Here is a 54653-nt window from a genome sequence, read left to right on the forward strand (position 1 = left end):
GCTTCGGCAATGCCGGCCTGGGCCTGGGCTTCCGAAGACCCGTCCAGCCAGGGGATCGGGAACCACTGGAAGCCCATCGGATTGCCGGTGCAGGGCTGCGGCGCGTTCGGGGCATAGAAGGCGGTGTCGGGCAGATGCGGGGCCAGCGGATCGGCCAGGCCCAAGAGGTCGGCCCCGTCGGCGCCATAGCCGTGCACGAAGATCACGACCGAGCGGGCCTTGGCGGGCCCCTTGCGGGCGGATGTCAGCGGTGCGGTCATGATGTTCCCTCGCGTCCTTTTGCCAGCCGGTAATAGGCCCAGAGCCCCCGCGCCGCAACCGCGCGCCACGGCCGCCACGGTTCGGCCAGCTGCCGCAGGACGGCGGGCGTGGGGCGGGCGGGCAGGTCGTACATGATGCGCGCGGCCTCTTGCAGGGCCAGATCGCCGGCGGCGAAGACATCGGCGCGGCCAAGCGCGAATTTCAGATAGATCTCGGCGGTCCAGACGCCGATGCCGGGCAGGGTGACCAGATGAGCGATGGCCGCATCGTCAGGCATGTCGCGCAGGGCGTCCCAGTCGATCCCGGCACTGGCGATGCCGCGCAGATAGCGCTGCTTGGCCCGCGACAGGCCCGCCGCGCGCAGGTCGTCGTCGCTGGCATCGCGGATGGCAGCTTCGGTCAGCAATCCGGCATCCCGCATCCGCCCCCAGATCGCCCCCGCCGCGGCAATGGAAATCTGCTGGCCGACGATGGCGCTGGCGATGGCCTCGAACCCGTCATCGCGGCGGCGCAGGGGCAGGGGGCCCAGCAAGGGCAGCGTCCTGGCCCAGATGGGGCAGGCACGGGCCAGATGCGCGCAGCCTTCGTCAAGATCGGCTTGGGTCGCGATGATCCGTGCCTCAGGCACCTTCGCTGGCTTCCAGCTTCAGCCGCGTTTCCCACGCCATCGAGATATGCCGCCGCAGCGCCTGGTCGGCGGCATCGGCATCGCCCGCAGCAATCGCCTCGACGATGCGGGCATGTTCGGCCAGCGCGGTTTCGCTGCGCCCTTCGGCGGCCAGCGAGGTGCGGGCCATCAGCGCCATAGTGCGATGGACCAGATCCAGCTGCTGCACCAGATAGCGGTTGTGGGAGGCCAAGTGGATCTGGCGGTGGAAGCGCTTGTTGGCGCGAGCCAAGGTCTCGGGGTCGTCTGCGGATTTGTGGTCTTCCTCGACCATGTGGGCCAGGACGCGGGTTTCCTCGGGGGTGGCGTGGCGGGCGGCCAGGCGGGCGGCCAGGGCCTCCAGCTCGGCGCGGACGGTGTAAAGTTCGGCCAGCTGATTGTGGTCCAGCGAGGCCACGATCAGGCTGCGCCCGTCCCGCACCAGCATGGCTTGGGTTTCCAGCCGCTGCAGCGCCTCGCGCACCGGGGTGCGCGACACACCGAAACGCTCGGCCAGCTCGGATTCGACCAAGCGGTCGCCCGGGCGATAGGTGCCGCTTTCGATCGCGGTCAGGATCAGGGAATAGGCGTCTTTCATGGCGCCCACGATTGGCCCTGCGGCGGCGAATTGCAAGCGCGTGCGCGCCAAGCTATGGGACGGACATGGATTTTTCGCATGTTCGCGTCTGGATCTTCGATCTGGACAATACGCTCTACCCGCCCGAAGCCCAGCTGTTTTCGCAGATCGAGCTGCGGATGACGGCCTACATGATGCGCGTGCTGGGCGTGCCCCAAGGCGATGCCGACCGGTTGCGGGCCGAATACTGGCGGTTGCATGGCACCACGCTGGCGGGGCTGATGGCCGAGCATGACGTGGATGCGGGGCACTATCTGGCCGATGTGCATGACATCGATTTTTCGGTGCTGGCCCCCGCCCCCGATCTGGCGGACGCGATCGCGGCCCTGCCGGGGCGGCGGATCATCCACACCAATGGCGATGCCGCCTATGCGCGGCGCGTGCTGGCCGCGCGGGGGCTGGCCGATCCGGCCCTCTTCGAGGCCGTCTTCGGGATCGAGGAGACGGGCTTTCACCCCAAGCCCGCCGCCACGGCCTTTGACCGCGTACTGGATGCCGCCGGGATCGACCCGCGACAGGCCGCCTTCTTCGAGGATGATCCCCGCAACCTGGTCGTCCCCCATGCGTTGGGAATGCGGACGGTTCTGGTGGGGCAGGGGCGGCATGGTCCCGACGCGCTGGAAGGCGTGACCGATCACGGGCCGCATGTGGAATATCGGACCGACGATCTGACCGCATTCCTGCGCGGTTTGACGCATGGGTGACGACCTGCGACAGGCGGACATCTGGCCCCTGCGCGGGAATGGGGACAGGATGGATGCCAGCAAAGGGGCAAGGCCATGACGGGCAGCATCGACGATATCGACATCCTGATCTCGGGCGGCGGCATCGCCGGTCTGATCAGCGCGGCCGCCTTTGGGGCCGAGGGGTTTTCAGTCCTTTGCGTCGATCCGGCGCCGCCCGTTACCGATGAAGGGGCGGCGGGGGCCGACCTTCGTTCGACGGCGTTCCTGACGCCCTCGGTCAGGCTGTTGGAACAGATCGGGCTGTGGGAACGGCTGGCGCCCCATGCCACGGCCCTGCAAGTGATGCGGATCGTGGATGCGGGCGGGGCGGAACCGACGCTGCGCCTGACGCGCGATTTCGACGCGTCCGAGATCGGCGACCAGCCCTTTGGATGGAACCTGCCCAACTGGCTGCTGCGGCGAGAGATCTCGGCTCGGTTGGAACAATTGCAGACGGTGCGCTTCCAGCCCGGGACCGGCACCGCAGGCGTCGTGGCCCGCGACGAAGGCGCCATCGTCACCCTGACGGATGGCCGCAGGGTCCGGGCGCGGCTGCTGATCGGGGCGGATGGGCGCGATTCGCCTGTGCGGCAGGCCTTGGGGATCGGCGTGAGGACACTGCGCTATGGCCAAAAGGCACTGGCCTTTGCGGTGACGCATGACCAGCCGCATCACAACGTCTCGACCGAGGTGCATCGGTCCGGCGGCCCCTTCACGCTGGTGCCGCTGCCCGACCGTGACGGCAAACCGTCATCGGCGATCGTCTGGATGGAGAATGGCCGCGAGACCGCCCGCCTGGCCGCCCTGCCGCCCGCCGAATTCGAGGCCGAGGTGAATGCCCGTTCCGCGGGCGTGCTGGGCCCCTTGCGCGTGGCCACCCGTCTGACCGAATGGCCGATCATCAGCCAGATCGCCGACCGTTTCACCGGTCCCCGCACCGCGCTGATCGCCGAGGCCGCCCATGTCCTGCCGCCCATCGGCGCCCAGGGGCTGAACATGAGCCTGGCCGATCTTGGTGCCCTGCTGGAGTTGTCAAAGACCGATCCCGGCAGCGCCGCGTCTTTGGCAAAATTCGAACGCAGCCGCCGCCCCGAGGCTTATGCGCGACTGCTGGGCATCGATGCGCTGAACCGTGCCAGCCAAGCCCAGCTGCGCCCCCTGCGCGACCTGCGCGCAGGGGCCTTGGGCGGTTTGTATGGCATCACACCCGTGCGGCGGCTGATGATGAAGGCGGGTCTGGGTCTGCGCTGATCTTGATCACGTGACACCCATCCCTTAGGTCGAGGGTCCGGGGACGACCCCGGTGTGATGTGGAACCTCCGGGACGGCCCGGTCCGAACCGGAGCGAGACATGCCCTGGATCCAACTTTTCGTCGCGGGCCTTCTTGAGGTCGTCTGGTCCACCGCCATGAAGCAGTCGCATGGCTTCATCCGCCTGACCCCGACGGTGATCATGGTGGCGGGCATGGTGGCATCCTTCTGGCTGCTGGCCTTGGCGATGCGCAGCCTGCCCCTGGGGACGGCCTATGCAGTCTGGACGGGCATCGGGGCCATCGGCAGCTTGGCCGTCGGTATGGCGCTGATGGGCGAGCCGATCACCCCCTTGCGTCTCCTGGCCGCCACGCTGATTCTGGCGGGGATCGTGCTGATGAAGGTCGCGTCCTGACCCCGTCTTTGCGTCCCGCGACGGCCGGGGGATTTTGCATCCCCCGGACCCCCTGCAGGGCGGTTTTGGACCGCAAGATGATAGAAAACCATGCAGACGACGTGCTTTGGGTAATTTCATTCCGCCCGGCACAGTGTTAAACGCAACGGCAGCCAAAGGAGATCAGCCATGCCCGCCTATCGTTCCCGCACAACCACTCACGGCCGCAACATGGCAGGCGCGCGTGGCCTGTGGCGCGCGACCGGCGTCAAGGACAGCGATTTCGGCAAGCCGATCATCGCCATCGTCAACAGCTTCACCCAGTTCGTTCCGGGGCATGTCCACCTGAAGGATCTGGGCCAGATGGTCGCCCGCGAGGTCGAGGCGGCAGGCGGCATCGCCAAGGAATTCAACACCATCGCCGTCGATGACGGCATCGCGATGGGCCATGACGGCATGCTCTATTCGCTGCCCTCGCGCGAGGTGATCGCGGATTCGGTCGAATACATGGTCAACGCGCATTGCGCCGACGCGATGGTCTGCATCAGCAACTGCGACAAGATCACGCCGGGCATGCTGATGGCGTCGCTGCGGCTGAACATCCCCACCGTCTTCGTGTCCGGTGGCCCGATGGAGGCCGGCAAGCTGGTTCTGGAAGACGGCAAGCTGAAGGCGCTGGACCTGGTCGATGCCATGGTCGCGGCCGCCGATGATTCCTATTCCGATGAACAGGTCGAGGCGATCGAGCGTTCGGCATGCCCCACCTGCGGGTCCTGTTCGGGCATGTTTACTGCCAATTCCATGAACTGCCTGACCGAGGCCCTAGGCCTGTCCCTGCCGGGCAACGGGTCCACGCTGGCCACGCACGCCGACCGCCAGCGCCTGTTCGTCGAAGCGGGCCACCTGATCGTCGACCTGGCGCGCCGCCATTATGAAGGCGATGACTTCTCGGTTCTGCCTCGCAACGTCGCCAATTTCGCGGCCTTCGAAAACGCCATGACGCTGGACATCGCCATGGGTGGGTCCACGAACACCGTCCTGCACCTGCTGGCCGCCGCGCATGAGGCAGGCATCGATTTCACCATGTCCGACATCGACCGCCTGTCGCGCAAGGTGCCGGTCCTGTGCAAGGTCGCCCCGGCCAAGGACGACGTCCACATGGAAGACGTCCACCGCGCCGGCGGGATCATGGCGATCCTGGGCCAGCTGGACCGGGCGGGGTTGCTGGACACATCCGTGGGCAGCGTCCATTCCGGCACACTGGCACAGGCGCTGGACCGTTGGGACGTGTCGCGTACGCAATCCGAGGCCGTCCACGACTTCTATCGCGCGGCACCGGGCGGCGTGCCGACGCAGGTCGCATTCTCGCAAAGCCAGCGGTTCGAGAGCGTCGATCTGGACCGCGAAAAGGGCGTCATTCGCAGCGCGGAACATGCGTTCTCCAAGGATGGTGGTCTGGCGGTGCTTTACGGCAACTTGGCCGAGGATGGCTGCATCGTGAAAACGGCGGGCGTGGACGAATCGATCCTGAAATTCGAAGGGCCGGCTCATATCTTCGAAAGCCAGGATGACAGCGTCAGCGCCATCCTGACCGGCAAGGTCAAGCCCGGAGAGGTCGTGCTGATCCGCTACGAAGGTCCGCGCGGCGGGCCGGGGATGCAGGAGATGCTGTACCCGACCAGCTATCTGAAATCGAAGGGGCTGGGCAAGGCATGTGCGCTGGTGACCGATGGCCGCTTCTCGGGCGGCTCCTCGGGGCTGTCGATCGGGCACGTGTCGCCCGAAGCGGCCGAAGGCGGCACCATCGGCTTGGCTGAGCAGGGCGACCTGATCCGCATCGATATCCCGAACCGCCTGATCGAGCTGGTCGTCGACGATGCCATCCTGGCCGCCCGTCGCGAAAAGCGCGAAGCAGCCGGCTGGAAGCCTGAAAAGCCGCGCAAGCGCCAAGTTTCGACCGCCCTGCGCGCCTATGCGGCCATGACCACCAGCGCGGCCAAGGGCGCGGTGCGGATGATCCCAGACTGATTTCTTCTTTGTCCAGATACCCTAATGGTGCAGGCCCCCCGTGTCACGGCATTGGGGCCTGCGCTAACCCAACGGCCCGGGGCGTCTTTCCTCGGACAGCATGACATTCGCCTCGACTTGGCCCACGCCGGGCAGGGTCATGATACGACGGCGCAGGATGCGTTCGAAATCGGTGATGTCGCGTGCGGTGATGCGCAGGCGATAGTCGAACTGCCCCAACACATGCTGGACCAGCTGGACCTCGGGGATCGCGGTGACGACGCGCTCGAAATCCTCAAGGCTTGTGCGGCCCTTGGCGGCAAGCCGGATGCCCAGAAAGACCGTCACGCCAAAACCCAAGGCGGCATTGTCCAGCCTCACCCGCCGTCCCGCGATGATGCCCTGATCGGTCAGCCGCTTGATGCGCCGCCAGGCCGCGGGTTGGCCGATGCCCACGGATCGCCCGACCTGTGCGGCGCTTTGCGTGGCATCCTGCGCCAGAATGCGCAGGATGGCGCGGTCGGTGTCGTCCAGATCGGTCACAGGGCCAGATCCTCGCTGTCCTTGATGGTGGAAACCAGCATCAGCGCATCGATATCGGCGATATGGGGCAGGGTCAGGATGCGGTCGCGATAGACCTGCTGCCAATGCGCCATGTCGCGGGCGATCACCGAAAGGCGCCAATCGACGCTGCCCAGAAAGCTCTGGATCTCGATCACCTCGGGGACGTCGCGGACAGCCGCCAGAAATTCGTCGAAGGCGCGCGGGTTGGTCTTGTCCAGGGTAAAGCGCAGGCTGACCTGAACCTCCCACCCCAAGGCGCGCCAGTCGATGCGGGCCTGCACACCCTTCAGCACCCCGGCTTCGCGCAGGCGTTCGGTGCGTCGCCACAGGCTGGCCGTGGTGACGCCCGCGCGTTCGGCCAATTGGGCGTTCGATGCCGAAGGGTCCGCCAGCATGTGGCGAAGTATGCGGCGATCCGTATCGTCAGGCATGAATTTCATTGCTGATCCAGTATCTCAACATGATCCTTTCGCGAAGATCGAAAATCATGTTGCGTTTGAATGAAGTCATCGGTGTTTGCCAACTATAAACATGTCAGCAGATATAAAGGATTTCATCATGCGCGTTTACTACGACCGCGATTGCGACGTGAACCTGATCAAGGACCTGAAGGTCGCGATCCTGGGTTACGGAAGCCAAGGCCATGCCCATGCGCTGAACCTGCGCGATTCGGGTGCCAAGAACGTCGTCGTCGCCCTGCGTGAAGGCAGCCCCTCGGCCGCCAAGGCCGAAGGCGAAGGCCTGAAGGTCATGGGCATCGCCGAAGCGGCCGCATGGTGCGATGTCATCATGTTCACCATGCCCGACGAATTGCAGGCCGAGACCTACAAGAAATACGTCCATGACAACCTGCGCGAAGGCGCGGCGATTGCCTTCGCCCACGGCCTGAACGTGCATTTCGGCCTGATCGAGCCGAAGCCCGGCGTCGATGTCATCATGATGGCCCCCAAGGGCCCCGGCCACACGGTCCGCGGCGAATACGTCAAGGGCGGCGGCGTGCCCTGCCTGGTCGCGATCCATCAGGATGCGTCGGGCAAGGCCATGGATATCGGTCTGTCCTATTGCTCGGCCATCGGTGGCGGTCGTTCGGGCATTATCGAGACCAATTTCCGCGAAGAATGCGAAACCGACCTGTTCGGCGAACAGGCGGTCCTGTGCGGTGGTCTGGTCGAACTGATCCGCTGCGGCTTCGAAACGCTGGTCGAGGCGGGCTATGCCCCCGAGATGGCCTATTTCGAATGCCTCCACGAGGTGAAGCTGATCGTCGACCTGATCTATGAGGGCGGCATCGCCAACATGGACTACTCGATCTCGAACACCGCCGAATACGGTCAGTACGTCACCGGCCCGCGCATCCTGCCCTACGAGGAAACCAAGGCGCGCATGAAGGCCGTCCTGACCGACATCCAGCAGGGCAAGTTCGTCCGCGACTTCATGCTGGAAAACCAGGTCGGCCAGCCGACGCTGAAAGCCTCGCGCCGTTCGAATGACGAACACCAGATCGAACAGGTCGGTGCCAAGCTGCGCGAGATGATGCCCTGGATCTCGAAGGGCAAGATGGTCGACAAGGCCCGCAACTGATCCGCGGACCTGCCGATTTGGAAAGCCCGGGCAATCGCCCGGGCTTTTTTCATGCTTCCAGCTTGTCCTGCGTGCGGGTCTGGAAATCCGACGCGTCGTGGCGTTCGCGCAGCTGCTTGGATGGATCGCCCGAGGTAGCGTTGACCATCTGGCCGCGCTGAACGGCGGGGCGGGCGGCGATCTCCTGCTGCCAGCGGTGCAGGTTCTTGTAGCTGGCGGCATCCAGAAAGGTCGCGGCATCGCCGTAGGCGCCGCCGGTGATGACCCGGCCATACCAAGGGAAGATCGCTATGTCGGCGATGGTGTATTCGTCACCTGCAATGAAACGGTTGTCGGCCAGACGCTGGTCCAGCAGGTCCAGCTGACGCTTGACCTCCATCGTGAAGCGGTCGATGGCATATTCGATCTTGACCGGCGCATAGGCATAGAAATGCCCGAAGCCGCCGCCCAGATAGGGGCCCGCGCCCATCTGCCAGAACAGCCAGTTCAGCGTTTCGGTCCGCGCGGCATGGTCCTTGGGCAGGAAGGCCCCGAATTTTTCCGCCAGGTACAGCAGGATCGAGCCGCTTTCGAAGACGCGCTGCGCGGGCGTCACCGAATGGTCCATCAGCGCCGGGATCTTGGAATTGGGGTTCACGTCCACGAAGCCGCTGCCGAACTGGTCGCCCTCGCCGATATCGATCAGCCAGGCATCGTATTCCGCGCCTGCATGCCCTGCCTCCAGCAGTTCCTCCAGCATGATGGTGACCTTCTGGCCGTTCGGCGTCGCCAGCGAATAGAGCTGCAGCGGGTGCTTGCCGACCGACAGTTCCTTGTCATGCGTCTTGCCGGCGGTGGGGCGGTTGATGCTGGCGAATTTGCCGCCGTTTTCCTTGCCCGGCGTCCAGACCTTGGGGGGGGTATAGTCTTCGGTCATGTGATGTCCTGTCGTTGACTGACCCTCAAGATGTGGTGGGGTTTGCCAAACATCAACCCGGCGCAGGGACTTGGCAAATGTTCCGCATCTGTTCTATACTGCCGGCATGCTTCCTCCGCGCGATCCCCATGAACGCCTGAAGGCCCGCGGCGCCGATACGCGCCCCGTAGGGCGGTTCGAGGCCGAGGCGCGCGACCATGATCACGATGGCTGGGACATCCCCGAGGAGGAGCGCCTGCTGCGCACCCAGATCACCACCGAGCGTCCGCGCAGCATCATCACCCGCAACACCTCGCCCGACGTGCCGTTCGACCGGTCGATCAATCCCTATCGCGGCTGCGAACATGGCTGCATCTATTGCTATGCGCGACCCAGCCACGCCTATCTTGGGCTGTCGGCGGGGCTGGATTTCGAAACCTGTATCACCGCCAAGGAGGGCGCCGCCGAATTGCTGGCGCGTGAACTGGCGCGGCCCAGCTACAAGCCTGCGCCAATCGCTTTGGGAACCAACACCGACCCCTATCAGCCGGTCGAGGCGAAGCTGGCGATCATGCCCGGCATCCTGCGGGTGCTGCGCGATTGGAACCATCCCGCCACGTTGGTGACGCGGGGGCAGACAGTGCTGCGCGACCTGGACCTGTGGGCGGAACTGGCGGCGCGCGACATGGCGACGGTGGGGATCAGCATCACGACGCTGGACGCGTCCCTGGCCCGCGCGATGGAGCCGCGCGCGCCGACCCCTGCCACCCGTCTGCGGATGATCCGGGACCTGTCCCGCGCGGGGGTGCCTGTCCGCGTCATGGTCGCCCCCGTCATCCCCGTCCTGACCGAACCCGAGATTGAGGCCATCCTGACCGCCGCGCGCGAGGCAGGGGCCACCACCGCCAGCATGATCCCCGTCCGCCTGCCGCATGAGGTCGCGCCGCTGTTCCGCGACTGGCTGGAACGGCATCGGCCCGGCATGGCCGCGCATGTGATGAACCGCATTCAGGCGATGCGCGGCGGGCGCGACAACGACCCGCGCTTTGGCCACAGGTTCCGCGGCGAGGGGGTCGAGGCGCAGCTGGCGGTGCAGCGCTTCCGGCTGGCCCGCAAGCGGCTTGGATACCGCGAAGGCCAGCCGGCGCTGGATTGCAGCCGCTTTGGCCGCCCGCCCAAGGCAGGCGACCAGATGTCGTTGTTCTGAAGGGTCAGTGGCGGCGGCCGATGATCTGGCCTTCGGTCCCGTCATTGGCCGAGCTGAACGGCCCCAGCAGCATGGTGATCTGTTCCAGCGTCGGGCGGGGACCGGCGGGCCGCGTTTCCAGCGCCTCGCGCATGGCGCGCAGATGTTCGGGCATGGTGCCGCAGCAGCCGCCGATGACGCGCACACCCATGTCGCGGGCCAGAACGGCGTAATCGGCCATCAGTTCGGGCGTGCCGTCGTAATGGATGTTGCCGTCATGCATGTGCGGGACGCCCGCATTGCCCTTGGCGATGATCGGGCGTTCATTGCCCGATGCGACAAAGCCCGTCACCGTGCGCAGCAGGTCCGATGCCCCGATGCCGCAATTCGCGCCATAGGCGACGGGCGGGTTCGGCATGCGTTCGACCGCCGCCGACAATTCGGCCGAGGTGGTGCCCATGATCGTGCGCCCGGCCGTGTCGAAGCTGAGCGATCCGCACCAAGCCATGTCGACCAGACGCGCGGCCTCGGCGGCGGCCTTCATCTCGTCGATGGAACTGAGCGTTTCGACCCAGAGGATGTCGGCACCACCATCCTTCAGGGCCTGGGCCTGTTCATGAAACATCTCGGTCGCGCGGGCGCGGGTCAGGCTGCCCATGGGGGCCATGAATTCACCGATGGGGCCCATACTGCCGGCCACGATGACCTTGCGGCCCGCGCGGTCGGCCTGATCGCGGGCGATGGTGGCGGCAAGGCGGTTCAGTTCGGTGACGCGATGCGATGCGCCCTGCAGGCGCAACCGGCTGGCATTGGCGCCGAAGCTGTTGGTCAGGAACAGGTCCGACCCGGCCTCGATCGCGCTGCGATGCAGGGCGGCGATGCGGTCGGGGTGATCGACGTTCCAGAATTCGGGCGGCGTGGCACCGTCCAGGCCCATGTTGAAAAGCGCGGTTCCCGTCGCGCCATCGGCCAGCACGAAGGGTGCGGTATCAAGCATCCGGCTGAGGGCATCGGTCATCGTCTTATCCTTGGCAGGCAGGGTCATCGACCCCGTGTCGGGATCCGCAAGCATCAGGTCCATGTCAGGTAACGCCGTGTCGTAAAAGAATTTTCACACGAACGTATGAAAAACCGCGCCGGTTTCCCGGCGCGGTCGATTTAGTCCAAAGATGCGGCGCGATCAGTTGCGATCGTCGTCGCCCTCTTCGTCGTCCGAAGCGCCACCGATGTCGTCGAACAGTTCGGCGATCTCGAATTCGGCTTCGGCATCGGCCTCGGCAGCCATGTCCTGAATCGACTTGCCCTGCGCCTGCAGTTCAGCCTCTTCGTTGGAACGGGCGACGTTCATGGTGATCGTCGCTTCGACTTCCGGGTGCAGGACGACGGTGACGTCGTGCATGCCCAAGTACTTGATCGGCTCGCGCAGGACGACCTGCTTGCGATCGACCGAGAAGCCGGCTTCGGTGGCCGCATCGGCTGCGTCACGGGTCGTGACCGAACCGTAGAGTGCGCCCGAATCGGATGCCGAGCGGATGACGACGAAGACTTCGCCGTCCAGCTTGGCCGCGATCTTCTCGGCCTCGGCCTTCGATTCCGCGTTGCGGGTTTCCAGCTGTGCCTTCTGACCTTCGAATGCCTTGATGTTGGCGTCCGAGGCGCGCAGAGCTTTCTTCTGCGGCAGCAGGAAGTTGCGGGCATAGCCCTGTTTCACGTTGACGACTTCGCCCATCTGGCCAAGTTTCGCCACGCGTTCCAGCAGGATGACTTGCATGTTCAGGTCTCCTTACTTCACGACGTAGGGCAGCAGGGCAAGGAAGCGTGCGCGCTTGATGGCGCGAGCCAGCTCACGTTGCTTCTTGGCCGAGACAGCGGTGATGCGCGAAGGCACGATTTTGCCGCGTTCGCTGATATAGCGCTGCAGCAGACGGGTGTCTTTGTAGTCGATCGCAGGTGCGTTATCGCCCGAGAAGGGGCAGACTTTGCGACGACGGAAGAACGGTTTGTTCGCCATGTCTCAGATCCTCTCAGTTCCGCTCGCGGCGGTCGCCGCGGTCACCACGGTCACGGTCGCCGCCACGGGGACGGTCGCCGCGCTCTTCGCGCTTTTGCATCTGGACCGAGGGGCCTTCCTGATGCTCGTCCACGCGGATGGTCATCACGCGCATCACGTCATCATGCAGGCGGGCCAGGCGTTCCATTTCCAGCACGGCCGACGACGGGGCGTCGGTGCGCAGGAAGGCGTAATGGCCCTTGCGGTTCTTGTTGATCTTGTAGGCCAGGGTGCGCACACCCCAGTATTCGTGGTCGACGACCTTGCCACCATTGTCGGCAAGAATGGTCGAGAAGTGTTCGATCAGCCCTTCGGCCTGCGTGTTCGACAGGTCCTGGCGGGCGATCAGCACATGCTCATACAGAGACATGGCGATCCTTTCGGTTTTCGGCGCATTTCATCGACGGGTCGTCCCTTCCGCACCCGTCACGAGAGGCTGCGCAATTTCTGGATACAGGCGGAAGGATGGCGCTTCATAGCAGCGAATGCTGATCTTGCAAGGTGATTCGGCCCTGTCCTCCCTGAATCGGGGCGGTTGCAGGCTTTGGGGGGACAGGGACCCGCAGGGCGGCGATCCGAGTTGTCCCGTCACAGCTGCCAACACGAAGGAGCGTCAGAGATGAAGACGGAAGATACAGGGTCGGGCCGACTGGAAACCTGGACCATCGCCGAGGTCGCCGCCGCCCTGAAGGCCGACGAGATCGCGATGATCGACGTGCGGACCCCGGCCGAATACATGTTTGAACAGATCCAGGGCGCGCTTCTGGCGCCAATGGCCTTCATCGTGCCCGAACGCCTTCCCTTGGGCGGTGACAAGCCGGTCGTCCTATATTGCGGGTCGTCCAAACGGTCCGAGAAGGTCGCGCGCCAGATCCTGGCAGCCGGCGTGATCGACCGGATCGCGCATATGGATGGCGGTTTCGCCGCCTGGAAAGAGGCGGGCCAGCCCTATCGCGGCACGGATATGGCATCGGGTGCGCCGGTCGTGACGCCGGCCGTCAAGTCAGGCTGATGGCCTCTTGCGGGGGCGGGGGCGTCGGGGCAGTCTGAGCGCCGCAACCTAGGGGGATGACGATGGCGCTGGAAGACGCGAAGACGCAGGTGGATCAGGCCTTCACGCGGGCCGATCCGCGCGGCCTGTCGTTCGAAAACGCCTTTGGCGGCGCCACCAGTTTTCTGCGCCGTCGCTATACCAAGGAGCTGACCGGCGTGGACGTGGCCGTCACGGGCATCCCCTTCGATCAGGCCGTCACCCACCGCCCCGGCACGCGTTTCGGCCCCCGGGCCATCCGCGAGGCATCCAGCCTGCAGGCCTTCGACGCGCCCTATGGCTGGGGCTATGATCCGCTGAGCCTGCTGAACGTGGCCGATTACGGCGACATGCCCTTCGATTACGCCAACATCCGCGACGTACCCGCGCGCATCACCGCCCATATCGGCGCCATCCTGGATGCGGGCGCCGCGCCCATCACGCTTGGCGGCGATCACTTCATCACCCTGCCGATTCTGCGCGCCATGGCCGAAAGCCATGGCCCGGTCGCGCTGATCCAGTTCGATGCCCATTCCGATACCTGGGTCGATGACGATCCGGACCGGATCGACCACGGCACCTTTCTGTATAAGGCGATCAAACAGGGGCTGGTCGATCCGGCGGCCTGCGTCAGCGTTGGCATCCGCACCGACAATCCCGACACGCTGGGGGTGACCGTCCTCGATGCGCCTTCCGTGCATCAGGACGGCGTGCAGGCCACGCTGGAGCGTATCCGCGCCGTGGTGGGCGACCGCCCCACCTATGTCACCTTCGACATCGACGCGCTGGACCCTGCCTTTGCGCCCGGCACCGGCACGCCGGTCTGGGGCGGGCTGGCCAGCTGGCAGGCAGCGGCGCTGCTGCGCGGGCTGGCGGGTATCGACATGATCGGCGGCGACGTGGTCGAGGTGTCGCCCCCCTATGACACCACCGGCGCTACGGCCATTGCGGGCGCGCATGTCGCCTTCGAGCTGATCGCGCTTTACGGTTGGAACAGGCGCGGGTAACCCGAAATCATGTTGCCCCAAGACCGCCTTGCCCAGATCACCCAACGGTTCGAGTATCTCGAAGCGCAGTTGAATGCTGGCGCCGCGCCCGACCAGATCGCGAAGATCAGCCGCGAATATGCCGAGTTGAAGCCTGTCGTCGAAGGCATCGCCCGCTGGCGCGAGGCCACCGAGGCCCTGGCCGAGGCCAAGGCCATGCTGGCCGACCCCGAGATGCGCGAACTGGCCGAGGATGAGCTGCGCCGCCTGAACGCCGAACTGCCCGATCTGGAACAGCGGCTGCGCGTGGCCCTGCTGCCCAAGGACGCCGCCGATGCCCGCCCAGCCATCCTGGAAATCCGCCCCGGAACGGGCGGCGACGAGGCTGCGCTCTTCGCGGGCAACCTGCTGTCCATGTATCGCCGCCACGCCGAACAGCAGGGCTGGGATTTCCAGATGCTGGAACTGACCCAGACCGAATTGGGCGGCGTCAAGGAGGCCATGGCCCGCATCGCCGGCGACGGCGTCTTTGCGCGGCTGAAATACGAATCCGGCGTGCACCGCGTCCAGCGGGTGCCCGAAACCGAATCGGGCGGCCGCATCCACACCAGCGCCGCCACCGTCGCCGTCCTGCCCGAAGCCGCCGAGGATGTGGAGATCGACATTCCCGCGACCGACATCCGCATCGACACCATGCGCGCCAGCGGCGCGGGCGGCCAGCATGTCAACACCACCGACAGCGCCGTGCGCATCACCCACCTGCCCACCGGCATCGTGGTGACCAGCAGCGAAAAGTCCCAGCATCAGAACCGCGCCAATGCCATGGCCGTGCTGCGTGCGCGGCTTTACGACATGCAGCGCCAGAAGGCCGATGACGAACGCGCCGCCGACCGGAAGTCCCAGGTCGGCAGCGGCGATCGCAGCGAACGCATCCGCACCTACAACTTTCCGCAGGGCCGCATGACCGATCACCGCATCAACCTGACGCTTTACGCCCTGGACAAGATCATGGCGGGCGACCTGTCCGAAATCATCGACGCCCTGACCGCCCATGACCAGGCGGCCCGTCTGGCGGACGCCGAATGAAGCTGTCGCAGGCGCAGGCGGATGGCGCATCCCTGCTGCGCGCCGCCGGCATCGAGGGCGCATCGCGCGACGCCGACCGCATCCTGGCCGCCGTTCTGGACATGGAGCCCGGCCGCCTGCGCATCACCGAGGATCGCGATTTGACCGCCGATGAGGCCGCCCGCTTCAACAAGGGCATCGCCGCCCGCGCCCTGCATCAGCCGGTGGCGCAGATCGTGGGCTTTCGCGACTTCTGGGCGCATCGCTTCAAGGTCACGCGCGACACGCTGGACCCGCGACCCGAAACCGAGGCGCTGGTCGAGGCCGCGCTGGCGCGCCCTTGGAACACCGTTCTGGACCTGGGAACCGGGACGGGGGCGATCCTGATCTCGCTGCTGGCGGCACGGGCGGGAACGACGGGGCTGGGGACCGACATTTCCGAAAAGGCGCTGGAGGTCGCGCGCCACAACGCCCGCCGCATCGGCGTCAATGCCCGCTTCCGGCAGGCCGACTGGTATCAGGGTGTCACCGGCGAATTCGACCTGATCGTGTCGAACCCACCCTATATCGCGGCGGATGAGATGGCGGGGCTGTCGTCGGATGTGCGGGATTGGGAACCGCGCGGGGCGCTGACGGATGGCGCCGATGGGCTGACCGCCTATCGTGCCATCGCGGCGGGGGCGCGTGACTTGCTGAGCCCCCAAGGCATCGTCCTGACCGAAATCGGACCTACCCAGGGGCAGGCCGTCGCGGAACTGTTCAGGGCAGGGGGCGCCACCACGACGGTGCTGCCCGATCTGGATGGACGCGACAGGGTCGTGCTTGCGGAATTTGGCCGGTGATCAGCCCTTTCCCGCGCAAATGAGGCATTTCGGGCAGTTTTTGCTTGTCTTGGCCAAGACGGCATGGTTAGTCGGCATCGTGCAGCAGGCCACGGCCACTGCATGGTCAGCCTGACACTGCCGATTCCGACAGGGCGCGCGACGCGCCATTGCTGGGGCGAGGCAGGGCTGAACGGAGAGGTCACTCACGCCCCCGTAGCCATCCGACACCGCCGTCCAGTTCACTCTGGCACCCCTGCGATCAGAAACATTACAGACAGACTGATGAGATCATCAAAATCCCGTTCGCGTAGCAAATCCAATCGCCAACGCTCGCTTGGCAACGTGGTCAACCGTGTCTTCGACAGCTCGGGGCCCGAGGGCAAGGTGCGTGGCACCCCTCAGCAGATCATCGAGAAATACCTGACCTTGGCGCGCGATGCGCAACTGTCCCACGACCGCGTCGCGGAGCAGAGCTTCCTGCAGCATGCCGAGCATTACACCCGCATGCTGGGCGAAGCGCAGCGCGAGATGGCCGAACGTCAAGGCCAGCAGGGCGGTCAGCAAAATGGCCAGAACAACCGCCAAGACGATGATGGCGGCTATTCGAACCACGGCTATGGCACCGGTCACAATGCCAGCAACCATGGCAATGGCGGCAACAATCATGGTGGCGGGTCGCGCAACGATCAGGGCGATGGCAATAACGGCCAGAACCAGCGCCGCGACGGCAATCGTGACGGCAACCGCGATCACCAGAACCGCCAGTCGCGCAACGACCAGGCCGATCAGCCTGCGGTCGATACCGCGCCCGAGCCTGCACCCGCCCAGGATACGACGCCGCAGCCGTCCAGCCTGCCCGATGCCGTCGCCTCGGGCGACGAGGATCAGTCCGCGCCGGTGACCACACCCGAATCCGAGCCGACCCCCAAGCCTGCGCGCACCCGCACTCCGCGTCCGCGCACGCCGCGCAGCCCGACGGGCACGACCACCCGCAGCCGCCGCAAGCCCGCGGCCGAGGATGGCGGCGCGCCCGCGTCGGACACACCCGCATCATCGGGAAAAAACGACGCCGAGTGATCCGCGTCCGGACATGAATGCCGAAGGGGCCGCAGCATCGCTAACGGCTCCTTTTTCATGTCCGGTTCCTGGGGGCCGCGGCGGGATATCAGCCCGTGGCGCGCGCGGTCGCCACGGCCCGCGCCAGGGCGCAGAACCGTTCCAGATCGATCTCCTCGGCCCGGGCGGTGGGGGGGATGCCGCAGGCGGTCAGCAGATCTTCGATGCCCGGATGCAGCCCCTTCAGGCTGGCCCGCAGCATCTTGCGGCGCTGGTTGAAGGCCGTGGCCGTGACCTGCGACAGCACCGCCGGGTCCGCCGGAAAGCGGGGTTCGGGCAGCGCCGTCAGGTGGACGACGGCGGAATGCACCTTGGGGGCCGGAACGAAGGCCTCGGGGGGCAGATGCATGACGATCTGGGCGTCGGCGCGCCACTGGGCCAGCAACGCCAGGCGGCCATAGGCCTTGGAACCGGGCTTGGCGGTGATCCGCTCGGCCACCTCCTTCTGGAACATCAGCGTCAGGGACTGCCAGAAGGGCGGCCATGCGCGGGGCGTCAGCCAGCGGATCAGCAGCTCGGTCCCGACGTTGTAGGGCAGGTTGGCGGCAATGCGGATCGGCGGGGTCAGATGCGCCAAGGGGTCGATCTCCAGCGCGTCGCCGTTGATGACGGTCAGGCGGCCCGGATAGGCCTGGGCGATCTGTTCCAGGGCGGGCAGGGCGCGGGGGTCCTTCTCGATCGCCAGAACATGACGGGCACCCTGTGCCAGCAGGCCGCGCGTCAGGCCGCCGGGGCCGGGGCCGATCTCCAGCACGTCGCAATCGCGCAGATCGCCCGCCTGCCGCGCGATTTTCGAGGTCAGGTTCAGATCCAGCAGGAAGTTCTGGCCCAGCTGCTTTTTCGCCCGCAGGTCATGCATGGTGATGACGTCGCGCAGCGGCGGCAGGTTGTCGATCATGGGCGGGTCCTTGCCATGTCGCGCGCCATCCTCAGCGCAGCGATGGTGGATGAGGGATCGGCCAAGCCCTTGCCCGCGATGTCGAAGGCGGTGCCGTGATCGGGCGAGGTCCGGATGAAGGGCAGCCCAAGCGTCACGTTGACGCCCCCCGCGAAATCCAGCGTCTTGATGGGGACCAGCCCCTGGTCGTGATAGGCGCAGATCGCCGCATCGTAACGCGCCCGCGCGGGGGCGTGGAACATGGTGTCGGCGGGCATGGGGCCGGTCAGGTTCAGCCCCTGGTCGCGCAGAACCGCCAGCAGCGGGGCGATCATGTCGCGTTCCTGCGTCCCCATCGTGCCACCTTCGCCCGCATGGGGGTTCAGTCCCGCGACAGCGATGCGCGGGGCGGGAATGCCGAAATCGCGGATCAGCGCGGCATGGGTGATGCGGATCGCCTGTTCCAGCACGTCGCGCGTCAGGGCGGAGGGGACCTCCTTTAGCGGAATGTGGATCGTGGCGGGCACCACGCGGCAAGGCGGCGTCACCGTGGTCGAGGCCAACATCATCACCACCGGCACGTCGCCGCCTAGACGGGCCAGGTATTCGGTATGGCCGGGAAAGGAAAAGCCCGCCCCTTCCTTCAAGGCCTGCTTGCTGATCGGCGCGGTGGTGATGCCCGAGACGCGGCCCTGCATGGCCAGATCGACCGCACGGGCGATGACGTCGATTACCCCTTGGGCATTGACCGGGTCCGGTTGGCCCGGCACGGCGGGGGCTGCGAAATCATGGCGCAGGACCGGCAGATGGCCAGGCGGCACGTCATCATCGGGATCATCGACCGCCGTCCAGGCGGTGCCGGGGGCCAAGTGGCGCGGGTCGCCCATCCAGACCAGGTCCACCCCCGAGGCCAGCGCCAGGGGGGCCAGTTCGGGGCCGACGCCCGCGGGTTCGCCGCAGGTCAGCAGGATGCGTCGTGCCATCGGATCAGGGCCGGCGGATGATGGCGTCGGCGCGCAGATCGGCCAGCAGGCCCTCGGCGGCGGTGTTGATCTTGTCGTTGAACAGCTGGTCCTTGACGGCCTCGCGGTCGGGGATGCCGCCGGTCTGGGGGATCGCGTTCTCGACGCCGTCTTGGGGCAGGGCGGTGGTCGGAACCTCGGCCTGGGCGGCAAGGGCGGGCTGGCGGGAACACAGCATGACCAGTTCGGCCCCCGCCCCCATCGGCACGACGCCGGCCTCATCGGCATCAAGCGAGGCGAGGCGGGTGGCGATCAGCGTCGGGATGGCGGCCTGGGATTGCGTCTGACGCTGGACCTGGGCCGCGGCCTGGGGTCCCGCATCGGCATAGAATTCGTCGCAGCTGCGGGTGCGGGCGGCAAGGGCGGCCGCATCGGCCACCGACGTCATGCGCAGCGTCAGGTAATCCAGCACCTGTTCACGCGCGCCGGGCCTCAGCGACCCTTGTGCGTCGCGCAGCAGGAACAGGACGACCGCGCCGTCGACGGGCAGAGGCTGGGTGACCTGGCCCGGTTGCAGTGCCGTCACGATGGGCCGCAGCGAGGGCGGCAGGTTGTCCAGCGCCACGGTCGCCAGCTGGCCCCCCGCCTGCGCCGAGGGCGATGCGGAATATTGCCGCGCGGCCTGGGCGAATTGTTCGGGCGTCGGGTTCGATCCCACGATCCGCTGCGCCAGTTGCAGCGCCTGCTGTTCCTGCCCCGGAGGCGCGGGAATGATCAGTTCGGACAGCGACACGCGGTCGATGATCGGGGTTTCGATGACGCGCTTCAGCTGCTGGTCGATCTCGGCTTCCGAGACATTGATCTGGCCGACCAGGCGCGCCCGCACGACATCGCGCCAGACGGTGCCCGCTTCGACAAAGTCGCGAAACACACCGGCCTCGATGCCGGCGCCTTCCAGGCGGGCGATGAAGGTGGCTGCGTCCAGACCGGCACGTCCGGCGAATTCATCCATGCCGCGCTGCAGGCCTTCGGGGGTGATGGTCACGCCGATCTGCTTGGCGGCCTGCACGCGCAGGCGGTCGTCGATCAACGCCTGTTCGGCCATCTGGGCCGAGGTGTCGGGCGCGCCGATCACCTTCATGAAGCGCTGGCGCTGGTCGACCTCATAGCGGGTGACGGCGCTGTCGTTGACGTAGACGACCGGCTGGAACAGGTTCTGTGCCATGACGGGCGTGATCGCGCCGGTGGCCACCACCGCCGCCAAGGCGATACCGGAAAGGAAATGCCGCATCTGCTGCCCTCAATCTTGGTTCTTGGCCGGAAGATTAGCGCATGCAGCTGCGCCGCGCCACCGTGCCCGGTCCGTCTTGTTGCTGTCCGAATCCCCCCAGCCGCACCGACAGGTCGAAGCTGGTTTCCGCCCTGACCGTGTCCGAACTGGTGAAGCGACGCGACAGGCCCGTTTCCACGGTGATGCATTCGTTGCGATAGGCCACCTGCAGGCTGGCCTCCTGCGCGCGGTCGACCACGAAATCATAGCGGGTTTCGGCCGTGCCCCACCAGCCTTCCTTGATCTGCCAGCCGATATTGGCGGCCAGTTCGCTGGCATCGGCGGCGCGGCCTTCATCCTCGCTGCTGTCGATCCACAGGTAACCGGCCGAAACCTGCAGATCGCTGCGCAGCCAGCCCATCCGCAATTCGTTGCGCGAGGCGCGGAAGCTGTCGTCGAACAGTGCCCGGTTCGACACGGCCAGCCCCGTTCCGCTGTCGTAATTCGCCGCCAGCAGCCAGTCCGAGCGTGACCCCCCAAGCGGGGAATCGGGGTCGAAATCATCGGCGTCCCCGGCCCGCACGACGCGCCCGCCCGTCACCCCAAGCGACCAGCCGGTCGGATCGATCCGGGTCCATGTGGCACCAATATTGGCCCGCAACCCGGTTTCGCGCATGTCATAACCGGGAAAGCGGTTGTCGGAAAACAGGTTCCCCTCGTCGAATTCGATCAGGCGGCTGTCCTCGTTCGGGATGTCGTCGTCGTGGCCGCGCGGCGAATAAAGCACTTGCACCACGGGTTCGACGATATGGGTGGCATTGCCCCGCATGGTGGCCAGCGGCCAGCGCAGCTCGACCCCGATCTGCGGATCGACGCGTGTGACCAGTTCGTCAAAGCGGCTGTCCTGCCCGATGCGATAGATGTCGGCATCGATCCCGGCCAGCGTCGCGGCCACAACGCCGCCGGGCAGGATGGTGCTGCGCCGCCAGTCCAGTCCCACCGATCCCCGCGCCACGTCGCGCCCTACGAATTCCGCATCCGAGGGGCGGCGATGGGCATGGGCCGACCATTCCAGCACGGCCTCTCCGCCCAGATAGGCGGGGGTCAGGCGGCGGCGCCAGATCACGTCGGCCACCTGCGCGGGCGATGTCGCGTCATCCTCGTCGTCGCGCAGACTGTCGTAATTGCCGACCCTGCCCCAGACCAGCTTGTCGCGGCGGACCCGTTCCAGGGACACCCCGCTCCACAACCGGTCGGCATCGGTGATGTCGTAATCCAGCAGATAGGCGCGGTCCGACGCCGTCTGGACCTGCACCCCCAGGCGATAGCCGCGCGGAATGTCGAACTGCGCCGTGCCGAAGAAATAGCCCCGCGTGTCGCCGGGCCGGATGTCGTCGCGGCTGATCGCGCCGTTCCATTCCAGCCCGCCATTGGCGAAGGCCTGGCGATAGCGCAGTTCCAGCGTGGTGGTGCGGTTCACCGACAGATAGGGCGTCAGCGTCACGTCGGCATGGTCGCCCAAGGTCTGGAAATAGGGCAGCTTGACGCCGAAACCCAGGCCCGAGGTGGTGCGGATCATCGGCCGCAGGAATCCCGATTGCCGTTCGACCGTGGGGTCGGGGGCCGAAACGGTAAAGGGGGCCGCGGCGACCGGGATGTCGAAGGCGCGCAGCTGGGGCCGGTCGAAGGTGATGCGCTGGGTTTCGGCGTCATGGGTGATCCGGCGCGCGCGGATTTCCCACAGCGGCGTCGGGTTCGACGCGCAGACCTGGCAAGACGACGCCACCACGTCGGTCAGTTCGGTGATGCGCCCATCCTCGCGGCGTTCCAGCCGTCGGGATGCCATCTGCAATTCGCGGTTCAGGACCAGCCTTGCGCCGTTGACGATGCCGTCCTGCAATTCGCGGTCCAGCTGGGCGCTGTCGGCGATCAGTATGGGGTTGTCATCGGGGTCGGCGCCGGGGCGGGACAGGTGAATCGGACCTTCGATCGTCAGGTCGCCCGACCCGCCGTCCACGATGATGCGCGACGCGATTAAGCGGCTACCTTGGTACCAGACGACCACGCCCCCTGCGGCGATCAGCGTGCGGTCGCCCTTCAGCAGGACGTTGTCGGCCAGGACCGTCGCCGCCCCCTGGTCGCCCCCGTTCTGCGTTCCCCGGATAGTGACATCCGTGTCGGGGGCCGCCGTCGCCGGCGCGTTCGAGGTGGGCGTCCGGTCGCCCACCGGATTGCTGCCCAGCTGCTGGGATGCGGGTGCCAAGGCCGAGACGCCGCGCGTCGCCGTCAGCGCCGTTCCCGGCATGGCGGGCATGCCCGATCCGGCGGCATCGTCGAACATGGATTGCGCGATGGCGGGGGGCGTAACCATGGCCGTCGCGCCCAGCAATGCCATCGCCAGCGCGCGGCCCAGTCCTGATGCATGAATGCGCAAGGTCATCCGTCCTCTCGTTTCAGTATCAGGGCCAGCGCGAACATCGCCCCCACCAGGGGCGGCGTCCAGGCCGCCATGGCGGGGGTGATCTGGCCGTTATCCCCCAGAATTTGCGCCAGGTTGCGCAGGAAGAACAGTGCAATCCCCGCGGCGAAGGCCATCAGCACGGCGACCCCGGTATTTCGGCCACGCACATGCTGCATGGTGAAGGCGGCGGCGATGATGACCATGGCGGCCATCAGGAAAGGGCGGGCCAGCTCCATCTGGAACCAGGTGCTGTGGCGGGCGGCGGAAAAGCCCGCGCGTTCCAGCCCGGCGATGAAGGCGGGCAGTTGCCAGACCGGCACCGATTGCGGACGGCCGAACCCGTCGCGGATGCGCTGCGCGGTCAGGTCCGAATCCAGCCGCATGCTGTCGCTGCGCGTGACGGCGGCCTGCGGGTTCGGCTGATCCAAGGGAAAGTCGCTGACCTCGCTCAACTCCCATGCGCCAGGGGTCAGGCGGGCCTCGCGCGCCTCGATGCGGCGTATGGGGCCCGCATCGGGGCCGAAGACCAGGAAGCTGGCATCATAGAGCGTCACGGCATCGGGGCTGGTGCGGCGGGCGCGGATGACGATCTGGCCGCTTTCCTGGCCGTCGGTCTGCACCGCTTGGCGCAGCCAGACGGCGCTGTCGCCCACGCTGACGGTCTGGCGGCCCTGACGGTCGATCTGGGCCACGGCCTCGTCGTAATACTGGCCGGTGGCGGCGACCAGCGGGTTGATCAGCCCCACCGACAGACAGCCCAGCAGGATGGCCGTGGTGACCGGCGCCCGCAGCAGCTTGATCCCCGACCGTCCCGAGGCCCGGATCGCCACCATTTCGGAACTGCGGGCCAGGTTCAGGAACATCGCGATGGCCGCCAGCACGGTGATCAGCGGCAGGATGGAATAGAAGCTGTCGGCGATGTTCAGCGCCGACAGGCGCGCGGCGCCCGACAGGCCGATGTCGCGGTCGGCAAAGCGGCGGATCATCTCGATCATGTCGACCAGGAACAGGATCAGCAGGAACACCCCCGCCACCATCAGGAAGCTGCGCAGGAAGCGCCGCGCGACATAGCAGGCCAGGATCATGCCGTCGCCCCCTTGGGTCCGCGCGGCCGCGCCGCCAGCCACAACAGGGCCATGCACAGCAGCGTCCCCACTACGGCGGGCAGGTACAGCAGCGGCCACAGCGCCAGGTTGCGCCCCACCTGATTAACCGCGGCATTCGACAGGAACTGGATCAGGATCAGCCCCAGAATCGCCCATCCGACCTGCCGCCAGACCCCGAAGCGAGAGAAACCGCCGATCAGCAGCGTCGCGAAACCCAGCATGGCGGCAATGGGCGACAGCAGGGGCTGGGCGATACGTTCATGCGCCTCGCGCCGGGCTGCGGCGGGGGTTTCCCCGGTGGCGGCCAGCAGGTCCGCGTCGGGGTTCAGCAGGCGCAGCGTGCCGTAATCGCGCAGGTCGCGGCCCTTGCTGCTGCTGCTGCCTGCGAACATGCTGCCGATGTCATAGCTGAATTCCTGAAAACGCGTGACCGCCAGGTCGGGGCCCGTGGGGCGGATGGTCATGGTCTGGGCCATCCCCTCCAGCAGCACCAGCACAGGACCGGTTTCGGTGCGCACCACCAAGGCCTCCTGTGCGGTATAGATGACCTGGCGGGCGGGATCGCGCGCATCCTCGATGAACAGGTCCAGAAGCCGCCCGTCAGAGGCGATGTCGCGGATGAACAGCGTCACGTCGTCGGCGGGATACTGAAACGAACCGGGGCGCAGGAACTGGGCGGTCACGTTTTCGGCAATCTCGGACGACCGGTCGGCCAGGCGGGCGCGTGCCATGGGCACCAGCCCGTGGACCAGCACCGCGACCATCAGCCCCACCGTCAGCCCAAAGACCAGCACCGGCCGCGCCAGCCGCCAAGGCGACAGCCCCGCCGCCTGCATGGCCACCAGTTCGGATTCGCCCGCAAGCCGGTTCGTGCCATAGGCCGTGGCCGCGAAGGCTGCCACCGGCAGCACGACCGAAATCACCAGGGGCAGCGTCAGCGCGGTGAATTCCAGCACCACCAGCGCCGTCTGGCCGTCGTTCAGCAGGTCGTCGAACAGGCTGACCGCGCGGTTTATCCAATAGACGGATACCAGGACCAGCGCGAAGAAGCCGAACAATGTCAGCATCAGACCAAGGACGTATTTGTCGATCCGGGGCATGGACGGCCTTTTCCTGCGTGACGTTCATTCCTGCTTAGCGGCAAGGGCGGCTCTGGAAAAGAGGCGGGCGCGGGTCTAGGTTCGACTTCAACACGACACGAGGATCCTTTTTCGATGACCCAACCTGTTGAGATCAACTTCACCGACAATGCCCCCGACAAGATCGCCGAGCATCAGGGCCGCGTCGCCCTGGTGCTGACGGCGACCGACCGGCTGCCCGGCAAGCTGCCGCGCCCCGCGCGCGAGGCCGCGTCCCGTGCGCTGGCCTCGAAGGCAGGGCAGGCGCTGAAGCCCGGACAGGTGATGGAACTGGCCTTTCCCGCCGGCATGGAGGCCGAGAGCCTGCTGCTGGTCATGCTGCCCCATGACGCCACCCAATCCGAGGCGCGTCGCGCCGGTGCGGCCATCGGCGCCAAGCTGGGCCGGGGTCACATGCTGGTGATGGCCGGGGCGCACAAGCTGTCCAATGACGTGGCGCTGGGGCTGGCACTGCGCAGCTATGACTTCGGGGCCTATCACACCGACCGCGACGATGCCGATGACGCCGCGCGCCCCCATGTCACCTTCCTGGTCAAGAAGCCCGAGGAACTGGCCCGCGTCGCCGCCGATGCCGCAGCCCTCGCCGAGGGCGTCTTTTTCACCCGCGACCTGGTGAACGAACCCGCCAACGTCCTGACCACCACCGATTTCGCCGACCGCCTGCACGCGATGGAAGAGATCGGCCTCGAGGTCGAGGTCCTGGAGGAGGACGAGCTGGAGGCCTTGGGCATGCGCGCCCTGTTGGCTGTCGGTCAGGGCAGCGAATCGCCCTCGAAGGTCGTGGTCATGCGCTGGAACGGCGGCGGGGATGAGGCACCCTTGGCGCTGGTCGGCAAGGGCGTCGTCTTCGACACCGGCGGCATTTCCATCAAGCCCGCCGCCGGCATGGAGGACATGACCATGGACATGGGCGGCGCGGGCGTCGTGGCGGGCGTCATGCGCACGCTGGCGCTGCGTCGGGCCAAGGCCAATGTCGTGGGGCTGGTCGGCCTGGTCGAGAACATGCCCGACGGCAAGGCGCAGCGCCCCGGCGACATCGTGAAATCCATGAAAGGCGACACGATCGAGGTGATCAACACCGACGCCGAGGGTCGCCTGGTTCTGGCCGACGTGCTTTGGTATGCGCAGGAACGCTTCGAGCCCAAGGCCATCGTCGATCTGGCCACCCTGACGGGCGCCGTCATCATCGCCCTGGGCCATGACAACGCGGGCGTCTTCTGCAACGACGACACCTTCGCCGACCAGATCCTGACCGCCGCCAAATCCGAGGGCGAGGGCGCATGGCGTCTGCCCCTGGGCAAGCCCTATGACGATCTGATCAAGTCGCGTCTGGCCGACATGAAGAACACCGGCGGTCGCGCGGCGGGCTCGATCACGGCGGCGCAGTTCCTGCAACGCTTCATCAAGCCGGGCCAGCCCTGGGCGCATCTGGATATCGCGGGCGTGGCGCTGCCGCCCTCGGCCACCGATCTGGCGCCGAAGGGCGCGACGGGTTGGGGCGTGATGACGCTGGACCGCCTGGTCCGCGACCAGTTCGAATCCAAGTGATCCTGAACGACATCATGACCGCGTCCGGCATCCTCCGGTCGCGGCGGGCTGCGTGATCCGATGGGGAACGCGCTTTTTTACCATCTGACACGCTCGCCTGCCGAACAGCTGGTGCCTGTCCTGATGGGCAAGGCACTGGCTGCCGGCTGGCGTTGCGAATTGCGGGCCGCAGAGGCGCAGCGGCTGGAACGGTTGGACCTGTATCTGTGGCAGGCCGAAGGCTTTCTGCCGCATGGCATGGCTGGCGGTCCGCATGACGCCCGCCAACCGGTGCTGCTGACGGTGGCGGGGCAACAGGCGGCCAATGATCCGGCCTGCCTGATGGCGCTGGACGGCGTGGCAGTGACGCCCGACGAAATGGCCCGGCTTGACCGCGCCTGCATCATCTTCGATGGGGGCGACGACACGGCCACAGCGCAGGCCCGCGACCAGTGGCGCGAACTGACCGGCGCCGGCATCGAGGCGCAGTACTGGTCCGAGGAGTCGGGCCGTTGGGAACGCAAGCGTTAGGCCGCGGCGTGGCCTGCCAGCCGTGCATGCAGATCCTCGCGCCGCAGATCCGCCTTGGGGCCTTGCATCACGGCGCGGCCCCGTTCCATCACCAGAAAATCGTCGCCCAGATCCCAGGCGAAGTCGAAGAACTGTTCGACCAGCACGATGGCCATGTCGCCCCGGTCGCGCAGGGCGGCGATGACGCGGCCGATCTGGGCGATGATGTTGGGCTGGATGCCCTCGGTCGGTTCGTCCAGCAGCAGGACGCGCGGCTTGGTGATCAGGGCGCGGGCGATGGCCAGCTGTTGCTGCTGGCCCCCCGACAGGTCGCCGCCGCGTCGATGGGCCATTTCGGCCAGAACGGGGAAACTGTCGAAGATCTCATCAGGAATGCGGCGTTCGGTGCGGGGTAGGCAGGCAAAGCCGGTCTCCATGTTCTCGCGCACGCTCAGCATCGGAAAGATGGCGCGGCCCTGCGGGACGTATCCCACGCCAAGCCGCGCCATCTGCTGGGCGGTGACGCGGCCCAGGGGCTTGCCTTCCATCGTGATCTCGCCCCCGGAACGCGGGTGCCGTCCGGCCAGCAGGTTCATCAGCGACGTCTTACCCACGCCGTTATTCCCCATGACGCAGGTGACAGCGCCGGGACGGGCCGCGATGTCGATCCCGTGCAGGATCTGGCTGCCGCCGTAATGCAGGGTCAGGTTGGTCGCGTTCAGCATCTTCATCGCCCCAGATAGACTTCGATCACGTCGGGATTGCGGGTGACATGGTCCAGCGATCCTTCGGCCAGGACAGATCCCTGATGCAGAACCGTGACCTTGCAGTTCAGGCGGCGCACGAAATCCATGTCATGTTCGACGACCACCACCGCCCGCGTCTGCGCCAGCCGCACCAGCAGCGCGGTGGTCAACTCGCGTTCGGCCAGCGTCATGCCCGCGGCCGGTTCATCGACCAGCAGCAGGCGGGGTTCCTGCGCCAGCAGCATGCCGATCTCCAACCATTGCTTCTGGCCATGGCTCAGCTGGCCGGCTTGGCGGTGTATGTGGTCCGACAGGCCGACCTCGGCGGCCAGTTCGGTAACGCGGGCGCCGGTGGCGGAGGCGGGGCGCCAGGTCAGCACGGCAAAGGGATTGCGATTGGCCTTCAGCGCCATGATCAGGTTGTCCTCGACCGTCTGATCCTCGAAGACGGTGGGGCGCTGGAACTTGCGGCCGATGCCCGCGCGGGCGATCTGCGATTCGGTCAGCTTCAGCAGCGATTTCGAGGTTTCGCCCCACAGGACCTGTCCCTTGTCGGGGCGGGTCTTGCCGGTGACAATGTCCATGAAGGTCGTCTTGCCCGCACCGTTCGGGCCGATCACCGCGCGCAATTCGCGTTCGTCGATGTTGAAGGACAGATTGTTGATGGCGCGGAACCCGTCGAAGCTGACGGAGACTCCGCTGACTTCCAGAAGCGCGCTCATGCCTTGTCCTTTCGTGCGGGGATCAGGTCGAAGATGCCGGCGATGCCCTTGGGGGCGAAGAGGGTAACCAGCACGAAGGACAGGCCAAGCGCCACCTGCCACCAATCCACCCATTTGACGACATAGCCGGGCAGGGTGATGTCGGGTGCCCGCCCGCCGGTGAACCAGCTGGACAGAAGCGACACGACCACCGCCCCGATGATCGCGCCATAAAGCCGACCGCGCCCGCCGATGGCGACCCAGACTGCCAGATAGATAGACGCGATGGGCATCAGCTCGGCCGGGTTGATGATGCCGGCCTGAGGGTAATAGAGCGCCCCCGCAATGGCGGTGATCATGGCGGCAAGGGTGAAGACGACCAGCTTGAAGCCCTCGACCGGGTAGCCCAGGAAACGCACGCGGGTTTCGTCGTCGCGGATGGCGCGGATCACGCTGCCGAACTTGCCGCTGACGATCCAGGCGGCCAGCACATAGCACAGCCCCAGGGCCACGGCCGACGCCCAGAGGAACCAGACCGAGATCCGCGCCTGTCCGACCGCGTCCAGCCCCGGCAGGTTCTGCAACCCCGACAGCCCGTTGTTGCCGCGAAAGCCACTGTCGTTCTGGAACAGCCACAGCGCCAGGGCCAGCGTCATCGCCTGCGTCAGGATCGACAGATAGACGCCGTTGACGCGGCTGCGAAAGGCCAGCCAGCCAAAGACCAGCGCCAGCAGCCCCGGCACGGCCACGACCAGCATTAGCTGCAAGGGCAGGGAATGCGCAAAACTCCATGTGACGGGCAGTTCGGCCGATCCGACGACGCCGAAGATCTGGTTGGCGGTGGCCTGCTGCAGCTCCAGCGGGGTGGGCGGGATGGGGTTCTGTGCCAAGGATGCGGCGACGATATCTTCGGTCCGGGCATACATCAGCCATTGGCCGATCATATAGCCGCCAAGGGCGAAGAACGCCATCTGGCCCAGGGACAGGATGCCCAGATAGCCCCAGACCAGGTCCATGGCGACGGCGGCCAGCGCCAGGCACAGGGTCTTGCCCAGCACTTTGACCATCGATGTCGGGATGACGCCGTTGCCATAGGCGTGGCTGAGGAAGGTGACGGCCAGCGTGAAGGCCGTCAGCACGGCCAGCACCGGCAGGACCGAGCGGTTGCGCAGGATGAAGGGGGTTCGCGTCATGGATCAGACCTCTGCCGCGCGGCCCTTTTGCGGGATGATCCCACGGGGCCGGAACTGGATGAAGATGATGATGAAGAGGATCATGAAGGTCTGAGCCGCCAGCGTATTGCCGGGGTTCAGCGATTCGATGACCTTGGACAGCCCGCCGATCAGCGCCGCACCTGCCAATGTGCCCCAGATGTTGCCGACACCGCCCACGACCACGGTCATGAAGCTTTGCACGATATAGCCTTGGCCCAGTTCGGAGGTGACCTGCGCGAAAAGGCCGATGGCGACGCCCGCGATGCCTGCGATGCCGGACCCAAGGCCGAAGGTCATCATCGCGATGCGGTCGGGGTTGATGCCCATGGATGCCGCCATGCCGGGGTTCTGGGTGACGGCGCGGACCTCCAGCCCCAGCCTCGTGCGCTTCATGATGAACAGGAACAGCCCCAGGAACAGCAGCGCCAGCACGAAGATCGCCACGCGGATCGAGCTGATCGAGATGACGTCGTTGATGGTGATCGACCCCTCCAGCCACGCAGGCGCGGTCAGCGGACGGGCCTGCGTCCCGAAGATATTCTTGGCCAGCTGCTGCAGCGCGATGGAGACACCGAAGGTCGCCAGCAGGGTCTCCAACGGGCGATGGGCCAGATGGCGGATGACGAGGCGATAGAGGATCACCCCTGCCAGCGCGGTCACCGCAAAGGCCAGCGGCAGCGCCACCACCAGCGACAGTGTGCGGTCCGCGATCAGCGTCTGGACGGTATAGGCGGTATAGGCGCCCATCATGATGAATTCGCCATGCGCCATGTTGATGACGCGCATGACGCCGAAGGTGACGGCCAGCCCGATCGCCGCCAGGAAATAGATGGATGCCAGCGACAGCGCGTCCAGCCCCAGATCGACGCCTTTCATCGCGCCCAGGCGGACCTCGGCACTGGTCTGGGCGGCGCGGGCGGCATCGGTGACGGCGCTGTCGGGTTCGGCGTAGAGCTGAAAGAAACGGTGCGCCTCCAGTGCCTCGCGGGCCTCGGATTCGGTGGCGGCGGGGGGGACGGCGCCCGAGGCCTCCAGCGCGTCATAGGCGGCGTCGCGGATGTCGGGATCGCCCAGATTGGCGACAGGGGTGCCTGCGACGCGGCCATCGACGATGTTGGCGGCAAGGGCAGCGCGCTGTTCGTCCGAGGTCATGAAGGGTTGCAGCGCACCCTTGTCGACCAGCGCCGCCAGGGCATCGGCGCGGGGCAGGTCGTCACCGACGGTCATTTCGCGCGCGACATTGCCCTGCGGCACATCGATATCGGCCACCAGCCGCGTTGCCAGCAGCGGGTTCAGCACGGCCCTGAAATCCAGCGCGACATCGCCTGCCATCGCCTCGATCGCGGCGATGCGGGCGGCGGGGTCGGTGCCGTGCTGGATCGTCATCAGCTTTTCCAATCGCGCCTTGCGGGCGGCCAGCACCGGGTCGGGATCGTCCAGCGCGGCGCGCAGGGGGGCCAGCTGATCGGCATTGCCGGACCGTGCCAGCGTGTCCAGCGCCATGGCGCGGCGGGCGGGGTCGGGGTCTTTCAGCTGGCTTGCGACCAGCGCGCTTTCGATGACACCGCGCACGCCTGAATTGGGGCGCAGGGGGCGGGCGTCGGGCGCCGGGGCGGCCTCGCCCGTCAGCGCGTCGGTCGCCGTGTCGCCGTCCAGGATCAGCAGGTCGCCCCCTTCGGTCAGGACCAGGTTCCTGTCCGCCCATGCCTGCAGCAGCGCCAGCCCCTGCGGCCCCGTGGCCGCGATCTGGTCGACCAGCGGTCCCACCGTCCGTCGAGAGGGCTTTTCGATCTGGTCGATGCTGTCGGCCACCACCGCATCCAGCGATTGCGCGACGGCGGCAAGGGGCATCAGCAGCGCCGTCAGCAGGACGGCGATCAGGCGGAACCGGGGCACTGGGGGGTATCCTTCCGAAACGGGGGATCGGGCGGTGCAGAACCGCCCGATGTCAGGTCAATAGTTCGACTGCTGCTGCACGCAGGCACCGGTATCGGTGTTGAACATGCCGCAATCCTTTTCCGCCCAATCGGCGTCCAGCACGGCGGATTCGGGCAGGAAGTCGGTCCAGGCATCGCCCGGCACGGGCTCGGTCTGGCTGACGATGTCGAACTGTCCGTCCTCGCGGATCTCTCCGATCAGGACGGGCTTGGTCAGGTGGTGGTTGGGCAGGACCTGCGCGGTGCCGCCGGTCAGGTTCGGGACCTCGACCCCGACGATGGCGTCAAGGACCGGGTCCACGTCGGTGGTGCCCGCGGCCTCGACCGCGGCGACCCAGGCGTTGAAGCCGATCATCGTGGCCTCCATCGGGTCGTTGGTCACGCGGTTGTCGTCGCCGGTGAATTCATGCCAGGCGGCGATGAATTCATCGTTCTGTTCGCTCTCGGCCGTCTGGAAATAGTTCCAGGCTGCCATGTGGCCGACAAGGTTGGTGGTATCCAGACCCGACAGCTCCTCCTCGCCCACGGAAAAGGCCATGACGGGGATGTCGTCGGCAGAAACGCCCGCCGCCGCCAGTTCCTTGTAGAAGCCCACGTTGGCATCGCCGTTGATGGTCGAGACGACGCCGACCTTCTTGCCGTCTGCGCCAAGCGCCACGACATCGGCCACGATCTTGGACCAGTCGGAATGCCCGAAGGGGGTATAGTTGACGAAGATGTCCTCCTCGGCGGTGCCGTTATCCTTCAGATAGGCATCGAGGATGTTGTTCGTGGTGCGCGGATAGACATAGTCGGTGCCCAACAGCGCCCATTTTTCGACGCCCAGTTCGTCGCGCATGTAATCGACAGCGGGGATCGCCTGCTGGTTCGGGGCGGCGCCGGTATAGATGACGTTCTTGGAGGATTCCTCGCCCTCGTACTGGACGGGATAGAACAGAAGACCGTTCAGCTCCTCGATCACCGGCAGGACGGATTTGCGGCTGACGCTGGTCCAGCAGCCAAAGATCGCATCCACGTCGCTGACCGTCAGCAGCTCGCGCGCCTTTTCCGCAAACAGCGGCCAGTCCGAGGCCGGATCGACGACCACCGCCTCCAGCGGGCGGCCAAGGACGCCGCCCTTGGCGTTCTGCTGTTCGACCAGCATCAGGACGGTGTCCTTCAGCGTGGTTTCGGAAATCGCCATCGTGCCCGACAACGAATGCAATACGCCGATCTTGATCGGCTCGCCCTCTTGGGCCCATGCGCCGCCCGCTGCCGTCAAGGCGCTGGTCAGCAAAAACATTCTGGTAAATCCGGTCATTCTTACCCTTTCCCGCCGGCTCTGCGTCCGGTCTCCCTGTCGAACTGTTGAGGGGCTTTGCCCTCGCGGTTTCAAAAGGACGCGAAAACCGTGCAGTTGGACAGGAAAGGGGCAGTGTTCGTGGGGCAGATGCGCCATCTGGCGCGTGGGTGGGCAGGCTGCGGGGCGGCTGCCTGCCCTGCGGGCAGTTCAGGTGGCGCGGGGCGTCAATCCGCCCTGGTCCACCAGGAAATCGACGATCTGCTGAACGCCGCCGCCATGACGCAGCTGGGCCATGACCACGGGCCGCGTGCCCCGTGCCGCCCGCGCATCGCTTTCCAGCAAGGTGGCATCGACGCCGACATGGGGGGCAAGGTCGGTCTTGTTCACGACCAGCAGGTCCGATCGCGCCAGACCGGGGCCGCGCTTGCGCGGAATGTCCTGACCGGCGGCGGTATCGATGACATAGATGGTCAGATCGGCCAGTTCCGGGCTGAAGGTCGCGGCCAGGTTGTCGCCACCCGATTCGATCAGCACCAGGTCCAGATCCGGGAAGGCCGCGTTCAGGTCGGCGATGGCGGCCAGGTTGATGCTGGCATCCTCGCGGATGGCGGTGTGGGGACAGCCGCCGGTTTCGACGCCGCGGATGCGTTCCACGGGCAGGACCTGGGCGCGCATCAGCGCCTCGGCATCCTCACGCGTATAGATGTCGTTGGTGATCACCGCCATCGACAGGCGGGGGGCCAGCGCGCGGGCCAGCTGTTCGGTCAGGGTCGTCTTGCCCGCACCGACGGGGCCGCCGATGCCGACGCGAAGGGGTCCGTTCAGGCTCATGATCGAAAGATCCTTGTGGTCATGGTTTCGTGGCGCATCTGGGCGATATCCGCGCCCCAAGTAGCGCTGGCCAGATCGCCCTGGGTGGCGCCGACTGCCCGATGGGCGCAGGCCAGGATGACGGGGTGCAGGGCGGCCAGCATTGCCTGACCCTGCACCGGCCCAAGCGGCATGAAGCGCACGGCGGCGCTGATTTGCGCCTGAGCCTGTGCCAGCAGAAAGGCGGCGATGATCTCGGGCGCGGGCAGGGGCATGGCGGCGCAGGCGCGGCCGAAGGCGACGGGCAGGGCGGCGGGCGTCTGGTCGCGGCCCGTCAGCGCGGTTACATTGGCGGCAAAGGCGGTGCCCTGTTCGATCGTTTCCGACAGGCGTTCCGATGTCAGGCAGGCCGCGCGGGCCAGGTCGTCCAACGCGTCATGGTCGGCATCCGGGGCCAGCGCCAGCGCCACCAGCACCGCATCGGTCCAGCCCGCGCCATGGTCCAGCCAGTCGCCCAACCATCGCGGCAGGGTGGTACGCGTTACCGTCCCCTGATCCATCGCCTGCTCCAGCCCCTGCGACCAGGCAAAGCCGCCCACCGGAAAGGCGGGCGACAGCCATTGCGCCAGCTGCAGGCGGGCTGTTTCAGGCGTGGTCATGATAGTGGTGGTCATGCCCGTGATCGTGGTCATGGCTGTGCGTGTTCGGCCCGTGATCATGGCCGAAGGTGCGGCCATGGCCATAGGCGCCGCCTTCGGGGGTAAAAGGGGCGGTCGTCAGGGTCAGGTCCGCGCCCAGTTGTTCCAGCATGGCCTGCAACACGTGATCCTGGCGGATGACTAGATGATCGTCCTTGATCTGGCAGGGCGTGTGGCGGTTGCCGATATGCCAGGCCAGCCGCGGCAGGGGGCCGCGAACAAGGATCACCGGTTCGGGGGCGGCGCGCACCGCGATGCGGCGGCCATCCGACAGCGCAAAGGCGTCGCCGTCATCGACGCTGGTCACCTCGGGCAGGTCCAGCAGGAAATCGCCGCCATCGAAGGTCAGGCGTTTGCGGCGCAGCAGGCGCGCGTCGTAATCCAGGCTGACCTCTCCGTCGAAGGGGCCGTGGGCCGCGCGGATCACGGAATGGGAATGGATCGTCATGTCTTGTCCTCAGAACAGGAAATAGCGCTGCGCCATCGGCAGTTCGGTGGCGGGTTCGCAGGTCAGCAGCTGGCCGTCGGCGCGCACCTCGTAGGTTTCGGGGTCGACCTCGATCTGCGGCATGGCGTCGTTCAGGACCATGTCGGACTTGCCGATGTCGCGGGTGTGTTCGACCGCGATCAGGGTCTTTGACAGATCACCTGCGGCCCCGGCCTCCAGCCCTGCGCGGCTGACGAACATCGCCGATGCGCGGCCCGTATGCCCCCACATGGGTCGGCTGAAGACCGGCTGAACGGGGATGGACCCGTTCGGATCACCCATCTGCGCGACGCTGATCTGGCCGCCGACCAGCACCATCTCGGGCTTGACGCCGAAGAAGGCGGGCGACCACAGGACCAGGTCGGCGCGCTTGCCCGGTGTGATCGAGCCGATATGGGCGCTGACGCCATGGGCGATGGCGGGGTTGATGGTGTATTTCGCGATATAGCGACGGGCGCGCAGGTTGTCGTTGTCGCCCGACTCGCCCTCCAGCCGGCCGCGCTGGCGGCGCATCTTGTCGGCCGTCTGCCAGGTGCGGATGATCACCTCTCCGATCCGGCCCATCGCCTGGCTGTCCGAGGAGATGACGCTGAACGCGCCCAGATCGTGCAGGATATCCTCGGCAGCGATGGTCTCGCGGCGGATGCGGGATTCGGCAAAGGCCACGTCTTCGGGAACACGCCGGTCCAGATGGTGGCAGACCATCAGCATGTCCAGATGTTCCTCGATCGTGTTGCCGGTATAGGGCCGCGTCGGGTTGGTGGACGATGGCAGGACGTTCCCCATGCCAACCATGCGGATGATGTCGGGCGCATGCCCGCCGCCCGCACCTTCGGTGTGATAGGCGTGGATGGTGCGGCCCGCGATGGCGGCCATCGTGTCCTCGACGAAACCGGATTCGTTCAGCGTGTCGGTGTGGATCATCACCTGCACGTCCATCTGGTCGGCCACGGTCAGGCATGTGTCGATGGCGGCGGGGGTGGTGCCCCAGTCTTCGTGCAGCTTCAGCGCGCAGGCCCCGGCGCGGACCTGTTCCTCCAGCGGCGCGGGCTGGCTGGCATTGCCCTTGCCCGCGATGCCGATATTGACCGGCAGTTCGGCGCAAGCCTCCAGCATGCGTGCGATGTGCCACGGGCCGGGGGTGCAGGTGGTGGCCAGCGTGCCATGCGCAGGCCCCGTGCCACCGCCCAGCAGGGTGGTGACGCCCGAATGCAGCGCATGTTCGACCTGCTGCGGACAAATATAATGGATGTGACAGTCGAACCCGCCGGGCGTCAGGATGCGCCCCTCGCCCGCGATGATTTCCGTGCCCGGCCCGATGATCAGGGTGACGCCGGGTTGCGTGTCGGGGTTGCCGGCCTTGCCGATCCCGGCGATGCGGCCGTCGCGCAGGCCGACATCGGCCTTGATGATGCCCTGATGGTCGAAGACCACGACGCCGGTGATGACCGTGTCCATCGCGCCATCGGCCCGCGTGACCTGAGACTGTCCCATGCCGTCGCGGACGACCTTGCCGCCGCCAAACTTGACCTCCTCTCCGGGGGTGGTCAGGTCGCGTTCGACCTGGATCAGCAGTTCCGTGTCGGCCAGGCGGATGCGGTCGCCGGTGGTGGGGCCGTAAAGCGCCGCGTAATCGGCGCGCGAAAGCGTGGTCATGTCAGCGCCCCCATGATGTCCTTGCGAAAGCCCTGCACGATGCGGTCGCCTGCATAGGCCACCAGCGTGACCTGCCGCGACTGGCCGGGTTCGAAGCGGACGGCGGTGCCTGCCGGAATTGCCAAGCGCATGCCGCGGGCCGCCTGACGGTCGAAATCCAGGCCGGGATTGGTTTCGGCAAAGTGGTAATGGCTGCCGACCTGGATGGGGCGGTCACCGGTATTGGCGACCATCAGGTCGATGGTCGGGCGGCCCTGGTTCAGGGTGATGTCGCCGGGGGCGGTCAGGATTTCGCCGGGGATCATGGCTCAGCCCGCCACGACAAGGGCCAGACCCGCGACCGAAGTCGCGCCGCCCAGCCACCGCAGCGCCATGGCGCCCCGCGCCGCGCGCCCCAGCACGATGCCCAGCAGATGCAGCGCCATGGTCGCCGCCGCAAAGCCCGCCGCATAGAGACCTGCGCCCTGTGCGGGGCCTTCGGCACCATGCGCCCAGCCATGCGCCGCGCCAAAGACTGCCGCCATCGGCAACAGCGCCACCATCGGCAGCCGCATCGCCATCGCCACCAGCACGCCCAGGATCACGACCGAGGCCAGGATCATCGGCTCGACCCCGGCAAGGGGGGCGCCGTCGGCCAGCAACCCGCCCGCGATCATCGACCCGACAAAGGTTACCGGCAGCGCCCAGATCGCCCGGCCGCCCATCTGTGCGGCCAGAAGGCCGAGCGCCAGCATGGCCAGCAGGTGATCGCCCCCCGATACGGGGTGGGTCAGGCCGTCGATCAGCGGGTTGGCGTGGTCGACATGGCCGGGATGGGCGAAGGCCGCAACGGGCAGAAGAGTCGCGGCAATGGTTGCGGAAAATCTTTTCATTCACGCCTCCTGGCGGATCGGGTGGTGGACGGTGACCAGCTTGGTGCCGTCGGGAAAGGTGGCTTCGACCTGGACGGATTCGATCATCTGCGGGATGCCCGGCATGCATTGGCCCGCGGTGATCACATGGGCGCCCGCCTGCATCAGGTCGGCGACGGTCCGGCCGTCGCGGGCACCCTCGACCACGAAATCGGTGATCAGGGCGATGGCCTCGGGGTGGTTCAGCTTGACACCGCGTTCAAGGCGGCCACGCGCGACCATGGCCGCGACGGATATCAGCAGTTTCTCGCGTTCGCGGGGGGAAAGGTTCATGTCAGACCTGCCAGATACGGGGAAGGGGGTCGGGACGCAGCGCGCCCAGCAATCGGTTCACCTGCCGCCGCAGCGGCCAGTTGTCACGGGACAGGATGCGCAGGCACAGCCGCCCCGGCAGGGCACTGGCGGCGGCGGTCACGCCCGGTTCGTCCAGCACCGCGCGGGCGCGCGGCAGCAGGTCGGCGGCATGGGGCGCAATGACCGCCATGCTGGCCATCACCCGCGCGCCGGCCAGCATGGCAGGGTCGCCAAGGCGGGGCAGGGCGGCGTCATCCAGCGCCAGCGCGTCGTGATGGATCACGCGCCCGTAGCGGCGCACCACGCGGCGGTCGCGCAGGTGCAGGTGACTGATGGTTTCGCCCATGGCAAGACGGCCCAGGACCAGCACCTCCAGCAGCATGCAGCCCGCGTCGCCCGCCAGATCGACCTGCGTGTCGCGCTCCAGCCGGGCATTGTCATAGAGGATGGTTTCCTGCGGCAGCCAGTCCAGCCAGCCCCCGGCCCCCACGGTCAGGGCGACCTGCGCGCGGGCGGCATCACCCGGCGCGCGATAGGCGCGCTCGGCGGTCTGGGTGGTGGCCAGCGCGCGCGTGCCCGCCTGCAGATCGACGGCAAAGCGCAAACTGTCGCCCGATGCCAACCCCCCCGAGGTGTTCAGGAAGACGATCTCGGGCAGGCCCGCGGTCATGCGCGGCAGCATCGCCTTGGCCGATCCGGCCTGCGACAGGTCGATCAGCCCGCCACCGCCCATGACCACATGCGCCGCCCCATGGCTGCGCTGCATCTTGGTTCCGGGGGGCGTCGTGTCGAACATGGGTGCAAGGGGCGCGCAGGGCCGGGCAAGGTCAACTGCCCGCGGCGCCAGCATTGCTTGCCATGCGGGCAGCCAGATGGGTTATGCTCGAAATATGGGCAGATTGCCTGCGGGTTGGGCGGTTCTAGACCGGTTGATCCAGCATCGCGTGCAGCAGCCGCTTGCGGGCGGGGGGGATGGCGCGGATCTCGACCCCGGTAAAGACATGCATGGTGCGCAGCGCCGGATCGACGACGGCATGGTCGCTGACCCAGCCCCCCATCGCCAGATAGCTGCGCAGCAGCGGCGGCATCGCGGCCATGGCCTGGCGGGGGTCGGGCTTGCGCAGCCGCAGCGCGCGGGCAAAGCGGAAGACCTTGGGCGACTTGACGCGTGGCCACCAGCGCCGCGGGGCCAAATGGCGTTCCTTGAGCATGGCGAAGGCCTCGGCATGGGGTTCGGGTTCGCAGCCCACGAAGCTGGAACAGCCGAACAGCATCTCGGCCCCGGTCAGTTCGACGAAGCGGGTCAGCGCCGCCCAGGCCAGCCGCACGATATTGGGATCGTGGATGTCGGGATGAATGCAGAACCGCCCCATTTCGACCATCGGGCCGTCAAAGCGGCCCAGGGCGGCAAGGTCATAGAACTGCGCCGAATAGCTGCGGGCGATCTGCGACCCGTCGGTCAGGGGCAGAAAACGAAAGCAGCAGACCAGCCGCCCCGACGCGACCTGTTCGATCAGCATGTGGCTGCAATCGTCATCCAGGGCGTCGCGGTCTAGGCTGACCCCGTCATCGGCTTGGTCTTCGCGTGCCATGAAACAGGTCCAGCGCAGCCGCTGCGCCGCCTGGATATCGGCGGGCGTTTCGGCCAGCCGTGCCCGGTAAAGACCCTTGGTGATCGGCTGCATGGCGTGACCCCTGGCTGAACCTTGGGGCCAGCATAGCCCCTTCATGTGTCGAAATCACGAAATGCCGCGCGGCAGGGGTCAGAATCCCCGTTTGCTGCTGCGCTGTCGGGCATCAATCGCGATGATGATCGCCGTGGGCGACGTTCTCGGTGTCGCCCAAGACGCCCTCGATATAGATGCGCCGCACCAGCAGCATGGTCACGATCAGCAGCGGCGCTGCCAGAATCACCCCGGCAAAACCGAACAGCGCCCCGAAGGCCATGATGGCGATGATAGTCAGCGCCGGGGGCAGCTGCACGGCGAACCGCTGAATCAGGGGCATCAGGATGTTGCCTTCGAACATCTGGATGGCGGCGAACAGCAGCGCGACATAGAGCGCGGTGTCAAAGCCCTGCGACAGGGCGAACAGCGCCGCGATCCCGCCCGAAAAGACCGGGCCGATGATCGGCACGATATTGGTCAGCCCCGCGATCAGCGCCAGCAGCAGCGCCAGCGGCACGCCCAGCAGCCACAGCCCGATCCCTGCCAGCACCGCGACGATGGCCATGTCCAGCGCCTGCCCGGCCATCCAGCGGCCCAGTTGGTCGCCCAGTTCGGCCATGATGTGACGGGCGCGGGTGCGATGACGCAGCGGCACCAGGCGGATCGTACCGCGGCGATAGGTCGGTGCCTCGAGCGCGACGAAGATCGCCACCATCAGCATCAACAGCACCGAGGACAGGCCGCCCAGCACCATGTCCACCATGCCGGTCAGCTTGCCCATGATGTCGGGAATGTTGCCGGCCAGCTTCGACGCCCCTTCCTCGACCCGGTCCGAGGATTGCACCTGTTCGGTGATCGCCGAGACGATAGTGTTCCCCGAGGCCCAGTCCCGCAGCCGGTCCCATGATTTCGGCAGCCCCTGCACCAGTTGGGTGAACTGATCCGCGACGGGCTGGCCTGCCAGCATGACAATGCCTGCCATGACGGCCACGACGGCCAGCACCACGACCAAAACGCCCAGCTTGATGTTCAGGCCAAGATGACGATGCAGCCCCTGCGCCCCCGCCCGCAAGGCGATGGCGATCAGGATGGCGCCGAAACCAAGCATGATGATGCCGGACCATGCCCATGCTGCGGCGATCAGGACCGCCAGCGCGGCAACGCTGACCAGCGTGCCGACCGTCAGGCGGCGCGGTTCGACATGGCTGTCGTCATGGGTGGGCGGGGTGATGGGTTGGGGCATGGGTCGTCCTGGATGGAAATGACTGGGGGCGGTAACGCATGGTCCAACCGCTGCTTGGCGGGCGGGTTCCCCCGACGGGCGAATCCCTTGCCGGCGATGCACGGGTTCATGTCGGCCAGCGTCCCGTCCCGGCGGGTCGGCGTCTTGCCCAGCGCGGGCGATCCTGTTAATCGAACGCGGATTTCAGTTCACGGCGGGCATGTCCCGCCCGTCAGACAAGGTATGACCCCATGGCCACCGAACGCACCCTCTCGATCATCAAGCCCGACGCCACCCGCCGCAACCTGACCGGCAAGATCAACGCCAAGTTCGAGGATGCCGGTCTGCGCATCGTCGCGCAAAAGCGCATCAAGCTGTCGGCCGAGCAGGCCGGCAAGTTCTACGAAGTCCACAAGGACCGCCCCTTCTATGGCGAACTGGTCGAGTTCATGGCCTCGGAACCGGTCGTCGTGCAGGTTCTGGAAGGTGAAAATGCCATCGCCAAGAACCGCGAAGTGATGGGCGCCACCAACCCCGAGAACGCCGATGCCGGCACCATCCGCAAGGAATTCGCGCTGTCGATGGGCGAAAACTCGGTCCACGGTTCGGACGCTGCCGAAACCGCCAAGGAAGAGATCGCCTTCTTCTTCTCGGGTCTTGAACTGGTCGGCTGATCGCCGCCCATCACGGACGGGAACGGGGCCCCTTCGGGGGCCCTTTTTCATGCGCGGATCATGGGCTTGGTTGCGGGACGGTGGCGGGCAGGCTATTGCCTTGGACAACGTTCAATCAATTTGGGGGCCAAGATGCGGGCATTCGTGTTTCCGGGACAAGGGGCGCAGGCCGTCGGCATGGGGCGCGAACTGGCCGAGGCCTATCCCGCCGCGCGCGATGTTTTCGACGAGGTGGACGAGGCGCTGGGCGAAAAGCTGTCGCAGTTGATCTGGGAGGGCGATGCCGAAACGCTGACCCTGACGCAGAACGCGCAACCGGCGCTGATGGCGACCTCGATCGCGGCCTTCCGCGCGATGGAGGCCGAGGGCATCAACATCAGCGACGCCGATTTCGTGGCGGGCCATTCGCTGGGTGAATATTCCGCGCTTTGCGCCGCAGGCGCCCTGACCCTGTCCGACACCGCCCGCCTGCTGCGTCTGCGCGGCCAGGCCATGCAGGAGGCCGTGCCCGTGGGCGTCGGCGCCATGGCCGCCATCCTGGGCCTGGATTTCGAAACCGTGGACCGCATCGCCCGCGATATCGGCGGCGACGAGGTCGTGCAGGCCGCCAATGACAACGACCTGGCCCAAGTGGTCATTTCGGGCCACAAGGGTGCGGTCGAGCAGGCCATGGCCGCCATGAAGGAAGCCGGTGCCAAGCGGGCGCTGCTGCTGCCGGTCTCGGCGCCCTTCCATTCGGTGCTGATGCAGCCCGCCGCAGCCGTCATGGCGGATGCGCTGGCGGGCGTCGACATCCAGGCCCCCGCCGTGCCGCTGATCGCCAATGTGCGCGCCGAACCGGTGATCGAGCCGGGCGCCATCCGCCGCCTGCTGGTCGAACAGGTGACCGGCACCGTGCGCTGGCGCGAATCCATGGCCAATCTGGCCGAGGGCGGCGTGACCGAGTTCTGGGAGATCGGCGCAGGCAAGGCGCTGTCGGGCATGATCAAGCGCATCGTCAAGGATGCGACCGTCCGCAACATCGGCGCTCCCGCCGATATCGCGGCGCTGAAGGCATAAGACATGACACGACTGGATGAGGCGAAGATGTTCGATCTGACGGGTAAGACGGCGCTGGTGACCGGCGCTTCGGGCGGCATCGGCGGCGCGATCGCCACCGCGCTGCATGGGGCGGGGGCGACCGTCGCCCTGTCCGGCACGCGCGAGGCCCCCTTGCGCGAACTGGCCGATGCCTTGGGCGACCGCGCGCATGTGGTTCTGGCGAACCTGGGCGATCCCGAATCGGTGGCGGCGCTGCCCAAGGCCGCGACCGAGGCGATGGGCAGCATCGACGTGCTGGTCAACAACGCGGGCATCACGCGCGACAACCTGTTCATGCGCATGTCCGACGACGAATGGTCGCAGGTGATGGACGTGAACCTGACCAGCGTCTTCAAGCTGTCGCGCAGCGTTCTGCGCGGCATGATGAAGGCGCGGTGGGGGCGGATCGTCAACATCACCTCGGTCGTGGGATCGACGGGCAATCCGGGGCAGGGCAACTATGCCGCCGCCAAGGCGGGGCTGGTCGGCATGTCGAAATCGCTGGCCTATGAGGTTGCAAGCCGCGGGATCACCGTGAACTGTGTGGCGCCCGGTTTCATCGCCACGCCGATGACCGACAAGCTGACCGACGACCAGAAGGCCAAGATCCTGACCCAGATCCCCGCCGGCCAGATGGGCAGCCCCGACGATATCGGCGCGGCGGTGCTCTATCTGGCCAGCCCCCAGGCGGGTTACGTCACCGGCACGACCCTGCATGTGAACGGCGGCATGGCGATGATCTGACGGGCTTGGGTCCTGCATGCAACGTCACGCGGGATCTGTTGCGAAAGCGGTTGCATGAAGGTTCATGGGTGCTATATCCCCGGCTTTAGCAGCAGGGGAACCGCCCTGTGCTGAATCGGGCCGCTTGCCCGTGCAAAAAATGGGCGGATGCCCGCGAGAATGAGGATATGACATGAGCGATATCGCTGATCGCGTGAAGAAGATCGTAGTCGAGCACCTGGGCGTTGACGAAGACAAGGTGGTCGAATCCGCTTCGTTCATCGACGATCTGGGTGCCGACAGCCTCGACACCGTCGAGCTGGTTATGGCCTTCGAGGAAGAGTTCGGGATCGAGATCCCCGACGACGCCGCCGAAACCATCCAGACGGTTGGCGACGCCGTGAGCTTCATCAAGGGCGCGGTCTGATCCGACGCTTTCGGTCGTCCGGTCACGGGCGACACTCATGACGGCGCTTCCCGCAAGGGGGGCGCCGTTTCTTCATTCTCCCCTTCTTCATCCCAAGGACATGAACGGAACCGGCGTGCGGCGGTTCGGGTTGTAGGCCCGAATGACGACAAAGGAGCTGATCATGGCTGTGAAGTTGAAGGGGCTGACCGATAACGCCCGCAAGACCGCAATCTCGGAACTCAATGCCCGGCTGGCGGATGGTCTGGCGCTGTCGATGGCCATCAAGCAGGCGCATTGGAATATGAAGGGCATCAACTTCATCGCCGTTCATGAATTTGTCGACGGGGTGAATGCCCGCCTGAACGATCATCTGGACACCTTTGCCGAACGCATCCAGATCCTGGATGGCGTCGCCATCGGCACCGCCGAAAACGTCGCCAAGGAATCGACGCTGAAGCCCTATCCCACCGATGTGACCAAGGTGAACGACCACCTGAAGGAATTGTGCGACCGTCTGCGCGATCACGGTGAAAACCTGCGCAAGGCCATCGACATTACCGACGAAGCCGGTGAGGCCGACACCGCCGACATCTTTACCGCCGCGTCGCGGACCGCCGACAAGGACCTGTGGTTCCTGGAAAGCCACTTGGAATAACGGACCCGTCGGACCGAAAGAAAGGGCGCCCCGGTGGCGCCCTTCTGCTGTCACGGGCGTCAGCGACCCAGCTTGGCGTGAACCTCGGCGATGTCGACCTCGCCCACGGGGAACTTGTTGTCCGGATCGTCGAAGTCGTATTTGAACAGCTGGAAATCGTCCTTGTAGATTTCCCAGATCAAGTGGCGCGACAGGTCGTCGAAATAATCGCTGACCTTATGGGTACGCTTGGGGCCGTGGCCTTCAGATTCGTTGAAACGTGGCACTTGGCCCAAATCGATCCCGACCTTGGTATCGGCGGCATCCAGGACCTTCTGCATGCCTTCGTTGAAGGTTTCGGTATGGAAGATCTGGTCATAGCGCCCGCCGTTCACAATGAAGGTCGAGATATGCCCGGACATGGCCGACCAGTGGATGTCGGGTTCCATCGGCTTGCGGAACCGGATGGTGTCGCGTGCGAACAGCAGGAAACGGCGAAAGCTGGTGACCTGATCGAAATCGAAGCCGTTTTCGGGGCTGCCGACATCGATGCCATAGCGTTGGGTCAGTTGTGGCACCAGGTTGCCGCGATAACGGCGGCCATTGCGCTGAATGCCGGCAATCTTGTCGAAGAACGACGACAGCAGGCGGGCATAGGGGTTCCTGACGCAGGTGAAGGACACGGCCTCATGGGCGCGGACGACCCGTTCGATCGGTTCGTGGCTGTGATCCTGGGCCCATTTGTGCAGGCCTTCGGTTGAATCGTGGATGTCACCGTCAAAGAAGTGCCCGTGATCGGAATGGTACATGATCTGGCCGATGGTCGAGCAGGCGCATTTCGGCACGACCCGATAGACCATGCTTTCACTTTCCGTCATCCAGACGCCGGGAAAACCCATACAAATACTTCTCCGAATTGCGAGCATCCGACCCGGTGAACGGGGGCCCAACGGCCGTGCTGCTTGTCCCAACGATAAAAATGGTTACACATTCAGAGCAAAACCGACAGAGATTTTCAACGTCTTACGTCTATTCGAATGTCATCATTGCGGGGGAAGTCTTCGAAACATGGCGCGCATTGCCTTCATTCTGCTGACCCACAAGGATCCACAGGGTGTGATCGATCAGGCGCGGCGCCTGACGGCCACGGGCGATTACGTTTCGATCCATTTCGACAAGCGCGCGCCCGCCGGGATGTTCCAGCAGATCAAGCAGGCGCTTGGCGACCATCCGGGCGTCGCATTCGCGCAAAGGCGGCTGAATTGCGGCTGGGGGGAATGGTCGCTGGTGGCGGCCACCCTTGAGGCGCTGCGTGCTGCCGAGACAGCGTTTCCCCAAGCGACCCATTTCTACATGCTGTCGGGCGATTGCATGCCCATCAAGTCGGGCGAATTCGCGCGCAATTTCCTGGATGACGAAGATTGCGACTATATCGAAAGCTTCGATTTCTTCGAAAGCGACTGGATCAAGACGGGTTTCAAGGAAGAGCGCCTGATCTATCGGCACTGGTTCAACGAACGCACCCAGAAATGGCTGTTCTACACCAGCTATGACCTGCAGAAGCGGTTCGATCTGACGCGCGCGGTGCCCAAGGACATCCAGGTGATGATCGGGTCGCAATGGTGGTGCCTGCGGCGCCAGACCATCGAGGCGATCCTGGAGCTGATCCGCCGCCGCCCCGAGATCGTGCGCTTCTTCAGCACCACCTGGATTCCCGATGAAACCTTTTTTCAGACGCTTGTGGCCCATGTGGTGCCCAAGACCCAGATCCGCACGCGGACGCTGACCTTCCTGATCTTCACCGATTACGGGATGCCGGTGACTTTCTACAACGATCACTATGACCTGTTGCTGCGCCAGGATTACCTCTTCGCCCGCAAGATCAGCCCCGAGGCGCTGGAGTTGCGGGCAAGGTTGGGTGCCTTGTGGCAGGCCACCGGCCAGAATTTTGCCATCGCGGCCGAAGGGCGGCGATTGTTCAGCTTTCTGACCGGGCGGGGTCGGATCGGTCGCCGCTTTGCACCGCGGTTCTGGGAAACGGATGGCAGCCTGGGCAATGACCGCGTCGCGCATATCATCGTGGCCAAGAAATGGCATGTGGCCAAGCGGCTGACCGCTGCGGCGCGGCGGCATACCGACATTCCCGCAGTCGATTACCTGTTCAACGAGGAAGAGGCCCACCTGCCCGAGATGGGCGGCGTCGAATCCTCGCTTGGCAAGCGCCAGCGCCACCGCCGCGCACTGGTCAAGCTGCTGTTCGACCAGTTCGGCGCCGAGAGGTTGGCCTTTTGCGTGGACCCGTCGGCCCTGTCGCTGATCACGGATTTCGACAATGACCGGTCCGAGGTGCGCATCCTGTTCATCGACTGCGCGTTCGACGACGATTACGTGCGCGGGCATATGGGCCGCGTCGGGCTGGTGGCCGACGATGCCCTGCAGGCGCCGATCGAGAGCCTGCTGCCCATCGTGCGCCGCGATCTTCAGCACGAGGCCGAGCGGCTGAAGGAGGCGGGATTCAGTCATCTTTCCATCATCTCGGAAACGGCAGGGCCGGCAAAGAACGCCGAGGCCCTGGCCGGTTTCTTCAAGATCCCGGCCGACAGCGCGCGTATCCTGGCCGAAACACCGCATCTTTTTGACGACTAGAAAGGTTTCACGATGGGCTTTGCCTATGACGACAGCAACATCTTCGCCAAGATCCTGCGCGGAGAGATCCCGAACGACACGGTCGCGGAAAACGATCACGCGTTGGCCTTCCGCGACATCTCGCCCAAGACGCCGACCCATGTGCTGGTGATCCCGAAGGGGGCCTATGTCAGCTTCGACGACTTTTCGGCCAATGCGTCGGACGCGGAGATCGCGGGCTTCATGCGGCTTTGCGCGCAGGTCGTGGCGTCCGAGGGCGTGGGCCTGGAGGCGGGCAACGGTTTCCGCGCCATCACCAATGCCGGAGAACACGGCGTGCAGGAGGTGCCGCATTTCCACCTGCACATCATGGGCGGCCGGATGATGGGACCGATGGTCAGCCTGCGCGACTGATCAGCCTGTCGCGCGGCAGGGTCACTTGTCGCGCGTCAGTTCGACGAAGACGTCTTCCAGGTCGGGCTGTTCGGTCGCCACATCCAGAATCGGGATGCCCGCGCCCCGCAGCGCATCCAGCAGCTGATCGGCCCGCAGGCGCGAGGGCGGATAGGTGATCGCCAACCGCCCATCCGTGCGGCGTTCGTGGCGCACGCCCTCGGGCAGGGGGGGCAGGGCGACCGGCCCGCCGGTGTCCAGCACCAGCGTCTTGCCGTCGGTGCGCGACAGCAGGTCGCGGGTGTTCTGACGCACCACCAGTTCGCCGTGGTTGATGATGGCGATCTCATCGCACATCTGTTCGGCCTCTTCCAGGTAATGCGTGGTCAGGATGATGGTCATCCCCTGTTCGTTCAGCTTGCGGACGTTGGACCACAGCATCTCGCGCAGGGTGATGTCGACGCCCGCGGTCGGTTCGTCCAGCACCAGGATCTGCGGGCGGTGCACCAGCGCCTTGGCCAGCAGCAGCCGCCGCTTCATGCCGCCCGACAGGTTGCGGGCATAGGCATTGGCCTGATCCGACAGACCTACCAGCGCCAGCAGCTCGTCCGTCCAGCGTTCGGATTTCGGAACACCGTAAAGGCCCGCCTGCACCTCGAGGCTGGCGCGGGGGGTGAAGAACGGGTCCATGTTCAGTTCCTGCGGCATGACACCGATGGCCGCGCGCGACTGGCGCGGGTTCACGTCCTGATCGAAACCCCAGATGACCACCTGTCCCGCGGTCTTGTTCACCAGACCGGCCAGGATGTTGATCATGGTGGATTTGCCTGCCCCGTTCGGGCCCAGCAGACCGAAGATGCTGCCCGCCTTGATGGTCAGGTCGACGCCCTTCAGGGCATGCTTGGCGGGGGCGTTGCCTTGGGCGGCATAGGTCTTGCGAAGACCGGTGATCTGAAGTGCATCGGGCATGGGACAATCCTTGCAGTGCTTGCGAAGGCAGGCGGCGCTGCGCTATTGGGGTTAGACCAGATGCAGCCCGCCGCCACAAGAAGGCCAGCCCATGACCCAGTCCGATCTCCATCACGTCACGCCCGAAACGCCCCAGTCGACCGAAACCGGACCCGAGGCGATGAACCTGCCCGCGCCCGTGACCGAAGTGGTCACCAAGTGGCGCGTCAGCTGCGACGGCGACGATGCGGCGGGTCTGGGCCATCCGCGCGTCTGGCTGGCCATCGCCCCCGAGGCGGGCTATGTCGATTGCGGATATTGCGACAAGCGCTTTGTCATCGACCGCGCGCACGCCCACGACGACCACTGATCCGCCGACCACCGATCCGTCCCGGCCCGGCAGGCCTTGCCAGCCCCCATCGAGAGGGCCGTCAAGGCCGGGTGGCGTCGCCACCCTTTCCAGGCCCGCGCGCGGCGTTCCGGCAGCGGTCGGAACAGTATTTGACCTGATCCCAATCCTTCGCCCATTTCTTGCGCCAGGCGAAGGGCAGGCCGCAGGTGGCGCAGGTCTTGTGGGGCAGGTCGCCCTTGCGGCGCATCTTGGGCATCGTCGTCTTTCCATCCGTGTCTGGAGATTTCGGCGCAGGCGTGGCAGAAGGCATCTCTGATCACAGGGGAAGTTGAGCATGAGCGACGCATTCGGCAAGGGCTGCCACCTGCATCTGATCGACGGATCGGCCTTCATCTTCCGCGCCTATCACGCGCTGCCGCCGCTGACTCGGAAATCCGATGGCCTGCCGATGGGCGCCGTCGCGGGGTTCTGCAACATGCTGTGGCGCTATGTCCAGAACGAGGACGGCAGCAGCGCCCCCACCCATGCGGCGGTGATCTTCGATCATTCGTCCAAGACATTCCGTAACGAGATCTTCCCCGACTACAAGGCCAACCGCCCCGAACCGCCCGAGGATCTGCGCCCGCAATTCCCGCTGACCCGCGATGCGACCCGCGCCTTCAACATCGCCTGCATCGAGACCGAAGGGTACGAGGCCGATGACATCATCGCGGCCCTGTCCTGCAAGGCGCGCGACGCGGGCGGCAGCGTCACCATCATCAGCAGCGACAAGGACCTGATGCAGCTGGTCGGCAACGGCGTCGACATGCTGGACCCGATCAAGAACAAGCTGATCGGCCCCGACGAGGTGATGGAGAAGTTCGGCGTCGGTCCCGACCGGGTCATCGACGTGCAGGCGCTGGCGGGCGATCCGGTCGACAACGTCCCCGGCGCGCCCGGCATCGGCATCAAGACCGCTGCCCTGCTGATCAACGAATACGGCGATCTGGACGCGCTGCTGGAACGCGCGTCCGAGATCAAGCAGCCCAAGCGCCGCCAGACGCTGATCGATCATGCCGACCAGATCCGCATCAGTCGCCGTCTGGTGGCGCTGGATTGCGACACGCCGCTGGATTTCACGCTGGACAGCCTGGAGGTGCGCGACCCCGAGCCGCAGGTCCTGCTGGACTTCCTGGCCACGATGGAGATGCGGACCCTGTCGGCCCGCATCGCCGAAAAGCTGGGCACCGAAGCCCCCGTCATCACCGCCCCGCCCGTGGCCGATGCGCCAGCCGCCCCCGAACAGCCCGCCATCGACACCGCCGCCTATGAAACCGTGACCGACATGGAGGTGCTGGATGCCTGGATCGCCGACATCCGCGAAGCGGGGCAGGTGGCCATCGATACCGAAACGACCGGCCTGGACGAGATGCGCGCCGATCTGGTCGGCATCTCTCTGGCCGTGGCACCGGGCAGGGCCTGCTATGTCCCGCTGGGCCATGTGGCGGGGGGCGACGACCTGTTCGGCAAATCCGCGCGGGTCGATGGCCAGCTGGATGCGCAGGCCGTTCTGGCGGCGCTGAAGCCTGTGCTGGAAGACCCCGCGATCCTGAAGATCGGGCAGAACCTGAAATACGACTGGAAGATCCTGGCGCGTCTGGGCATCCGGATGGCGCCCCTGGCCGACACGATGCTGATGTCCTATGCGCTGAACGCGGGTACGCATAATCACGGCATGGACGAATTGGCCGAACGCTATCTGGGCCACAAATGCATCCCCATCAAGGAGCTGATCGGATCGGGCAAAAGCCAGATCCATTTCGGCCAGATCGCCATCGACAAGGCCGCCCCCTATGCCGCCGAGGATGCGGATGTCACGCTGCGCCTTTATCAGCATTTCCTGCCGATGCTGCCCGACCAGCAGGTGATGACCGCCTATCAGACGCTGGAACGCCCGATGATCCCGGTGCTGGCCGACATGGAGATGGCGGGCATCCGCGTCGACGGGGCGACCCTGAACCAGATGTCGAACGCCTTCGCCCAGAAGATGGCCCAGCTGGAGGATGAGATCCACGCGCTGGCAGGCGAGAAATTCAACATCGGCAGCCCCAAGCAGCTGGGCCAGATCCTGTTCGAGACGATGGGTCTGGCAGGCGGCAAGCAGGGCAAGACCGGTGCCTTTTCCACCAGCGCCGACGTGCTGGAGGATCTGGCCGCCGAAGGTCACGACCTGCCCGCGCGCGTCCTGGACTGGCGCCAGATCAGCAAGCTGAAATCGACCTATACCGATGCGCTGCAGACCTATGTGAACCCCGAGACCGGGCGGGTGCACACCAGCTATTCCATCACCGGCGCGCAGACGGGGCGCCTGGCCTCCAGCGAGCCGAACCTGCAGAACATCCCGATCCGCTCCGAGGAAGGCCGCCGCATCCGTCAGGCGTTCGTCGCCCCGGAAGGATACAAGCTGGTCAGCCTGGATTACAGCCAGATCGAGCTGCGCATCCTGGCCCATGTCGCCGACATTCCCGCGCTGAAGCAGGCCTTCCGCGACGATATCGACATCCACGCCATGACCGCCAGCCAGATGTTCGGCGTCCCGGTCGAAGGCATGGACCCAATGATCCGCCGCCAGGCCAAGGCGATCAATTTCGGGGTCATCTACGGCATCTCGGGCTTCGGGCTGTCGCGCAACCTGCGCATCCCGCGGGCCGAGGCGCAAAGCTTCATCGACACCTATTTCGAACGTTTCCCCGAAATTCGCGCCTATATGGACAAGACGGTGGCCGACGCGAAACGGGACGGCTTCGTGCGGACCCTGTTCGGGCGCCGCATCAACACGCCGGGCATCAACCAGTCGGGCCCTGCGGCGGGCGGCGCGCGCCGTGCGGCCATCAACGCGCCCATTCAGGGGGCTGCCGCCGATATCATCCGCCGCGCCATGGTCCGCATGCCCGAGGCCATCAAGGATCTGCCCGCGCGGATGCTGCTGCAGGTCCATGACGAACTGGTCTTCGAGGTGCGCGACGATGCCGTCGACGATTTGATCAAGGCGGCGCGCGGCATCATGGAAAACGCCGCCGAACCGGTCATCAAGCTGTCGGTCCCCCTGACGGTGGAAGCCGGTCAGGGCATGAACTGGGCCGACGCGCACTGAACCGCCATACGTCTCCTTTGTGCAAATACCCATGAAGGGCGAGGTCTTGCCCGCCCTTCACTTTCTGTGCGCCGGCTGATAACCCGCACGCACCCGGTCGCAGCCTACCCGGGTCACAAAAACAAGGGTTACAGATATGAAGACTGCTCTCGTCTGCTCCGGCGGACTCGATTCCGTTTCGCTGGCACACAGCCTTGCCGGGCAGGGCCACCTGTCACGCATCATCAGCTTCGATTACGGCCAGCGCCATCGCAAGGAACTGGACTTTGCCGCCGCCTGCGCCCGCCGCCTTGGCGTGCCGTTCCACCTGGTCGATCTGTCGGGCTTGGGTGCGGCGCTGTCGGGATCAGCCCTGACCGATGACATCGATGTCCCCGACGGCCATTACGCCGAGGAGACCATGCGCATCACCGTCGTCCCCAATCGCAACCCGATCATGCTGACCACCGCCTTCGGCATCGCGGCGGCCAATGGCGACGATGCGGTAGCGGCAGCGGTGCATGGCGGCGATCACTTCATCTATCCCGACTGCCGCCCAGCCTTCACCGATGCCTTCGGCGCGATGCAGAAGGCGGCGCTGGACGGCTATGCTGATATCACCCTGCACGTGCCCTTCGTTCGTGCGACCAAGGCTGACATCGTGGCCGAGGGCGCGCGCCACAACACGCCGTTTGCGAAAACCTGGTCCTGCTACAAGGGCGGCGATCGGCATTGCGGGCGCTGCGGCACCTGCGTCGAGCGGCGCGAGGCTTTCCATCTGGCGGGTGTGGCCGACCCCACGGATTACGCCGATCCCGATTACTGGCAGGCGGCCATCGCCGCGCATGAGGGGGCGTAATGTACCGGATCAGCAAGGAATTCCACTTCAGTGCCTCGCATCAGCTGTCGCATCTGCCGGGTGACCATCAATGCGCGCGGCTGCATGGGCATAACTACATCGTCGTGGTCGAACTGGCATCCGCCGATCTGAACGCCGACGGTTTCGTGCGCGATTACCACGAATTGAAGCCGCTGAAGGATTACATCGACGGGACCTTCGATCACCGCCACCTGAACGACGTGCTGGAGGGCCCCTCGACGGCCGAGAACATGGCGCGGCATTTCTTCGACTGGTGCGCCGCCCGCTGGCCGGAAACCACCGCCGTCAGGATCAGCGAGACGCCCAAGACCTGGGCCGAGTACCGCCCATGACCCGCCTGCGCATTGCCGAGATCTTTGGCCCCACCATTCAGGGCGAGGGCGCGCTGATCGGCGAACCCACCGTCTTCATCCGCGCCGGCGGCTGCGATTACCGCTGCAGCTGGTGCGATTCGATGCATGCCGTGGACAGCGCCTTTCGCGACACATGGGCCCCGATGGAGCCCGCGCAGGTCTGGGAACAGGTGCGCGATCTGTCGGGGGGCGTGCCGCTGACGGTGTCGATTTCGGGGGGCAACCCGGCCATTCAGGATTTCGCCCCGGTGATCGCGATGGGCAAGGCCGAAGGATACCGCTTTGCCTGCGAAACCCAAGGATCGGTCGCGCGGCCTTGGTTTGCGGATCTGGACATGCTGGTGCTGAGCCCCAAGCCGCCCTCCAGCGATCAGGTGGTGGATTGGGACGCTTTCGAGGCCTGCGTTCAGGCGGGCCGGGGCGCGGGGCAGACGGTGATCAAGATCGTGATCTTTGACGACCGCGACTATCAGTGGGCGCAGGATGCCGCCGCCCGCCATCCCGAACTGCCGCTTTACTTGCAGCCCGGCAACCCCGAGGTCGACCCCGATGTGCCGGTCGCGGCGCAGGATGTGGCGGATCGGCTGCTGTGGCTGGTCGAGAAGGTGACGGCGGATCGCTGGTTCCGGCCCCGCGTCCTGCCGCAATTGCATGTGATGTTGTGGGGAAATCTGCGCGGAGTGTGATTGCGTCCCGCGACGCCGGGGGGCCTGCTGCCCCCCGGACCCCCCGCTGCCCGCACCTCAGCCGAGCAGTTCGCCGCGCAGTGAATTCGTGGCGCTTTCGATGATGCGCACCTGCACCAGATCGCCGATCTGGCCCTGCGGCGCGTCGACGAAGACCGAATGCAGGTAATCGGACTTGCCGATCATCTGGCCCGCCTCGCGGCCCTGTTTTTCAAAGAGGACGCCAAGGGTCCGACCGACCATATCCGCTTGGACGGCGCGTTGCTGGCGCGTCAGCAGGGCCTGCAATTCCTGCAGGCGAGCATCGGCGACGGCGGCCTCGACCTCGGGGCGGTCATAGGCGGGGGTACCGGGGCGGGGCGAATACTTGAAGCTGAAGGCCGTGCCGAAGCCCACCTGTTCGACCAGGCGCAGCGTGTCGGCATGATCCTGGTCGGTTTCGCCCGGGAAGCCGACGATGAAATCGCTGGTCAGCAGGATGTCGGGGCGGGCGGCACGGATGCGGTCGATCAGCCGCAGATAATGGTCCGCCGTATGCTTGCGGTTCATCGCCTTCAGGATGCGGTCGCTGCCCGACTGGACCGGCAGATGCAGATAGGGCATCAGCTGCGGCACGTCGCCATGGGCGGCGATCAGGTCGTCGGCCATGTCGTTGGGGTGGCTGGTGGTATAGCGGATGCGGTCCAGGCCCTCGATCTCGGCGATGGCGCGGATCAGGCGACCAAAGCCCCATTCGCGGCCATCGGGTCCGACCCCGTGCCAACCGTTCACGTTTTGGCCCAGCAGCGTCAGTTCGCGCACGCCGCGCGCGACCAGGTCCCGCGCCTCGGACAGGATGCGGTCGACGGGGCGGCTGACCTCGGCCCCGCGGGTATAGGGGACCACGCAGAAGGCGCAGAACTTGTCGCAGCCCTCCTGCACGGTCAGGAAGGCCGCCGGGGCGCGGCGGGTGGCCATGCGTTCGGGCAAGTGGTCGAACTTGTCCTCGGCCGGAAAGTCCGTGTCGATGTTCGGACCCTCGCCCCGCGCCATGGCGGGCAGGCGGTGATAGGATTGCGGGCCGACGACCAGATCGACCAACGGCATGCG

60 protein-coding genes (2 of these 60 only partly in view) are annotated in these 54653 nt (G+C 66.1%); 25 read left to right on the forward strand and 35 right to left on the reverse strand.

The features are described from left to right. The 3 genes in view from DKT70_RS09260 to DKT70_RS09270 are tightly spaced (each overlapping or abutting the next) and all read right to left on the reverse strand, a layout consistent with a single transcriptional unit that may run on beyond the window. Window positions 1-260: the start of an alpha/beta hydrolase gene (locus DKT70_RS09260; protein WP_111558878.1), read on the reverse strand. Its footprint begins 397 nt before the window's first position; 260 of the gene's 657 nt are visible here — the first part of the coding sequence; it begins with the start codon at window positions 258-260; the stop codon falls past the left edge of the window. Next, a complete protein-coding gene (locus DKT70_RS09265; protein WP_111558879.1) occupies window positions 257-889 on the reverse strand; it encodes a DNA-3-methyladenine glycosylase family protein in 633 nt (210 codons plus the stop codon). The genes DKT70_RS09260 and DKT70_RS09265 overlap by 4 nt, the downstream gene beginning before the upstream one ends. Beyond that, complete coding sequence (locus tag DKT70_RS09270) at window positions 882-1505, reverse strand: GntR family transcriptional regulator (RefSeq protein WP_111558937.1); 624 nt, start codon at window positions 1503-1505, stop codon at window positions 882-884. The genes DKT70_RS09265 and DKT70_RS09270 overlap by 8 nt, the downstream gene beginning before the upstream one ends. A gap of 65 nt (window positions 1506-1570) precedes the next feature. On the opposite strand from DKT70_RS09270, the gene DKT70_RS09275 reads away from it, so the two are divergent. From DKT70_RS09275 to ilvD, 4 genes are all read left to right on the forward strand, one after another. After that, window positions 1571-2248 carry a pyrimidine 5'-nucleotidase gene (locus DKT70_RS09275; protein ID WP_111558880.1) on the forward strand — a complete coding sequence of 226 codons (678 nt, stop codon included), beginning with the start codon at window positions 1571-1573 and terminating at the stop codon, window positions 2246-2248. A 75-nt stretch (window positions 2249-2323) separates the two neighbouring features. Further along, on the forward strand, window positions 2324-3520 hold the full coding sequence (locus DKT70_RS09280; RefSeq protein WP_111558881.1) for a UbiH/UbiF family hydroxylase: 1197 nt from the start codon (window positions 2324-2326) through the stop codon (window positions 3518-3520). A 100-nt stretch (window positions 3521-3620) separates the two neighbouring features. Then, window positions 3621-3935 (forward strand): DMT family transporter, encoded by a 315-nt coding sequence (locus DKT70_RS09285; RefSeq protein WP_111558882.1) that lies wholly within the window; start codon window positions 3621-3623, stop codon window positions 3933-3935. A gap of 168 nt (window positions 3936-4103) precedes the next feature. Beyond that, window positions 4104-5942 carry a dihydroxy-acid dehydratase gene (gene ilvD / locus DKT70_RS09290; protein WP_111558883.1) on the forward strand — a complete coding sequence of 613 codons (1839 nt, stop codon included), beginning with the start codon at window positions 4104-4106 and terminating at the stop codon, window positions 5940-5942. A 63-nt stretch (window positions 5943-6005) separates the two neighbouring features. Here the strand turns inward: ilvD and DKT70_RS09295 are convergent, their stop codons facing one another. Together DKT70_RS09295 and DKT70_RS09300 are read right to left on the reverse strand one after the other, a co-directional pair. Further along, the gene (locus DKT70_RS09295) at window positions 6006-6464 is read right to left on the reverse strand and encodes an Lrp/AsnC family transcriptional regulator (protein WP_111558884.1); all 459 of its coding nucleotides are present in this window, start codon (window positions 6462-6464) and stop codon (window positions 6006-6008) included. Next, entirely contained in the window at window positions 6461-6916 is a 456-nt protein-coding gene (locus tag DKT70_RS09300; RefSeq protein WP_111558938.1) for an Lrp/AsnC family transcriptional regulator, read from the reverse strand. The genes DKT70_RS09295 and DKT70_RS09300 overlap by 4 nt, the downstream gene beginning before the upstream one ends. 127 nt (window positions 6917-7043) lie before the next feature. Between DKT70_RS09300 and ilvC the strand changes: the two genes are divergently transcribed. Next, the gene (gene ilvC, locus DKT70_RS09305) at window positions 7044-8066 is read left to right on the forward strand and encodes a ketol-acid reductoisomerase (RefSeq protein ID WP_111558885.1); all 1023 of its coding nucleotides are present in this window, start codon (window positions 7044-7046) and stop codon (window positions 8064-8066) included. A gap of 49 nt (window positions 8067-8115) precedes the next feature. Here ilvC and yghU read toward each other — a convergent pair whose 3' ends face one another. Beyond that, complete coding sequence (gene yghU / locus DKT70_RS09310) at window positions 8116-8982, reverse strand: glutathione-dependent disulfide-bond oxidoreductase (protein ID WP_111558886.1); 867 nt, start codon at window positions 8980-8982, stop codon at window positions 8116-8118. Between the two features lie 106 nt (window positions 8983-9088). Between yghU and DKT70_RS09315 the strand changes: the two genes are divergently transcribed. Beyond that, window positions 9089-10168: a PA0069 family radical SAM protein gene (locus tag DKT70_RS09315; RefSeq protein WP_111558939.1), complete on the forward strand. Its 1080-nt coding sequence runs from the start codon at window positions 9089-9091 to the stop codon at window positions 10166-10168. A gap of 4 nt (window positions 10169-10172) precedes the next feature. Here DKT70_RS09315 and bmt read toward each other — a convergent pair whose 3' ends face one another. The 4 genes from bmt to rpsF all read right to left on the reverse strand — a co-directional run bounded on the left by bmt (window position 10173) and on the right by rpsF (window position 12567). Next, the gene (gene bmt, locus DKT70_RS09320) at window positions 10173-11165 is read right to left on the reverse strand and encodes a betaine--homocysteine S-methyltransferase (RefSeq protein ID WP_111558940.1); all 993 of its coding nucleotides are present in this window, start codon (window positions 11163-11165) and stop codon (window positions 10173-10175) included. 162 nt (window positions 11166-11327) lie between these two features. Then, complete coding sequence (gene rplI / locus DKT70_RS09325; protein WP_072296471.1) at window positions 11328-11918, reverse strand: 50S ribosomal protein L9; 591 nt, start codon at window positions 11916-11918, stop codon at window positions 11328-11330. 12 nt (window positions 11919-11930) lie between these two features. Then, on the reverse strand, window positions 11931-12158 hold the full coding sequence (gene rpsR, locus DKT70_RS09330) for a 30S ribosomal protein S18 (RefSeq protein ID WP_042247758.1): 228 nt from the start codon (window positions 12156-12158) through the stop codon (window positions 11931-11933). Window positions 12159-12171: 13 nt separating this feature from the next. Further along, entirely contained in the window at window positions 12172-12567 is a 396-nt protein-coding gene (gene rpsF, locus DKT70_RS09335) for a 30S ribosomal protein S6 (RefSeq protein WP_072296470.1), read from the reverse strand. Window positions 12568-12816: 249 nt separating this feature from the next. Here rpsF and DKT70_RS09340 point away from each other — a divergent pair, with 249 nt between their 5' ends. From DKT70_RS09340 to DKT70_RS09360, 5 genes are all read left to right on the forward strand, one after another. Then, window positions 12817-13209, forward strand: coding sequence for a rhodanese-like domain-containing protein (locus DKT70_RS09340; protein WP_111558887.1), 393 nt, complete (start codon window positions 12817-12819; stop codon window positions 13207-13209). Window positions 13210-13271: 62 nt separating this feature from the next. Further along, window positions 13272-14234, forward strand: coding sequence for an agmatinase (speB, locus tag DKT70_RS09345; protein WP_111558888.1), 963 nt, complete (start codon window positions 13272-13274; stop codon window positions 14232-14234). Window positions 14235-14243: 9 nt separating this feature from the next. Next, window positions 14244-15299 carry a peptide chain release factor 1 gene (gene prfA, locus DKT70_RS09350; protein WP_111558889.1) on the forward strand — a complete coding sequence of 352 codons (1056 nt, stop codon included), beginning with the start codon at window positions 14244-14246 and terminating at the stop codon, window positions 15297-15299. Next, window positions 15296-16120: a peptide chain release factor N(5)-glutamine methyltransferase gene (gene prmC, locus DKT70_RS09355; protein WP_111558890.1), complete on the forward strand. Its 825-nt coding sequence runs from the start codon at window positions 15296-15298 to the stop codon at window positions 16118-16120. Before prfA ends, prmC begins: the two co-directional genes overlap by 4 nt. Before the next feature lie 264 nt (window positions 16121-16384). Beyond that, entirely contained in the window at window positions 16385-17179 is a 795-nt protein-coding gene (locus DKT70_RS09360) for a DUF4167 domain-containing protein (protein ID WP_111558891.1), read from the forward strand. Between the two features lie 88 nt (window positions 17180-17267). Here DKT70_RS09360 and rsmA read toward each other — a convergent pair whose 3' ends face one another. From rsmA to lptF, 6 genes are read right to left on the reverse strand one after another with little or no spacing between them, the layout of a single operon-like run. After that, window positions 17268-18116 carry a 16S rRNA (adenine(1518)-N(6)/adenine(1519)-N(6))-dimethyltransferase RsmA gene (rsmA, locus tag DKT70_RS09365; protein ID WP_111558892.1) on the reverse strand — a complete coding sequence of 283 codons (849 nt, stop codon included), beginning with the start codon at window positions 18114-18116 and terminating at the stop codon, window positions 17268-17270. Then, complete coding sequence (gene pdxA, locus DKT70_RS09370) at window positions 18113-19078, reverse strand: 4-hydroxythreonine-4-phosphate dehydrogenase PdxA (RefSeq protein WP_111558893.1); 966 nt, start codon at window positions 19076-19078, stop codon at window positions 18113-18115. Before pdxA ends, rsmA begins: the two co-directional genes overlap by 4 nt. Window positions 19079-19082: 4 nt before the next feature. Then, entirely contained in the window at window positions 19083-20348 is a 1266-nt protein-coding gene (locus DKT70_RS09375; RefSeq protein WP_111558894.1) for a peptidylprolyl isomerase, read from the reverse strand. 34 nt (window positions 20349-20382) lie between these two features. Beyond that, window positions 20383-22767 carry an LPS-assembly protein LptD gene (locus tag DKT70_RS09380; protein ID WP_233490511.1) on the reverse strand — a complete coding sequence of 795 codons (2385 nt, stop codon included), beginning with the start codon at window positions 22765-22767 and terminating at the stop codon, window positions 20383-20385. After that, window positions 22764-23873 (reverse strand): LPS export ABC transporter permease LptG, encoded by a 1110-nt coding sequence (lptG, locus tag DKT70_RS09385; protein WP_111558942.1) that lies wholly within the window; start codon window positions 23871-23873, stop codon window positions 22764-22766. Before lptG ends, DKT70_RS09380 begins: the two co-directional genes overlap by 4 nt. Further along, the gene (gene lptF, locus DKT70_RS09390) at window positions 23870-24994 is read right to left on the reverse strand and encodes an LPS export ABC transporter permease LptF (RefSeq protein WP_111558895.1); all 1125 of its coding nucleotides are present in this window, start codon (window positions 24992-24994) and stop codon (window positions 23870-23872) included. The genes lptG and lptF overlap by 4 nt, the downstream gene beginning before the upstream one ends. Window positions 24995-25108: 114 nt before the next feature. Between lptF and DKT70_RS09395 the strand changes: the two genes are divergently transcribed. Then, window positions 25109-26581 carry a leucyl aminopeptidase gene (locus tag DKT70_RS09395; RefSeq protein WP_111558896.1) on the forward strand — a complete coding sequence of 491 codons (1473 nt, stop codon included), beginning with the start codon at window positions 25109-25111 and terminating at the stop codon, window positions 26579-26581. Between the two features lie 60 nt (window positions 26582-26641). Continuing rightward, window positions 26642-27091, forward strand: a complete 450-nt coding sequence (locus DKT70_RS09400; RefSeq protein ID WP_111558897.1) for a DNA polymerase III subunit chi — start codon at window positions 26642-26644, stop codon at window positions 27089-27091. On the opposite strand, the gene urtE is transcribed toward DKT70_RS09400, so the two are convergent. The 15 genes from urtE to DKT70_RS09475 form a co-directional block, all read right to left on the reverse strand. Further along, window positions 27088-27795 carry an urea ABC transporter ATP-binding subunit UrtE gene (gene urtE, locus DKT70_RS09405; protein WP_111558898.1) on the reverse strand — a complete coding sequence of 236 codons (708 nt, stop codon included), beginning with the start codon at window positions 27793-27795 and terminating at the stop codon, window positions 27088-27090. The two genes, DKT70_RS09400 and urtE, sit on opposite strands and share 4 nt — an antisense overlap. A 2-nt stretch (window positions 27796-27797) precedes the next feature. Continuing rightward, window positions 27798-28538, reverse strand: coding sequence for an urea ABC transporter ATP-binding protein UrtD (gene urtD / locus DKT70_RS09410; protein WP_111558899.1), 741 nt, complete (start codon window positions 28536-28538; stop codon window positions 27798-27800). Continuing rightward, window positions 28535-29710, reverse strand: a complete 1176-nt coding sequence (gene urtC / locus DKT70_RS09415) for an urea ABC transporter permease subunit UrtC (RefSeq protein ID WP_111558900.1) — start codon at window positions 29708-29710, stop codon at window positions 28535-28537. The genes urtD and urtC overlap by 4 nt, the downstream gene beginning before the upstream one ends. Window positions 29711-29713: 3 nt before the next feature. Further along, on the reverse strand, window positions 29714-31582 hold the full coding sequence (urtB, locus tag DKT70_RS09420; protein WP_111558943.1) for an urea ABC transporter permease subunit UrtB: 1869 nt from the start codon (window positions 31580-31582) through the stop codon (window positions 29714-29716). A 102-nt stretch (window positions 31583-31684) separates the two neighbouring features. Then, on the reverse strand, window positions 31685-32950 hold the full coding sequence (urtA, locus tag DKT70_RS09425; protein ID WP_407672203.1) for an urea ABC transporter substrate-binding protein: 1266 nt from the start codon (window positions 32948-32950) through the stop codon (window positions 31685-31687). A 207-nt stretch (window positions 32951-33157) separates the two neighbouring features. Next, window positions 33158-33781 (reverse strand): urease accessory protein UreG, encoded by a 624-nt coding sequence (gene ureG, locus DKT70_RS09430; protein WP_072296453.1) that lies wholly within the window; start codon window positions 33779-33781, stop codon window positions 33158-33160. Next, the gene (locus DKT70_RS09435) at window positions 33778-34452 is read right to left on the reverse strand and encodes an urease accessory protein UreF (RefSeq protein WP_233490512.1); all 675 of its coding nucleotides are present in this window, start codon (window positions 34450-34452) and stop codon (window positions 33778-33780) included. The genes ureG and DKT70_RS09435 overlap by 4 nt, the downstream gene beginning before the upstream one ends. Continuing rightward, entirely contained in the window at window positions 34406-34906 is a 501-nt protein-coding gene (locus DKT70_RS09440) for an urease accessory protein UreE (protein WP_111558903.1), read from the reverse strand. The genes DKT70_RS09435 and DKT70_RS09440 overlap by 47 nt, the downstream gene beginning before the upstream one ends. Window positions 34907-34915: 9 nt before the next feature. Beyond that, window positions 34916-36601 carry an urease subunit alpha gene (gene ureC, locus DKT70_RS09445; protein ID WP_111558904.1) on the reverse strand — a complete coding sequence of 562 codons (1686 nt, stop codon included), beginning with the start codon at window positions 36599-36601 and terminating at the stop codon, window positions 34916-34918. Further along, window positions 36598-36906 carry an urease subunit beta gene (locus DKT70_RS09450; RefSeq protein ID WP_111558905.1) on the reverse strand — a complete coding sequence of 103 codons (309 nt, stop codon included), beginning with the start codon at window positions 36904-36906 and terminating at the stop codon, window positions 36598-36600. The genes ureC and DKT70_RS09450 overlap by 4 nt, the downstream gene beginning before the upstream one ends. A gap of 3 nt (window positions 36907-36909) precedes the next feature. Beyond that, window positions 36910-37473, reverse strand: a complete 564-nt coding sequence (locus DKT70_RS09455; protein ID WP_111558906.1) for a HupE/UreJ family protein — start codon at window positions 37471-37473, stop codon at window positions 36910-36912. Further along, the gene (locus tag DKT70_RS09460; RefSeq protein WP_072296448.1) at window positions 37474-37785 is read right to left on the reverse strand and encodes an urease subunit gamma; all 312 of its coding nucleotides are present in this window, start codon (window positions 37783-37785) and stop codon (window positions 37474-37476) included. It abuts the gene before it with no gap. A gap of 1 nt (window position 37786) precedes the next feature. Beyond that, window positions 37787-38602, reverse strand: coding sequence for an urease accessory protein UreD (locus tag DKT70_RS09465; protein ID WP_111558944.1), 816 nt, complete (start codon window positions 38600-38602; stop codon window positions 37787-37789). Between the two features lie 124 nt (window positions 38603-38726). Continuing rightward, complete coding sequence (locus DKT70_RS09470; protein ID WP_111558907.1) at window positions 38727-39491, reverse strand: GNAT family N-acetyltransferase; 765 nt, start codon at window positions 39489-39491, stop codon at window positions 38727-38729. A 112-nt stretch (window positions 39492-39603) separates the two neighbouring features. Beyond that, the gene (locus DKT70_RS09475) at window positions 39604-40716 is read right to left on the reverse strand and encodes an AI-2E family transporter (RefSeq protein ID WP_111558908.1); all 1113 of its coding nucleotides are present in this window, start codon (window positions 40714-40716) and stop codon (window positions 39604-39606) included. Between the two features lie 230 nt (window positions 40717-40946). Here DKT70_RS09475 and ndk point away from each other — a divergent pair, with 230 nt between their 5' ends. The 5 genes from ndk to dps all read left to right on the forward strand — a co-directional run bounded on the left by ndk (window position 40947) and on the right by dps (window position 44236). Further along, window positions 40947-41369, forward strand: coding sequence for a nucleoside-diphosphate kinase (gene ndk, locus DKT70_RS09480; RefSeq protein WP_072296445.1), 423 nt, complete (start codon window positions 40947-40949; stop codon window positions 41367-41369). 132 nt (window positions 41370-41501) lie between these two features. After that, window positions 41502-42428, forward strand: a complete 927-nt coding sequence (gene fabD, locus DKT70_RS09485; protein ID WP_111558945.1) for an ACP S-malonyltransferase — start codon at window positions 41502-41504, stop codon at window positions 42426-42428. Between the two features lie 27 nt (window positions 42429-42455). After that, on the forward strand, window positions 42456-43193 hold the full coding sequence (gene fabG / locus DKT70_RS09490; RefSeq protein ID WP_111558946.1) for a 3-oxoacyl-ACP reductase FabG: 738 nt from the start codon (window positions 42456-42458) through the stop codon (window positions 43191-43193). Window positions 43194-43365: 172 nt separating this feature from the next. Beyond that, window positions 43366-43599, forward strand: coding sequence for an acyl carrier protein (locus DKT70_RS09495; RefSeq protein WP_072296443.1), 234 nt, complete (start codon window positions 43366-43368; stop codon window positions 43597-43599). 163 nt (window positions 43600-43762) lie between these two features. Then, window positions 43763-44236, forward strand: a complete 474-nt coding sequence (gene dps / locus DKT70_RS09500) for a DNA starvation/stationary phase protection protein Dps (protein ID WP_111558909.1) — start codon at window positions 43763-43765, stop codon at window positions 44234-44236. Between the two features lie 59 nt (window positions 44237-44295). Here dps and DKT70_RS09505 read toward each other — a convergent pair whose 3' ends face one another. After that, window positions 44296-45114 (reverse strand): sulfotransferase family protein, encoded by an 819-nt coding sequence (locus tag DKT70_RS09505; RefSeq protein WP_111558910.1) that lies wholly within the window; start codon window positions 45112-45114, stop codon window positions 44296-44298. 169 nt (window positions 45115-45283) lie between these two features. Here DKT70_RS09505 and DKT70_RS09510 point away from each other — a divergent pair, with 169 nt between their 5' ends. Both DKT70_RS09510 and DKT70_RS09515 read left to right on the forward strand, forming a co-directional pair. Beyond that, window positions 45284-46861, forward strand: coding sequence for a DUF5928 domain-containing protein (locus tag DKT70_RS09510; protein WP_111558911.1), 1578 nt, complete (start codon window positions 45284-45286; stop codon window positions 46859-46861). Between the two features lie 12 nt (window positions 46862-46873). Continuing rightward, window positions 46874-47254: an HIT domain-containing protein gene (locus tag DKT70_RS09515; protein ID WP_111558912.1), complete on the forward strand. Its 381-nt coding sequence runs from the start codon at window positions 46874-46876 to the stop codon at window positions 47252-47254. 21 nt (window positions 47255-47275) lie between these two features. Here DKT70_RS09515 and DKT70_RS09520 read toward each other — a convergent pair whose 3' ends face one another. Then, window positions 47276-48202: an ABC transporter ATP-binding protein gene (locus tag DKT70_RS09520; RefSeq protein WP_111558913.1), complete on the reverse strand. Its 927-nt coding sequence runs from the start codon at window positions 48200-48202 to the stop codon at window positions 47276-47278. 160 nt (window positions 48203-48362) lie between these two features. Between DKT70_RS09520 and DKT70_RS09525 the strand changes: the two genes are divergently transcribed. Further along, window positions 48363-48551, forward strand: coding sequence for a zinc-finger domain-containing protein (locus tag DKT70_RS09525; RefSeq protein ID WP_072296845.1), 189 nt, complete (start codon window positions 48363-48365; stop codon window positions 48549-48551). A gap of 61 nt (window positions 48552-48612) precedes the next feature. Here the strand turns inward: DKT70_RS09525 and DKT70_RS09530 are convergent, their stop codons facing one another. After that, complete coding sequence (locus tag DKT70_RS09530) at window positions 48613-48789, reverse strand: DUF2256 domain-containing protein (protein ID WP_111558914.1); 177 nt, start codon at window positions 48787-48789, stop codon at window positions 48613-48615. A 78-nt stretch (window positions 48790-48867) separates the two neighbouring features. Between DKT70_RS09530 and polA the strand changes: the two genes are divergently transcribed. From polA to queE, 4 genes are all read left to right on the forward strand, one after another. Beyond that, the gene (polA, locus tag DKT70_RS09535) at window positions 48868-51666 is read left to right on the forward strand and encodes a DNA polymerase I (RefSeq protein WP_111558915.1); all 2799 of its coding nucleotides are present in this window, start codon (window positions 48868-48870) and stop codon (window positions 51664-51666) included. Between the two features lie 136 nt (window positions 51667-51802). After that, window positions 51803-52504, forward strand: coding sequence for a 7-cyano-7-deazaguanine synthase QueC (queC, locus tag DKT70_RS09540; RefSeq protein ID WP_111558916.1), 702 nt, complete (start codon window positions 51803-51805; stop codon window positions 52502-52504). Then, entirely contained in the window at window positions 52504-52857 is a 354-nt protein-coding gene (gene queD, locus DKT70_RS09545; RefSeq protein WP_111558917.1) for a 6-carboxytetrahydropterin synthase QueD, read from the forward strand. The genes queC and queD overlap by 1 nt, the downstream gene beginning before the upstream one ends. Beyond that, window positions 52854-53564 (forward strand): 7-carboxy-7-deazaguanine synthase QueE, encoded by a 711-nt coding sequence (queE, locus tag DKT70_RS09550; protein ID WP_111558918.1) that lies wholly within the window; start codon window positions 52854-52856, stop codon window positions 53562-53564. The genes queD and queE overlap by 4 nt, the downstream gene beginning before the upstream one ends. A 57-nt stretch (window positions 53565-53621) precedes the next feature. On the opposite strand, the gene miaB is transcribed toward queE, so the two are convergent. Then, window positions 53622-54653: the 3' portion of a tRNA (N6-isopentenyl adenosine(37)-C2)-methylthiotransferase MiaB gene (miaB, locus tag DKT70_RS09555; RefSeq protein ID WP_111558919.1), read on the reverse strand. The gene runs 306 nt beyond the window's last position; 1032 of the gene's 1338 nt are visible here — the last part of the coding sequence; its start codon lies beyond the right edge, outside the window — the gene reads right to left on this strand; it ends in the stop codon at window positions 53622-53624.

Origin of the sequence: Paracoccus sediminilitoris (assembly GCF_003259195.1) — a bacterium.
GTDB lineage: Bacteria > Pseudomonadota > Alphaproteobacteria > Rhodobacterales > Rhodobacteraceae > Paracoccus > Paracoccus sediminilitoris.

Excerpts from the sequence above, each read along its gene's own strand:
- DKT70_RS09270 (WP_111558937.1), bottom strand. The coding sequence starts at position 1,505 with ATGAAAGACGCCTATTCCCTGATCCTGACCGCGATCGAAAGCGGCACC.
- DKT70_RS09275 (WP_111558880.1), top strand. The coding sequence starts at position 1,571 with ATGGATTTTTCGCATGTTCGCGTCTGGATCTTCGATCTGGACAATACG.
- DKT70_RS09280 (WP_111558881.1), top strand. The coding sequence starts at position 2,324 with ATGACGGGCAGCATCGACGATATCGACATCCTGATCTCGGGCGGCGGC.
- DKT70_RS09285 (WP_111558882.1), top strand. The coding sequence starts at position 3,621 with ATGCCCTGGATCCAACTTTTCGTCGCGGGCCTTCTTGAGGTCGTCTGG.
- ilvD (WP_111558883.1), top strand. The coding sequence starts at position 4,104 with ATGCCCGCCTATCGTTCCCGCACAACCACTCACGGCCGCAACATGGCA.
- DKT70_RS09300 (WP_111558938.1), bottom strand. The coding sequence starts at position 6,916 with ATGCCTGACGATACGGATCGCCGCATACTTCGCCACATGCTGGCGGAC.
- ilvC (WP_111558885.1), top strand. The coding sequence starts at position 7,044 with ATGCGCGTTTACTACGACCGCGATTGCGACGTGAACCTGATCAAGGAC.
- yghU (WP_111558886.1), bottom strand. The coding sequence starts at position 8,982 with ATGACCGAAGACTATACCCCCCCCAAGGTCTGGACGCCGGGCAAGGAA.
- DKT70_RS09315 (WP_111558939.1), top strand. The coding sequence starts at position 9,089 with ATGCTTCCTCCGCGCGATCCCCATGAACGCCTGAAGGCCCGCGGCGCC.
- bmt (WP_111558940.1), bottom strand. The coding sequence starts at position 11,165 with ATGACCGATGCCCTCAGCCGGATGCTTGATACCGCACCCTTCGTGCTG.
- rplI (WP_072296471.1), bottom strand. The coding sequence starts at position 11,918 with ATGCAAGTCATCCTGCTGGAACGCGTGGCGAAACTTGGCCAGATGGGC.
- rpsR (WP_042247758.1), bottom strand. The coding sequence starts at position 12,158 with ATGGCGAACAAACCGTTCTTCCGTCGTCGCAAAGTCTGCCCCTTCTCG.
- rpsF (WP_072296470.1), bottom strand. The coding sequence starts at position 12,567 with ATGTCTCTGTATGAGCATGTGCTGATCGCCCGCCAGGACCTGTCGAAC.
- DKT70_RS09340 (WP_111558887.1), top strand. The coding sequence starts at position 12,817 with ATGAAGACGGAAGATACAGGGTCGGGCCGACTGGAAACCTGGACCATC.
- speB (WP_111558888.1), top strand. The coding sequence starts at position 13,272 with ATGGCGCTGGAAGACGCGAAGACGCAGGTGGATCAGGCCTTCACGCGG.
- prfA (WP_111558889.1), top strand. The coding sequence starts at position 14,244 with ATGTTGCCCCAAGACCGCCTTGCCCAGATCACCCAACGGTTCGAGTAT.
- prmC (WP_111558890.1), top strand. The coding sequence starts at position 15,296 with ATGAAGCTGTCGCAGGCGCAGGCGGATGGCGCATCCCTGCTGCGCGCC.
- DKT70_RS09360 (WP_111558891.1), top strand. The coding sequence starts at position 16,385 with ATGAGATCATCAAAATCCCGTTCGCGTAGCAAATCCAATCGCCAACGC.
- rsmA (WP_111558892.1), bottom strand. The coding sequence starts at position 18,116 with ATGATCGACAACCTGCCGCCGCTGCGCGACGTCATCACCATGCATGAC.
- pdxA (WP_111558893.1), bottom strand. The coding sequence starts at position 19,078 with ATGGCACGACGCATCCTGCTGACCTGCGGCGAACCCGCGGGCGTCGGC.
- DKT70_RS09375 (WP_111558894.1), bottom strand. The coding sequence starts at position 20,348 with ATGCGGCATTTCCTTTCCGGTATCGCCTTGGCGGCGGTGGTGGCCACC.
- DKT70_RS09380 (WP_233490511.1), bottom strand. The coding sequence starts at position 22,767 with ATGACCTTGCGCATTCATGCATCAGGACTGGGCCGCGCGCTGGCGATG.
- lptG (WP_111558942.1), bottom strand. The coding sequence starts at position 23,873 with ATGATCCTGGCCTGCTATGTCGCGCGGCGCTTCCTGCGCAGCTTCCTG.
- lptF (WP_111558895.1), bottom strand. The coding sequence starts at position 24,994 with ATGCCCCGGATCGACAAATACGTCCTTGGTCTGATGCTGACATTGTTC.
- DKT70_RS09395 (WP_111558896.1), top strand. The coding sequence starts at position 25,109 with ATGACCCAACCTGTTGAGATCAACTTCACCGACAATGCCCCCGACAAG.
- DKT70_RS09400 (WP_111558897.1), top strand. The coding sequence starts at position 26,642 with ATGGGGAACGCGCTTTTTTACCATCTGACACGCTCGCCTGCCGAACAG.
- urtE (WP_111558898.1), bottom strand. The coding sequence starts at position 27,795 with ATGCTGAACGCGACCAACCTGACCCTGCATTACGGCGGCAGCCAGATC.
- urtD (WP_111558899.1), bottom strand. The coding sequence starts at position 28,538 with ATGAGCGCGCTTCTGGAAGTCAGCGGAGTCTCCGTCAGCTTCGACGGG.
- urtC (WP_111558900.1), bottom strand. The coding sequence starts at position 29,710 with ATGACGCGAACCCCCTTCATCCTGCGCAACCGCTCGGTCCTGCCGGTG.
- urtB (WP_111558943.1), bottom strand. The coding sequence starts at position 31,582 with ATGCCCCTTGCCGCCGTCGCGCAATCGCTGGATGCGGTGGTGGCCGAC.
- urtA (WP_407672203.1), bottom strand. The coding sequence starts at position 32,950 with ATGTTTTTGCTGACCAGCGCCTTGACGGCAGCGGGCGGCGCATGGGCC.
- ureG (WP_072296453.1), bottom strand. The coding sequence starts at position 33,781 with ATGAGCCTGAACGGACCCCTTCGCGTCGGCATCGGCGGCCCCGTCGGT.
- DKT70_RS09435 (WP_233490512.1), bottom strand. The coding sequence starts at position 34,452 with ATGACCACGATCACGGGCATGACCACCACTATCATGACCACGCCTGAA.
- DKT70_RS09440 (WP_111558903.1), bottom strand. The coding sequence starts at position 34,906 with ATGACGATCCATTCCCATTCCGTGATCCGCGCGGCCCACGGCCCCTTC.
- ureC (WP_111558904.1), bottom strand. The coding sequence starts at position 36,601 with ATGACCACGCTTTCGCGCGCCGATTACGCGGCGCTTTACGGCCCCACC.
- DKT70_RS09450 (WP_111558905.1), bottom strand. The coding sequence starts at position 36,906 with ATGATCCCCGGCGAAATCCTGACCGCCCCCGGCGACATCACCCTGAAC.
- DKT70_RS09455 (WP_111558906.1), bottom strand. The coding sequence starts at position 37,473 with ATGAAAAGATTTTCCGCAACCATTGCCGCGACTCTTCTGCCCGTTGCG.
- DKT70_RS09460 (WP_072296448.1), bottom strand. The coding sequence starts at position 37,785 with ATGAACCTTTCCCCCCGCGAACGCGAGAAACTGCTGATATCCGTCGCG.
- DKT70_RS09465 (WP_111558944.1), bottom strand. The coding sequence starts at position 38,602 with ATGTTCGACACGACGCCCCCCGGAACCAAGATGCAGCGCAGCCATGGG.
- DKT70_RS09470 (WP_111558907.1), bottom strand. The coding sequence starts at position 39,491 with ATGCAGCCGATCACCAAGGGTCTTTACCGGGCACGGCTGGCCGAAACG.
- DKT70_RS09475 (WP_111558908.1), bottom strand. The coding sequence starts at position 40,716 with ATGCCCCAACCCATCACCCCGCCCACCCATGACGACAGCCATGTCGAA.
- ndk (WP_072296445.1), top strand. The coding sequence starts at position 40,947 with ATGGCCACCGAACGCACCCTCTCGATCATCAAGCCCGACGCCACCCGC.
- fabD (WP_111558945.1), top strand. The coding sequence starts at position 41,502 with ATGCGGGCATTCGTGTTTCCGGGACAAGGGGCGCAGGCCGTCGGCATG.
- fabG (WP_111558946.1), top strand. The coding sequence starts at position 42,456 with ATGTTCGATCTGACGGGTAAGACGGCGCTGGTGACCGGCGCTTCGGGC.
- DKT70_RS09495 (WP_072296443.1), top strand. The coding sequence starts at position 43,366 with ATGAGCGATATCGCTGATCGCGTGAAGAAGATCGTAGTCGAGCACCTG.
- dps (WP_111558909.1), top strand. The coding sequence starts at position 43,763 with ATGGCTGTGAAGTTGAAGGGGCTGACCGATAACGCCCGCAAGACCGCA.
- DKT70_RS09505 (WP_111558910.1), bottom strand. The coding sequence starts at position 45,114 with ATGGGTTTTCCCGGCGTCTGGATGACGGAAAGTGAAAGCATGGTCTAT.
- DKT70_RS09510 (WP_111558911.1), top strand. The coding sequence starts at position 45,284 with ATGGCGCGCATTGCCTTCATTCTGCTGACCCACAAGGATCCACAGGGT.
- DKT70_RS09515 (WP_111558912.1), top strand. The coding sequence starts at position 46,874 with ATGGGCTTTGCCTATGACGACAGCAACATCTTCGCCAAGATCCTGCGC.
- DKT70_RS09520 (WP_111558913.1), bottom strand. The coding sequence starts at position 48,202 with ATGCCCGATGCACTTCAGATCACCGGTCTTCGCAAGACCTATGCCGCC.
- DKT70_RS09525 (WP_072296845.1), top strand. The coding sequence starts at position 48,363 with ATGAACCTGCCCGCGCCCGTGACCGAAGTGGTCACCAAGTGGCGCGTC.
- DKT70_RS09530 (WP_111558914.1), bottom strand. The coding sequence starts at position 48,789 with ATGCCCAAGATGCGCCGCAAGGGCGACCTGCCCCACAAGACCTGCGCC.
- polA (WP_111558915.1), top strand. The coding sequence starts at position 48,868 with ATGAGCGACGCATTCGGCAAGGGCTGCCACCTGCATCTGATCGACGGA.
- queC (WP_111558916.1), top strand. The coding sequence starts at position 51,803 with ATGAAGACTGCTCTCGTCTGCTCCGGCGGACTCGATTCCGTTTCGCTG.
- queD (WP_111558917.1), top strand. The coding sequence starts at position 52,504 with ATGTACCGGATCAGCAAGGAATTCCACTTCAGTGCCTCGCATCAGCTG.
- queE (WP_111558918.1), top strand. The coding sequence starts at position 52,854 with ATGACCCGCCTGCGCATTGCCGAGATCTTTGGCCCCACCATTCAGGGC.